The organism is Enterococcus crotali (assembly GCF_000633635.1).
Lineage (GTDB): Bacteria > Bacillota > Bacilli > Lactobacillales > Enterococcaceae > Enterococcus_L > Enterococcus_L crotali.
On sequence record NZ_AYPQ01000001.1, the window covers coordinates 461,372 to 519,042 of the forward strand.

Below are 57,671 nucleotides of genomic sequence, written 5' to 3' on the forward strand. Positions count from 1 at the left end.
ACTGTAAGAATGATCAGCTTCAAATACAAATTGCTCATTTCTTTTTTCGGTTATTGAACACTTTTGGTGGTTTCTTTTTTTGGTAATGCAAATTGACCAATCAATAGGATGATTACACCAGTGATCAATGATATAATTGTTGTCAGCATAAAATCGTAAGTTCCGCCGTTTAAGGCACCACCGATATATCCGACTACTTGTCCTAGTAAAAAGGACCACAACAATACAAGAATGTAACGCATGGATTGCACCTCTTTTCATGCTATAGTTTAGCACATTTTTTCTAAATGTAAAGAATTTGAAAGTAAGGTTTTCAATTTATGCTCATCATAATAAATGGTAGAGACAGAGATTGCTTGGCTATGTCATCATGAAACGCTAAATAGAGAGCCTTGCGAATGATTTTTCACTAAAAATCGCTACAAAGAAACTATGTAGTGTTTTCAAGGTGAAACAGTTCTGTCCAACCTCAGATAAAAGGAGATGTCTTATGCCCTTTCCACAATTAGCAACAATTACTTCGTATTCACTACTTTCCAGTACCATTCGTATTCAAGAGTTCGTTCAACAGGCAAAAAAATTAGGGTATACGACTTTAGGAATCACTGATATCAATGTGCTTCATGGAGCAATAGAATTCTACGAAGCGTGCAAAAAAGAAGGCATCAAGCAATTATCGGCTTAACGCTAGAATATACCCCTCAAAAATCCGAACAAACGGCTCAATTATTGTTATATGCAAAAGATTTAAAAGGCTATCAAAATTTGATGCGGATTTCCACGGCAAAAATGAATAGTGAAAGAATTTTTTATCTAGACGAAATCAAAGAAAATTTGAACCATTTATTTGCGGTGATGCCTTCTGACAAGGGCGAAGTTACGTTTGCTTTAAAAAGAAGTGAAGCAGAAGCGAGTGAGAGTTTAACCCAATTAGAGCAACTTTTTGATCCGGCAGCCTTTTTTGTTGGTGCATCATTTACCTGCAATCCAGAAACAGATCCAGAATTATTCCAATTTTATGAATCTCAAAATCAACCACTCGTCGCATTACAAGAAACGCGCTATTTGAATCGTGAGGATGGTTTTGCCGTAAAAGTGTTAGCTCATATTAATGAGGGACAGCAAATGAGTTTAAACGCTGAGGAAACTGAAATTGATGGGCCTTTTTATTTAAGAAATCAAGAGGATGCCGCAAAGCAATTATGCATAAAAGTAAATGAGCAAGCGGTCAGCAATGCCGAAAAACTGGCGTTTGATTGTTCAGTCGATATTCCACTACATCAGCGTTTATTGCCTCATTATCCGATACCGGAAGGGAAACAAGCTGGAGAATTTTTAAAAGAACTCTGCTTGCAAAAGCTCCCTCAACGGATTCCAGATGTTACAGTAGAATATGAAGAACGATTAGCCAAAGAGCTCAATATTATCCACACAATGGGTTTTGATGATTATTTCTTGATTGTTTGGGATGTAATGGCATTTGCGCATGAAAAAAAATCGTGACTGGTGCTGGTCGTGGTTCTGCTGCAGGTTCTTTAGTGTCATACGTTTTATCGATCACGGATGTCGATCCAATCAAATATGATTTGCTATTTGAACGTTTCTTAAACCCTGAACGCCACTCGATGCCTGATATTGATTTAGATATTCCTGATAATCGCCGAGAAGAAGTATTGCAGTACGTTCGTGAGAAGTACGGTCATTATCATATGGCTCAAATTGCTACCTTTGGTACGATGGCAGCGAAAATGGTCTTAAGAGATGTTGCCAGAGTGTTCGGGTTATCACAGAGTGAATCGAATCGTTGGTCCAATGCTGTGCCCAGTGCGTTAAAAATGACCTTGAAAACCGCCTATGCAGATTCGAAAAACCTAGTTGAGCTAGTGAATTCCTCTGATACCAACCGCTTATTATATGATACTGCTGTTCGTTTAGAAGGACTTCCGCGTCATGTATCGACTCACGCTGCAGGTGTGGTGATCAGTGATCTAGATCTCCTAGATATTGTACCGTTGCAACCAGGCTCGAATGATATATTCCTTACCCAATTTACGATGAATGATGTTGAAAAAATTGGGTTGTTGAAGATGGATTTTCTAGGTTTAAGAAATTTATCGATTATTGATGATACAATCAAATCTATCAAGCGTGTGTACAAAGAAGAGGTCGTTTTAAATCAAATTCCTTTAGATGACGATCAGACATTGGCTTTGTTCAGGCGTGGGGAAACAAGCGGTGTTTTTCAGTTTGAATCAGCAGGAATCAGAAACGTTTTAAGAAAACTAGGCCCAACGAGTATTGAAGATATTGCGGCAGTTAATGCTTTGTACCGTCCAGGTCCAATGCAAAATATTGATTTGTTCATCCGTAGAAAAAAAGGATTAGAACCAATTGATTACCCAGATGCGGTGTTAGAGCCGATTTTAAGGAACACGTATGGTGTTATTGTTTATCAAGAGCAAATCATACAGGTTGCTTCTACCATGGCAGGTTTCACGTTGGGACAGGCGGATATTTTGAGGCGTGCAGTCAGTAAAAAGAAAAAGGACGTGTTAGACGAAGAGCGAAAACACTTTGTCGAAGGGGCAATGAATCAAGGACATAGTGAAGAAGTAGCACGATGATTTATGATTATATCGAACGATTCGCAAACTACGGCTTTAACCGCTCCCATGCGTTTGCGTATTCTTTTATTGGGTTTCAAATGGCCTACTTAAAAGTTCATTATCCAGGTGCGTTTTACGCCGCAATTCTTCATTCTGTACGGCATAATCCAACTAAAATCAAAGAGTATATCGGAGAAGCACGTAAAAATAAAATGGCAATTATTCAACCGTCCATCAATACTAGTCAGTATAGTTTTTACTTAAATAATGATAATCAAATCATGTTTGGTTTTAGCTCCTTAAAAGGAATTCGCCGAGATTTTATTCAAAATATTTTGGATGAACGTAAAGAACGTGGTCCGTTTAAATCCTTTGATCAATTTTTACTTCGAATCGACCGCAAATGGTTAAAAGCCGAGAACATTCAACCTTTGATTGCTATTGGCGCCTTTGATGAACTGCAGGCGAATCGCCGGCAGTTAGCGGTTAGTCTTGATAGTGAGATTCAAAATATCATATATAGTGGCGGCAGTATGAACCTTTTGGAAGATACGTTAAAATTAAAAGAGGTTGAAATTGCCGATTACACATTAGAAGAGAAATTGGAGCAGGAAGAGCAATATCTAGGTGTGTACTTATCTGGACATCCGACAGAGGAATTCAAGAAAACCCGTTTAGCCAAACAAGTGATGTTAGTTAGCGATGTATTGGAAAATCAAACGGCTCGATTATTGATTTATGTGAAAGATATTCGCGTCATCCGTACGAAAAAAGGGGAACAAATGGCTTTTGTAGAAGGGGACGATTTAACAGGTTCACTATCTTTGACGCTGTTTCCTGCTGTTTTCAGAACCTTACGTCAAACCGTTGAAAAAAATCAAGTTTATTTCGTAGAAGGTAAAATAGAAAAAAGTAATTATAATCAAGAGCTTCAGTTATTGGTAAATCAAATCGAGAAGGCCAGTGAGATCGAAAAAAGTATTAGTGCAACGACTTGTTATTTGAAAATCATTGAAGCAAAAGATCAAAAAGACATTTTACAAAGTGTGCACGAAGTCATTCAAACATACAAGGGCAATACGCCAGTTATCATTTACTTTGAAAAAAATGGCAAAAAACTGGTCTTGGGAGAAGAAAATTGGATCGCGGATACGGTAGCTGCAAAAGAACAATTAGAGCTTATTTTAGGTAGTCAAAATGTTGTTTTCAAATGATTTACGGTAAAAAATACTAATTGTTTTCATCTTTTTTCAATTATTTCTTCTTAAATCAAGACATTTTGCACTATTAATGGTAAAATGAGTGACGTAATATTTTTGAGTAATGAATAACTGTGACAAAACTTGTTACAGCTTAAAAGTATAATATATGAGGTGAAAGAACGAATGAAACGTATCGGTATTTTAACCAGTGGGGGAGACGCCCCAGGAATGAACGCTGCAATTCGTGCAGTGGTGCGTAAAGGGATTTTTGACGGAATCGAAGTTTATGGTATTAACTATGGTTTTGCAGGCTTGGTGGCAGGAGATATCCGCCGCTTAGACATTGCAGATGTTGGCGACAAAATTCAACGTGGAGGAACATTTTTATATTCTGCCCGTTATCCAGAATTTGCAACAGAAGAAGGACAATTAAAAGGGATCGAACAATTGAAAAAATTCGGCATCGAAGGTTTAGTCGTTATCGGTGGAGATGGTTCTTATCATGGTGCAATGGCACTGACAAAACGCGGCTTTCCAGCTGTAGGGATTCCAGGAACGATCGATAATGACATTCCAGGGACTGATTTTACAATTGGTTTTGATACAGCGATCAATACAGTATTAGAATCGATTGACCGTATTCGTGATACTGCAACTTCACATGTTCGTACATTCGTTATTGAAGTAATGGGACGTGGTGCAGGCGATATCGCGCTTTGGTCAGGTGTTGCAGGCGGAGCGGATGAAATCATCATTCCAGAACATGATTTTGACATGGTCAATGTGGCTAAACGTATTAGAGAAGGCCGAGATCGTGGGAAGAAACACTGTTTGATCATTTTAGCTGAAGGTGTTATGGGCGGAAATGAATTCGCTGATAAATTGTCTGAACATGGCGATTTCCATACACGTGTGTCTATTTTAGGACACGTTGTTCGTGGCGGTTCACCAAGTGCTCGTGATCGTGTATTAGCAAGTAAATTTGGGTCATATGCTGTGGAATTGTTAAAAGCAGGAAAAGGCGGACTATGTATTGGTATGCTTGATAACCAAGTCGTTTCAGCTGATATCGTGGATACTTTGGAAAACCACAAACATAAACCTGATTTATCACTTTATGATTTAAATCAAGAGATTTCTTTCTAAAGATAAGCTTAAAAATTGAGCAGTCTTAAGTATCACTTGAGGAAAATAGATAATCTTCATAACGTATAAACAAAAATGGAATAGGAGCGTTTGGTAATGAAAAAAACGAAAATCGTATGTACGATCGGACCAGCTAGCGAAACTGTTGACATGCTAGTAAACTTAATGAATGCAGGGATGAATGTTTGCCGTTTGAACTTCTCACATGGTGATTTTGAAGAACATGGCAACCGCATCAAAAATATTCGTGAAGCTGCAAAAATTACAGGAAAACGTGTAGCAATTTTATTAGATACAAAAGGTCCTGAAATCCGTACGAACGAAATGGAAAATGGCGCTATCACTTTAAAAACAGGTGATTCAGTACGTCTTTCTATGACAGAAGTTTTAGGAACAAACGAAAAATTCTCAATCACTTACCCAGAATTAATTAACGATGTAAACGTTGGTTCTCATATCCTTTTAGACGATGGTTTGATCGATTTAGAAGTAACTGATATCGATCGTACTGCTAACGAAATCGTTACTTTAGTTAAAAACGAAGGCGTACTAAAAAATAAAAAAGGCGTTAACGTCCCTGGTGTTTCTGTAAACCTTCCTGGTATTACTGATAAAGATGCAGCAGATATCCGTTTTGGTATCGAACAAGGTGTTGACTTTATCGCTGCAAGTTTCGTTCGTCGTGCAACTGACGTTTTAGAAATTACTAGAATTCTAGAAGAAGAAAACGCAACGCATATTCAAATCATTCCTAAAATCGAAAACCAAGAAGGAATCGACAACATTGACGAGATCTTAAAAGTTTCTGATGGTTTAATGGTTGCTCGTGGTGACATGGGTGTTGAAATTCCAACTGAAGACGTTCCAGTCGTTCAAAAAGAATTGATCAAAAAATGTAACGCTTTAGGTAAACCAGTTATTACAGCAACTCAAATGTTAGATTCTATGCAACGTAACCCACGTCCAACACGTGCGGAAGCAAATGATGTTGCCAATGCAATCTATGACGGAACAGACGCAGTAATGCTTTCTGGTGAAACAGCTGCTGGGGACTACCCATTAGAAGCGGTTCAAACGATGGCACGTATTGCAGTTCGTACAGAAGAAGCATTGATCAACCAAGATTCATTTGCATTAAAATTATATAGCAAAACAGATATGGCTGAAGCAATTGGTCAATCAGTTGGACACACTGCACGTAACTTGGGTATCCAAACAATCGTTGCAGCAACTGAATCAGGACACACTGCTCGTATGATTTCTAAATACCGTCCGAAATCTCATATCGTTGCAATCACTTTCTCAGAACAAAAAGCGCGTAGTTTATCATTATCTTGGGGTGTTTATGCAACGGTTGCTGACAAACCATCAAGCACTGATGAAATGTTCAACTTGGCAACACACACTTCTCAAGAAGAAGGCTTTGCAAGTGAAGGTGATTTGATCATCATTACAGCTGGTGTACCAGTAGGCGAAAAAGGGACAACAAACTTAATGAAGATCCAAATGATCGGATCAAAATTAGTTCAAGGTCAAGGAATCGGCGAATCATCAGTTATTGCTAAAGCAGTTGTAGCAAATACGGCTGAAGAAGCAGTAGCAAATGCAGTAGAAGGTTCTATTCTAGTTGTTAAGACAACTGACAAAGATTATATGCCTGCAATTGACAAAGCGATTGCTTTAGTCGTTGAAGAAGGCGGATTGACTTCACATGCAGCAGTAGTTGCAATTGCGAAAGATATTCCAGTAATCGTTGGCGCGGCAGATGCGACAAACTTAATTACAAATGATGAATTAATCACTGTTGATCCTCGTCGCGGTATCGTTTACCGTGGAGCAACAACAGCAATCTAAAATCTCCATTATATAGTGAATAGAGTGAAAATGAATCGTGCAATGTGATTCATTTTCGCTTTTTTTTATTGATTTTGAACAAAATTTCATGAATAGAGAACGATTTTTCGGAAAGTCTATTAAAACGATTTCATACATGGTAAAATGTAATTGTTACCATATAATAATAAATTCAGGAGTGATAAAATGAAAGCAGCTGTTGTAACAAAAGAAAATAATGGAAAAGTAGAAATCAAAGATGTAGATATTCGACCGCTTGAAGCTGGCGAAGCTTTAGTAGATGTAGAATATTGCGGTGTTTGTCATACTGATTTACACGTAGCTCATGGCGATTTTGGTGAAGTTCCAGGTCGAGTGATCGGTCATGAAGGAATCGGCATCGTTAAAGAAATTGCTCCTGGTGTTGAAAGTTTAAAAGTCGGCGATCGTGTAAGTATTGCTTGGTTCTTCGAGGGCTGTGGCACTTGTGAATATTGTATTACAGGTCGTGAAACATTCTGCCGTCAAGTAAAAAATGCTGGATTTTCAGTAGATGGTGCTATGGCGGAACAATGTATCGTTAAAGCTGACTATGCAGTTAAAGTACCAGAAGGATTAGATCCAGCTCAAGCTAGTAGTATTTCATGTGCAGGTGTGACTTGCTATAAAGCAATTAAAGTTTCCGATGTAAAACCGGGACAATGGGTTGCTATCTATGGTATTGGAGGCTTAGGTAATTTAGCGATCCAGTATGCTAAAAATGTTTTCAATGCAAAAGTAATTGCGATCGATATCAATGATGATAAGTTAGAATTTGCAAAAGAATTAGGAGCTGATTTAGTTTGTAACCCACTAACAGATGGGGATGCAGGAGCATGGATTCAAGAAAAAGTCGGCGGTGCACATGCAGCAGTAGTTACAGCTGTCTCAAAAGTAGCGTTTAATCAAGCAGTCGATTCTGTAAGAGCTGCTGGAAAAGTTGTTGCTGTGGGATTACCACCAGAAACAATGGACTTAGCAATCGTCAAAACAGTATTAGATGGTATTCAAATCGTAGGTTCATTAGTAGGGACTCGTAAAGACCTGGAAGAAGCCTTCCAATTCGGTGCAGAAGGGAAAGTAGTACCAGTTGTAGAAACACGTTGTCTACACGAAGTAAATGATATTTTTGAAGAAATGGAACAAGGAAAAATCAAGGGCAGAATGGTTGTTGATTTGAAGAAATAAAATAATTACAAATTAAAAAATAACACAAAAAGCAAAGCCCCTTAAAGAATGAGTTGAAGTTCTACTTTTTAAGGGTCTTTTTTTATACAATAAAATCTTCGTCTAGGGACTTTAATAGCATCTTAAAATAGATTCTGTTACTATTAATAATAGAATTTCTATAAAACAAAATAGCTGCGACCTATTGTCAGGTTTAAATTTACGCAAAGATCACGTTTCTTTTTCTTATGCTGTAAAAATAATGAGATTTCTGTCCATTTCCATTTGTTAAAAATTAAAAAAAATTTTAAACAGAGGATTTTCAGAAAATTTCTGTTAATAATCAGACAAATTATGCTATAATTACATAATTAAGATGGGAGGTTTAGTGCAAATGGAATCCATTTCAAAAGATTTTGCCGTTCAGCTGTTAAACGATGATGCACAAAGGATCTTGAAGTTGATCCGTAATCAAAAAAATAGCCTATGTATTTCCCAATGTAAGGCCTTTGAGGAAGTCGTAGATACACAAATGTATGGTTTCTCTCGTCAAGTGACATATGCCATCCGATTAGGTATTTTAAGTTCAAAACAAGGACATCAATTGCTAAGTGATTTAGAAAAAGAGCTTAACCAATTATATAGTGACGTTTATGAGGAAAGACAAGAAAAAAAAGAGATTGGCAAGGAGGTTTAAACTTTGCCGAACAAGATAAAAAAGAGGCATCTGTTAGATTATAGTATTTTAATCCCGTACTTAGTCCTTAGTGCAGTGGGATTGATTATGGTTTATAGTTCAACATCCTCTTTGTTAGTTTCACAAGGAAAGCCACCTACAGGGATGGTTGTCACCCAATTACAATTTTGGCTACTAAGCTTGATCGCAATGTTTTTTATTTATAAGATGAAAACCACTGTGTTTCAAATCAAAGGATTTATTATGTTTGCAATCGTAGTCATTTCTGTATTGCTTCTAGCTGTTCGTTTTACAAAGTTAGGCGCTGAAATCAATGGTGCCAAAGGCTGGATTCAAATTGGTACATTTTCAATGCAGCCTGCTGAATATCTAAAGATCATGGTGATTTGGTATCTAGCCTATATTTTAGGGCGGAGACAGAAATACATCGATAAAGAATTTAAAAAAGCTGTGTTTAGACCAATGCTTTTGGTTGGTTTTTTAATTTTCCTTGTAGCAATTCAGCCCGATTTAGGGAACGCTGCAATTTTAACTTTATTGGTCATTATCATGGTTCTTGCTAGCGGCATAAATTATATGTATACCTATCTGGTCGGTGGTGCTGGGATTCTAGGAAGTATTGCAGTTATTCAAACGTTGCTTTTAACTGGTGGAAGTTTTATTCCAGACAGATATCAGTATGTTTATCAACGCTTCGCTATCTTTTTAAATCCATTTAAAGATGAACGAAATGCTGGGCATCAGTTAGCGAATTCTTATTATGCTATCAATAATGGTGGCTGGTTTGGAAAAGGTCTGGGAAATAGTATTCAGAAAAAAGGTTTTTTACCTGAAGCTCATTCAGATTTTATTTTCGCTATTACAATTGAAGAATTAGGGTTATTTGTTGCACTGATTATACTGGCAATCTTGATGTTTATGATTGCTCGGATCATATTAGTGGGTGTACGTTCTAAGAAACCATTTAATTCGTTGATGTGTATCGGTATTGGTTCAATGCTGTTATTACAAGTATTTATCAATCTTGGCGGGATTACTGGAGTCATCCCTCTAACAGGTGTAACATTTCCTTTCTTAAGTCAAGGAGGAAACAGTGTATTGATCATTTCAATTGCTGTGGCATTTGTATTGAATATCAGTGCAGATGAGAAAAAGCAAAAAATGGACCAAGAATACCAATTACTTGGTAATTAATAAATAAATGAAGGTTAATAAAAGGCGAAACAGAAAAACTTTCTTCTAACTGATAGAAAGTTTTTGGAGTGAGTAAGTATGTTTTTGCCACATTAAACGGGTAGGAGTGAAAGAATGAAAAAAGTTTTAGTAGCAAATCGTGGAGAAATTGCAATTCGAATTTTTAGAGCCTGTACAGAGATGCACATCGGGACAGTAGCAATCTATGCAGCAGAAGATGAATATTCTGTTCATCGTTTTAAAGCAGATGAAGCCTATTTAGTTGGTAAAGGTAAAAAACCGATCGAAGCCTACCTTGATATGGAGGATATTATTCGGATCGCAAAAAAATCTGGTGCGGACGCGATTCATCCAGGTTACGGATTTCTTTCTGAAAATTTAGAGTTTGCTCGTCGTTGTGAAGAAGAAGGGCTGATTTTTGTGGGTCCAACACTACACCACTTAGATATTTTTGGCGATAAGATCAAAGCCAAAGATGCAGCAGTAGCAGCAGGAATTGCCTCAATACCAGGCACTGACGGACCTGTAGCTACAGTTGAAGAGGTTTTAGCGTTTGGCCAAACACATGGCTTTCCAATCATGATCAAAGCAGCACTTGGCGGCGGCGGCCGTGGAATGCGAGTTGCTCATGATGAAAAAGAAGCTAGAGAAGGCTATGAACGAGCGAAAAGTGAAGCAAAAGCGGCTTTTGGTTCTGATGAAGTCTATGTAGAAAAGTATATTTCTAACCCTAAACATATTGAGGTTCAAATCCTTGGTGATAAACATGGCAATGTCATTCATTTATTTGAACGTGATTGCTCCGTTCAGCGTCGTCATCAAAAAGTCGTAGAGGTAGCGCCTTGTGTTTCGATGAATGAAGCTAAGCGAAAAGAGATTTGTGATGCGGCAGTCCAATTAATGAAACATGTTGGGTATGTCAATGCTGGAACAGTTGAATTTTTGGTTGAGGGGGATCAATTTTATTTCATCGAAGTTAATCCTCGTGTTCAAGTTGAACATACGATTACTGAGATGATCACAGATATTGATATTGTAGTTTCTCAGCTTCAAATTGCTCAGGGACTTGATTTGCATAAAGATATGAAGATTCCACAACAAGAGCAAATCACTTTAAATGGTGCTGCGATCCAATGTCGTATTACTACAGAAGACCCGTTGAATCATTTTATGCCAGATACTGGGAAAATCGATACCTATCGTTCACCAGGTGGTTTTGGAGTTCGGCTTGATGTTGGAAATGCTTATTCAGGCGCTGTAGTTACGCCATATTTTGATTCATTACTAGTGAAGGTTTGTACTCATGGCTTCACTTTTGAAAAAGCAATTCAAAAAATGGAACGTTGCCTAAGAGAATTTAGAATTCGTGGTGTCAAAACTAATATCCCGTTCTTACACAAAGTGATTGCTCATCCAGAATTTAAATCAGGTGAAGCAAAAACAACTTTTATCGATAACACACCGCAATTATTTGAATTTCCAAAATTAAGAGACCGTGGCAATAAAACGATGAAATATATCGGTGAAGTAACTGTGAATGGTTTTCCAGGAATTGAAAAATCTACGAAAAAATACTTTGATGCACCGCGGATTCCAACGGATCTGGAATTACGAAGTGATTATGTGACTGCTAAAAATGTTTTAGATGATGCGGGCGCACAAGGTGTTGTTGACTGGATCAAAAAACAAGAGAATGTTTTATTGACTGATACAACTTTCCGTGATGCGCATCAAAGTTTACTGGCAACTCGTGTAAGAACACAAGATTTCAAAGAAATTGCACGCTTGACAGGTGAAGGACTGCCGGAGCTATTTTCTAGTGAGATGTGGGGCGGTGCAACATTTGATGTTGCTTATCGTTTCTTAAATGAAGATCCATGGCAAAGACTGCGTAAAATCCGTAAATTAATGCCAAATACATTATTACAAATGTTGTTTAGAGGATCGAATGCTGTCGGCTATCAAAATTATTCTGATAATGTTATTGAAGAATTCATTCAAGAATCAGCACGACAAGGAATTGATGTTTTCCGTATCTTTGATAGCTTAAATTGGTTACCACAAATGGAAAAAAGTATTCAAACAGTCAGAGACACAGGCAAAATTGCAGAAGCTGCTATTTGTTATACAGGGGATATCAATGATCCTTCTAGAGCAAAATACAATGTTGAGTATTACAAAAATATGGCCAAAGAACTTGAACAAATGGGTGCGCATATTATTGCAATCAAAGACATGGCTGGTTTATTAAAACCGCAAGCAGCATATCGCTTAATTAGTGAGTTAAAAGCTACAACTGATTTACCGATTCACTTGCACACTCATGACACGAGCGGTAACGGTATTATCACGTATTCAGCTGCAACTAAAGCTGGAGTTGATATTGTCGATGTGGCAACTAGTGCAATGAGTGGTGCAACAAGTCAGCCTAGTATGAGCAGTTTGTATTATGCTTTAGTTAATGGTGATCGTACACCTGACGTCAATATCGATAATACGCAAAAAATCAACCATTACTGGGAAGATGTTCGCATGTATTACCAACCATTTGAAAATGGCTTGAATGCACCTCAGACAGAAGTCTACATGCATGAAATGCCAGGTGGACAGTATTCTAATTTACAACAACAAGCGAAAGCTGTTGGTTTAGGTCATCAGTGGGATGATATCAAAAAAATGTATCATACCGTCAACTTGATGTTTGGGGATATCGTAAAAGTGACGCCTTCTTCAAAGGTTGTAGGAGATATGGCACTGTTCATGGTTCAAAATAATTTAACAGAAGAAGATATCTACGCTAATGGAGAAGATTTGAGTTTCCCTGAGTCCGTGGTGACATTCTTCCAAGGCGATTTAGGTCAACCAGTAGGGGGATTTCCTAAAGATCTACAAAGAATTATTTTGAAAGGACGTCCAGCTTTTACTGAAAGACCAGGAAGTTTGGCAGCGCCTGTAAATTTTGATAAAGTAAAAACAGAATTGGCTGAAAAGATCGGCTATGAACCAAAATTAGAAGAGATCTTGAGTTATTTGATGTATCCTCAAGTATTCTTGGATTATCGTACCTCTTATCAAAATTTTGGTGATGTGACCTTATTGGATACGCCAACGTTCTTCCAAGGAATTCGTCAAGGAGAATCTGTAGAGGTTCAAATTGAAAAAGGTAAGACATTGATCATTCGTTTAGATGAAATTGGTGATCCTGATATTGAAGGCAATAGAGTGTTGTTCTTCAATTTAAACGGCCAACGCCGTGAAGTAGTGATCAAAGATACTTCTATCAAATCGTCTGTTCAAGCAAAACGAAAAGCAGAACCAACCAATAAAGAGCAAATTGGCGCAACAATGTCAGGCTCTGTTCTCCAAGTTTTAGTGAATAAAGGAGATAAAGTTAAAAAAGGAGATGCTTTGTTAGTAACAGAAGCGATGAAGATGGAAACAACGATCGAAGCGCGTTTTGACGGTATTGTTGAACATATTTACGTTTTTGAAGAGGAACCGATCAGCTCTGGTGATCTATTAATAGAAGTAAAAGAAAATTAAACGAAAAGTGGGGAAAGAGATGAAACGATTTTTAGCTTTCTTAGGCGTTTTCTTTGTAGTCCTGATTGGCGGCTATTTACAGCCAGTCTTTTTTCCCACTGACAGAATGCCGCAAGAAGCAGATAGTGGGAAACAACTTGTTTCCCATACTGCTTTACCCTATGAAGAAATTAAAACTTCAGGTTATGCAACCTACATAGGTGAAAAAACAGATGATTTCATAACTGAATTTGGAGAGCCTAGTGAAAAATTGAAAACCGCTATGGATTATGAACTATGGATCTACGGCGAAAAGGATACAGACTATCTAGAAGTTAATATACAAGATAATAAGATTTCCGCAATCAAAGCGTTCAACGATTCAAAAAAAACAGCACCATTTTCAACGGGCATGGAGTTATCCGATGTTTCTGAATTAATGACTATTTACTCAAACTTTGCATTTACATATAAAGAAAATAACTATAATATTGAATTAATGGAAGAAGATATGAATTATCGTCCGCTTGTTGCATTCGATAATAAGACGTTTGCAATTTTATTTTTCAATCATGGCACTGGGAAACTAGCTGCTGTTACTTACTTAGATAAGAAAACATTATTGACATTGATGCCCTATCAATTGCTTGAAGGTGAAGCCATTCCATTGCCTATAACCGAACAAACAGTAGGGTTTGATGCTGTTAAAAGTAACCAAGTGATTCGAGTAATCAATTTATTGAAGCTAAAAGAAGGTCTGCCTATTTATCGGGCGAATACTGAAAGCCAAAAAAATGCTCAAAAACTATTTGAAACACTAGCTAACAATCAAAAAGCAATTCTTTCACCAGAAAGAGCAGAGGCATGGCAATTTAGTAAAGAGGAAATGACTTCAGAGGCGCTCTTTACATTGACAAATGATGAGTATCAAAAGTTGCTTAAAAATGGACAAGTGGATAAAAAAAAGGCGACAGGCATGTATATAGAACCAGTTTATGATCCAAGTTTTACCGTGCTATCATGGTTTTCTGATTCATTGTATTATTCCCGCTTTGCACATCAAGACAAGGAAAACATCGGCGTTGCATTCTCTAAAGCAAGTATGTTAGTCTTATTACAAGAAACTGAAAAAGAAATATCTCAAACAGAGGAAAGTGAATAAGTATGATAGTGACAGAGAAACTTTTTGAAATAGAAGATCAGACAGAAAAACTTGTACAAGCAATTTTGGCAAGTGACAGTATTGTCTCTTATAAAATAAATCGCCAATCAATGTATAACTCAAAAGATGTTCAGGAAAAGCAAAAAACTTTTTTAGATGCGAAAGATTCCTTTGAGCGAATCGAGGCCTATGGAAACCATGCGCCAGATTTTCGCACAAAACAACGAGCAGTGCGTCAAGCTAAGCGAGCATTAGATGTAAGTGAAGAAGTAGCTGAGTTTCGTTTTTCTGAAACAGAGGTTCAAACGATCTTAGATTTAGTAGGGATGGCAGTAGCTAAGACGATTTCAGATGATATTAAAGTAGATGCTGGAAATCCTTTCTTTGAAAAAGGGAAACATTCAGGTTGCGGAGGTAGTTGCCATGCAAGTTAATGAGGAAAAAGAATTTATGATCCAAAAGCGCCGTTGCTTGGTTGTTTGGGTATATAGCTTAAAGCAATTAAAAACGTTAAAACGCTACGGAGCGATTCATTATGTTTCTCGTCGAATGAAGTATGTAGTGATCTACATGAACGAAGAAGACATTGAAAGCTCGGAAGCTAAGATCAATGGTCTGCATTTTGTTCGTAAAGTAGAACGTTCATACCGTCCAGACGTAGAAATGAACTTCGCTGAAAAAATTGGGACAAAAGCGGCGTATCAATATGAGAAAGAAGAAGGATTTGAAGTCGAAGAGTTAAGTACCCAGATCCGTTTAGCTGAAAATGTGTAAAATCTAAGATGAAAAATGTGAACGAATGTCAAACATTTTTCATCTTTTTTCTGTATACTTGGTATACTATGAATGATATAGAAACAAGATGTAAAGGAGCGTTAAAAGATGCGAGTTATTTCTGGAGAGTACGGGGGACGACGTTTAAAAGCATTAGATGGTGATAATACTCGACCCACAACTGATAAGGTAAAAGAATCAATTTTCAATATGATCGGTCCCTATTTTGATGGAGGAACGGCTTTAGACTTGTACGCTGGTAGTGGCAGTCTTGCGATCGAAGCGGTGTCCAGAGGAATGGATCGAGCTATTTGTATTGAAAAAAATTTCGCTGCAATTAAAATCATTAAAGAAAATATTGCTGTAACAAAAGAATCAGAAAAATTTGTTATCAAAAAAATGGATGCCAATAAAGCATTAGAATTTCTGAAAGAAGCTGGCACTAAGTTAACGCTAGTCTTACTAGACCCACCTTATGCTAAACAGGAAATCGAAAAGCAAATCTCGCAAATGCTTGCTTATGATTTACTAACTGAAGATGCTCTGATCGTTTGCGAGACAGATAAATCTGTTGTGCTTCCTGAAACAATTGGTACTTTAGTGAAGACTCGTGAGACAACTTACGGGATTACCCAAATAACAATTTATAAGCAGGAGGTAGTCAATGACTAAGATCGCACTGTTTCCAGGAAGCTTTGATCCTTTAACAAATGGACACCTAGACCTGATCGAACGTAGTACAAAAATATTTGATAAAGTAATTATTGGTGTTTTTGTGAATACAAATAAGACGGCTCTTTTTACGTTAGAAGAAAAACTTTTTTTGATAAAAGAAGCAGTCGTTGATTTAGAAAATGTTGAAGTAATCGCTCAAGAAACCCAACTCACCGTTGAAAGTGCTGCACAATTAGGGGCGAATTTTTTAATTAGAGGAATCAGAAATGTGAAGGATTACGAATATGAAAAAGATATTGCGATGATGAATCATCATTTAGCTCCTGAACTAGAAACTGTTTTTCTATTAGCAGATGAAGCGTATGCTCATGTTAGTTCAAGTTTGTTAAAGGAAGTCCTGAAATTTGGCGGAGATGTTTCTGCATATTTGCCAAAATCTATTAATCAAGCATTAAATCAAAAGAATCGTGAGATGAAGCCGAATGAAGAATAAGCATGAAGAAAAGGTATCGATCAAATCAATGTTGCCGTTTATTTTGGTCGTTTTACTGATTATTGTCATGATATTTCCGATCCCTTATTATATTGAAGGACCAGGGACAACGGAGAATTTAAAAGAATTTGTTACAGTGAATAATGAAAAAGATTCAGAATCAGGAGCCTTTTACTTAACAACTGTGGGCGTTCGCAAAGCAACATTAGGCTCTGCTTTAAAAGCTAAGTTTTCTGATTTTCAAGAACTAGTGAGTAAAGAAGAGTTGATGGGATCTAGTACAAATAGTGAATATCAGCGTATTCAACAATATTATATGGACTCTTCAAAAAATGCTGCGATCGAGCAAGCATTAAAACTGGCTGATGTTCCTTATCAAATGAAATTCAAAGGGGTTTATGTTTTAGCAATTGAAGATAATTCTAATTTTAAAGGGAAGATCTCAGTTGGAGATACTGTAACAGGAATAGACGGTAAAACATTTAAAAGCAGTGAAGAATTTGTAGACTATGTAAAAAACAAAAAGTTGGACAAGAAGTTACGGTAAGCTATTTACAGGATGGAAAATCAAAAGAGGCGAACGGCAAGTTAATTGAACTACCAACGGATAAAAAAGCAGGTATTGGAATCGGCTTGACTGATCATACTGAAATCGATTCTTCAATTCCAGTTGAAATCGATGCAGGAGATATCGGTGGTCCGTCAGCAGGACTGATGTTTACATTAGAAACCTACGAGCAATTGACTCAAAAAGGAATCCGCAAAGGACATAAAATCGCTGGAACAGGAACAATCAATACAAAAGGCGTCGTTGGTCGGATTGGTGGTATCGATAAAAAAGTCGTGACTGCTAGTAAAAACGAGACCGAAATTTTCTTTGCACCTGATGATGAAATCACTAAAGAAATGAAAAAAGCCGAACCTGGCATTCAAACAAATTATGAAGAAGCAAAAGCTGCTGCTGAAAAAATCGGTACAAACATGAAAATCGTGCCTATAAAAAATGTACAAGATGCCTTAAATTACCTTGAAACATTGAAAGAGAAATAAGAAATTTTTATGTGGAATGGACCTACAGCTGTTCCCATCGTTTATTCGGATTTAGAGCCCTAGACAAAACTGATTTCTAGTTTTGTCTAGGGCTCCTTTTTACTTTGTGCATATCCAATTATAAAAAATGAAGAATAAGCGTTTGGATGACCGAGGCAGTTGAAAAGTCGAAAAGATGTTTAAAAGGTCCTATATGGAAAAATCCACCTAAAGCAAAGAGCGCTAAAGCAACTATCGCAAGAATGTTAAAAAAGTAAAATGTTAATCTATAAGCTAAAACAGGGTTGTTGACGATTCTGTCAAATGTTCGTTTGCGGTAAATTTTGTCGTAACAAAAATCTCTTTTAGTCCAGGAATGTCAGACAATTGTCGTTTTAAAATGTCAGCGTCCCGTTGGCCTAGCATTTCTGAAAAAATATGGTTTTCTGATTCGAAGTCAAAAGTATAGCTGAAAAGAGCCACCCGTTTAGGCGGGAAAGAGTCATCCCAGTCAAAGTAACTTGTTTTATTTTCTTTCAGGGTGATTGCCTTGATCGTCGTATAAGGATAGCTGAAAAAAGTCTTTTGATCTAAAAATTCAATGATCGTAGTAAAAATCATTCGTTGATCAGTGAAAATAAGCAGACGATTTCCCCTAAGATCATTAAAATCTTTCACATAAGCTTTGGCTTCCTCTGATTCGGGGTGATACATACCTAGTAATCCAAGTCCCACAGCAGAGACATTTTGCCCGTCATTTGTCATAGGGAGATAAGCTTGAATGGTTTCATCTTCTTCTAAATAAGGTTTGATTTTCTCTATAAAATCTTGTAAAAAAATATACATTTTTGTTTGATTGAATAATTTTTTCTTTTGCTGTGCATTTAGTTCTTTTTTTGAGTCGGCGCGTATTTCATTATTTAATTGGTTAATCACAATTTTAAATGGGTTGATCATCTTAAATTCCTCCTTGAATTAACAATTGTTCTAGTCTGTAAACATATTTGTTTATATGGTTGGATCAATGATTTCTTTCATTTTTTTACGCCCACGGGAAAGATGATTATAAACTTGTGAGACATTAATTTTTAGCATCTTGGCTATTTCATCCGGCGTATCTTGATAATAATAATATTTTAAGAAAATCAACTGATCTTCTGCTGTTAAATGTTTTAATAACTCTAGAAAATGTTCTTTCTCAAAGTAATCCTCTTCAAAAGTACTCTCAGGCAACTGATCCATAGGGATAATGTTCCGTTCACGGATGATCGAACGTTTTTTATCCAGACAAATATTTCTAGTAATCGTTAAACTCCACGTTTTCAAACTACTCTTATCAGCATCGTAAGTAGAAATCTTCTGCCAAATACGATAAAACACCTCATTTTCAACCTCTTTGCGATAATTGATTTCTTCCGAATGGCTTAAGATTGCCTGGATACACTTAATGATATCTGTGCCTAGCAGATCAATAAATTTCTCCAACCCCAAAAAATCTTTTTTTATCAATAATGCAACAATTTCCTTTTCCATCTGTTATCACCTTCTTACCCTATTATACGATGAACTTTCACTATTTCTATCATGAAAAAAAAGAAATAATGCGTATCTTTACTTTGAAGGAGGGAAATGATGGATTATCGTAGAGTGTTACAAAAATATAAGCAATATATTATCGGCGGAGTTATTTTGAGTATCATTGTCTGCAGTGTGGTTCTCTTTTTTTTAGTTAAATCTATACCAGAACCACGTGCTGAAGAAGACTTAGCATTAGCTTCAAGCAACTCATCTTCAACGCTAGAGACCAAATCTATTTCTCAGCAAATATACGTCGATATAAAGGGTGCTGTGAAAAAACCAGGAATGTATGAAGGAACTGTTAACATGCGTGTCTGGGATGCTGTGATGCTGGCTGGTGGGGTGAGTGAGGAGGCAGATACAAAGCAAGTTAATTTTTCTGAAAGAATTACTGATCAGATGGTGATTTATGTTCCAAAGATTGGAGAAGAAATCCAAGTAGCTAACAAAAGCGGTGATTCATTGACTGAACAAAGTAACAATATAAGTAAAGTCAATTTGAATCAAGCAAATGAGACTGAACTACAAACACTATCAGGTATTGGGCAAAAGAAGGCTCAAGAGATTATTCGATATCGTGAAGAAAATGGCGGGTTTAAATCGATTGAGGATTTAAAAAATATTTCAGGGTTTGGTGAGAAGACCTTTGAAAAGTTAAAGGATTCAATCACAACTTAATAGAATACTTAGATTTCAAAAGCTGAAAGACAATTATTTTGCAAATATCTGCTGCCGGTTCTTGACGAGACTTTTTCTATACTTTACTATTTGTGTTATCCTACTTTAATTTAAATTCAGCAAAAATAATAAAAAAATAAAACATTACTAAAAGGAGTAAATCATGACACTAGAAAGAATCCCTTGGGATCAATATTTTATGGCACAAAGTGTGCTGCTATCTTTGAGAAGCACATGTACAAGACTAGAAGTTGGTGCAACGGTTGTTAGAGACAAACGAATCATTGCGGGAGGATATAATGGATCTGTTAGTGGCGATGTTCACTGTATTGATGACGGCTGCTATATTGTTGACGGTCATTGTGTCCGGACGATCCATGCCGAGATGAATGCCATTTTACAATGTGCAAAATTCGGTATACCGACAGATGGAGCAGAGATTTATGTGACTCATTTTCCCTGTTTACAATGCACTAAAATGATTCTACAGGCGGGGATCAAAAAAATTCATTATTTAAAAGATTATCGTAATGATGAGTACGCGCTGGCTTTAATTAAGCAAGTGGGTGCAACAGTGGATCAAGTAACCTTATCTAAGAAATACTTTGCTGAATTACAATTAGGAGAAGATGAGATTGCTTCAGTGGAAGAAGCACCTCAAACGGATCAATAATTACTGGATTTTTCCAGTATTAGTAACGATAGGAACTGTTTTTTTTGTTATAGAACCAAGTGTTTTAATTGGAATTATTTGGTTTTATCTTGTTTATCGGGTTCTTTGTACACGTAGTACAGCGATCATTAGTGCTAGCTTTATGTGCATCCTGATTATTGCCGTTTCGTGTCTGTGGACATTGAATAAAGAAAGGCAATTAAATTTTCCAGAGAAAACTGATGTAACAGGAGAGTTATTTACATTGCCTGATCAATTTAAAGTCGATGGTGATCGTCTCCAGTTAAAGGGAAAATTTTTAACAGAGAAAAAAGAACAACGAGAAGTAATTGCATTTTATCGATTTACAACAGAACAGGACGCTCAAAAGTGGAGAAAAATCAATCAGCCGCTACGAATCAGGCTTTCAGGTGAGTTTACAACCCCTCTTGGACAAACGAATCTAAACGGTTTTGATTATCGCAAATCTTTAAAAGAAAAGGGGATCTACCAAACCTTAACAATCAGCAACATTCATAAACTTACAACTGAAAGCCCTAAATTTTATCAAATTTTTGCTCAGTTGAGCAGCATAAGAAAACAAGCTATCGATTATTGTGACTCGACATTTTTAAAAGAAACCGCACTGTATCTTAAAACATTGATTTTTGGGTTTAAGTCCAGTGAGTTTTCTCAAAAAGAAGACGTCCTAGCCAATTTGGGCATTCTTCATTTATTTAGTTTATCAGGAATGCATGTGACTTTTTTTGTTGGGAGTTTTCGCTATTTATTGTTAAGATGTGGGATTACAGTCGAGCGACTGTTTTGGTTGCAAGTACTGTTTTCCATTGTGTATGCTGGATTGACTGGCTTTTCGATCAGTGTTGTGCGGGCATTACTGCAAAGCCTGATATCTAGAAGTAGCCGTAGATTTAACTGGCATTTATCAGGACTGGATTGTTGGAGCATAACTTTGTTAATTGGCTTGCTTTTTCGACCATACTTATTGTTTTCTGTGGGTGGTCAATTAAGTTATGGGCTCTCTTTTTTTATCTTATATGTCCTACCTATTACGGAACGAATCAATAATCGCTATCTTAAAATGTACTGTTTTTCTCTTTTGTTGAACATTACAATGATCCCGCTAATGGGACGAACATTTTTTGAATGGCAGGTAACAAGCAGTTTGTTTACATTTTTATTGCTACCAGTATTTGAGCGATTTATTTTACCAGTATTAAGTCTTAGCTTATTGAGTTCCTTTGTTGTAAATATAAAATTTTTAAGTGATAGCTTAGAAATTTATTTTTTGATCCAGCAATCTGTCTTTGACTGGTTGAGCCGTTATAGTACATTGACGGTCGTTACCGGCATTTTTTCTCCGTTGCTTTTTTTAGTTGCTTGTATATTGCTTTTTTTACTTCTTCACACGCTATCTGAGCGCTCAAAGAAAGCTTATGTTATAGCAATCGGTCTTTTTTTACTTATGTATAATAAGCATTTTTCTCCCAATGGTACGATTGCTTTTATTGATGTCGGACAAGGGGACAGTATGTTTATTCAAACACCGTTTCATCAGGAGAATATTTTGATCGATACAGGTGGAAAAGTTGAGTTTGGAAAAGAAAAATGGGCTATTCGATCAAAGCAAGCCACAAATGCGGATTATTCTGTCATTCCTTATTTAAAGAGTAAGGGAGTAAAATATTTAGATAAAGTATTGATCAGTCACGGCGATATTGATCATTGCGGCGATTTGCTAGCAATTGATAAAAAAATACCTATTCGTTCTCTTTATTTCCCTGTGGGGACAGAAAATAAGGCCGCTTTTCGACATATGCTTAATCAGCTTAAAAGCAAAGGGACAAAATGTTATCCAATAGTAGGACAGGCGGAGGTCAGCCATTCGATTTTCATGAAATACTTGCCCCAGACAGTCCGGGAACCGGAGAAAATAAAGATTCAATGGTCGTTTATGCCAAAACGGCGAACAAAAGCTTCTTATTTACCGGCGATTTAGAAAGGGAAGGAGAAAAACGCTTAATTGAGCAATATCCAGGATTAAAAGTAGATGTATTAAAAGCAGGACATCATGGCAGTAAGACATCGTCAGATTCTTTATTTATTCAAAAAATTGACCCTGAAAATGCGGTTATTTCTTGTGGAAGAAATAATCGATTCAAGCATCCTCATGAAGAAACGCTGACCGTCTTGAAGCAAGCCAATATAGATATTTTTCAAACAAACAAAAACGGTATGATCTACTATGAATGGACGCCATTTTCAAACATGTCATCTGCTAAGATTGTTATGGAAGAAGACTAGCATTTCTTGAAATGACGTGATAGGATGGAAAAGAGAAATGAGGGAACGTATGAACTTACAAGAAGCATTAAAACAAGTGCGGCAGCAGCATTTTGCGTCAGTTTATTTAGTTCAAGGAACAGAGGGCTATTTAAGCGAATTATTTAAAACAGAGTTGATGAGCCAATTGATCAAAACAGAAGATGATCAATTCAATTATTCTTCTTTTGATATGGAGGAAGTCCCATTATCTACGGCTATGGAAGAGGCTGAAACAATTCCTTTTTTCGGTGATTATCGATTAGTTTTTATTGAGAATCCATATTTTTTAACTGCAGAAAGAAAAAGCAATGGACTAGATCACGATATTGATAGTTTGCTTAAGTATCTAGAGCAACCTTCGCCAACGACGATCTTAGTTTTTATTGCAAATGTTGAAAAATTAGATGAACGAAAAAAAATAACTAAAGCTATCAAAAAGCAGGCTGAAACTATTGATGTTAATCCAATGGGCGAGCGTGAAGTAAGGCAATATGTAGAACAAACAATTCAAAGTGAAGGATACGAGATCCGCCCGGAAGCATTTGATTTATTGTTGCAACTGACAGATTTGAATTTATCAAAAGTAATGGGGGAATTACAAAAATTATTTTTATATGCTTCTGACACGAAGATAATTACATTAACGAGTGTTAAAGAACTAGTACCAAAATCCTTGGAGCATAATGTATTTGATCTAACAAATGATGTTTTATCTGGTCACAGCGAAAAAGCCATTCAATTGTATGAAGATCTATTACTTCAAGGTGAAGAAACAATCAAATTAAATGCGATTTTGCTGAATCAAATCCGATTATTTTTGCAGACAAAAATTTTAGCAAAATTAGGGTATCAACAAGCAAATATTGCTGATACATTGAAAATCCATCCTTATCGCGTAAAATTAGCTTTGCAACAAGTACGGCGTTTTGAATTAGAACGCTTGGAAGCCATTTATGACGAATTAGTTGAGAATGACTTCTTAATGAAAACAGGCAAGATGGATAAAGAGTTACTTTTTGAATTATTTATCCTTAAGCTATCTGGACAAGTTACAAGATAAAATTATCTGGAGGGGTCTTTTTGAATGAATCTAAAAAGATAATTGAAGCTTTTTTTCACGATGTTCGTTCTGGAAAGAAGCTTCAAGCAGCTCATGACTTTATGCATCAACGTGTAATTGCTCATCAAGTTCAGTCGGAAAATGAATATACTGTAACCAGATCACCGCAAGATTACATCGAGCATGTAGAAGAGATGTTGGAATCTTATGGGGAATTTGAATTAGAGATTCAAGAAATACTGGCAGAGAAAAATAAAGTATTTGTCCGCTGGAAACAAACTGGTCAAACGAGTGAAGGCAAAATAATCATCCAGCTTGCAAGTGCTATTTATTTAATTAAAGAAGGAAAGATTTCTGAATACTGGATTCAGATCGATCGAAAAGGTCTTGAGCTCCAGAATGAAACTTTGCTATGAAGCGTACTTATTTTTTTACTAAAAAGAAAGGTTGAGGTAGATTTCTGCCTCGATCCTTTTTTTACAAAAAAAAGAAGCTAACTCCATGTTAGCTTCTAAAAAATCATTATTTTGCTACTTTTTTGCTTAGACGAGATTTGTCACGGCCAGCTTTGTTTTTATGGATTAATCCTTTTGTTTCAGCCATATCAACAGCTTTAATAGCTTCTGTATATAACGCATCAACATTGTCAGCACCAGCTGCTACAGCATCTTCAAATTTCTTGATAGCTGTACGCATTGCATTTTTTTGAGATGAATTTTGAGCATTCTTATTAGCGTTAGTACGTACACGTTTAATTGCAGATTCAATATTTGGCATTTCTTTCACCTCCGATAAATTAAGGTCTTACACAGGAAAATCCATATGTAATTCAACACTAATCATTATACCTAATCCAAACAGGCATTGCAATAAAAGATGACAAGTTTTTTTCCTTAACAGTAAAATTCTTGATATTGTTGAGTAAAAATTCAATTAGAATTTGAGTTTGCTTGGAAAAATAGATACTTTTTATAAAAAATATGCTATCATAACAGGGGAAAAATGAAATGGTGGTGTCAATGTGAATATTGCTCTAGTTGTAACAGTTACGCTTGTGATGGGGGTTATTTTCGTCAATGGTTGGACAGATGCGCCAAATGCAATTGCAACCGCTGTCTCTACTCGTGTTTTAAAACCAAATGTAGCGATTTGGATGGCAGTGGTCATGAATTTTTTTGGTGCGTTGGTAATGACGTATTTTAATGCACAAGTAGCTGAAACGATCAGTAACATCGTAAGTTTTGATGCACACGGAAATGCATCGCAGGTAGCTTTAGCTGCCTCGCTATTTTCAATCGTTGTATGGTCAGTAGCGGCGTGGTACTTTGGTATTCCAACAAGTGAGAGTCATGCTTTAATAGCTGGTTTGACAGGTTCTGCCATGGCCTTAGGCGGAATCGGTGCAGTGAACGGTTCTGAGTGGGCCAAAGTACTGCTTGGTTTAGTTGTTTCCACCGTAATGGGATTTGGTGGCGGCTTTCTTGTTACAAAGCTAATTGTAATCCTTTTCAAAGGTGTAGCTAGGAGAACTGCGAATAAAGTTTTTACTTATGGACAAGCATTTGGTGCAGCTGCCAATGCCTTTTTACATGGAGCTCAGGATGGTCAAAAATTTATGGGCGTATTCATGTTGGGACTTTATTATAATAATCTAGCAGAAAAATCTGGTTCAGGGTTTATCATTCCGATTTGGGTCATGGTACTTTGTTCTGTTACGATGGGATTCGGTACATCTGTGGGTGGTATGAGAATCATTAAATCAGTCGGGATGGATATGGTGAAATTAGAACGTTATCAAGGATTTGCGGCTGATTTAAGTACAGCGGTTTGTTTGTTTGCGGCTTCTATGTTTGGTATTCCTGTTTCTACGACTCATACGAAAACGACTGCAATCATGGGTGTAGGCGCTTCAAAACGTGTATCAAGTGTTGATTGGCGAATCGTAAAAGAAATGCTGATTGCTTGGATTTTGACGTTTCCAGGTTGCGGAGTCATTGCCTTTGTTATGGCAAAATTATTTATAGCACTATTTTAAGGAGAGAGTAAAATGGCTAGAAAGAAGCAATTTGATTATTTTGGGGAATTAGAGCATTTAGCAAAAAACGCACATCAGGCGGCTGAGTTGTTAGAAATGATCGCAATAGACTATTCACTAGAAAAACTTGAAAGTGAAGCTGAAAAAATCCATATACTAGAGCGTGAAGGCGATCAGATCGTTCAGAAAATTTTAAGTGAATTATACGTTTCGTTTATAACCCCTATCGATCGGGAAGATATTGTTGAAATAACTCAACGTTTAGATGATGTATTAGATACAATCAACAGCATTGCTTATTTGCTTAGCAGTCTGGTTGTGAAGGATTTAAATGAAAATGCTAGGGTGTTTATTACGTATGGAGTCGAATCAACAGCGGGGGTTTTAACTGCAACGAAAGAATTTGCGAAGTTTAAGAATTCTAAAACCTTACGTTTAATGATCGATGAGGTCAGCGAAATTGAAGGAAAAGCTGATAAACTATACAGTGATTCTCTTAAAGGGCTATTTACAAACGAACAAAATCCAATTGAGGTGATCCGTTGGAAAAATGTTTATGATCAACTAGAAGCGCTACTAAATGCCAGTGAATCGGTAGTAGATCTCATTGGTGGGTTAGTCATAAAAAATAGTTAATGATAAAAGTAAGAAAATAAACGGTTGAGATGATTCTAGAATTGTCTCAACCTATATTTGTATTTTGGAGGAGTCAGGATGCATAGTCATAAAATCGAAGCAATCAAGAGCTTTACTGAAGCAAAAATGGGGCAAGATCAAACTGGGCACGGAATGGATCACATAAATAGGGTCGTACGTTTAGCAAATAAAATTGCCAAAACTGAAGACTGCGATCTTTTTTTAGTTACAGCTGCAGCCTATCTTCATGATAATGTGGATGATAAACTGTTTTTGGATCCTGAACAAGCCTATCAGGAGTTGAAAAACTTTCTGCATGATCTTCACTTAACTGAGGATGAAATCAATCAGATCATCCACATTATCCAGAACCTGTCTTTTAGCCAAGAATTGAATGGAACGGCAGAAAAGCTGTCAATAGAAGGGCAAATAGTCCAAGATGCAGATCGTTTAGATGCTATGGGAGCAATTGGGATTGCCCGAACGATTTATTATGGTGGGAGCAAAGGAAACCCCATTTATGATCCTAAAATAAAGCCAAGAAACCTGAAATCAAAAGCAGAGTACCGAAAAGAGAGCACAGTCATCAACCATTTCTATGAAAAAATACTGCTACTCAAAGATAGTCTTAATACGGAATATGCCAAAGAAATCGGAGAAAAACGGCAACAATTTTTGAACACTTTTTTAAAAGAATTTTTAGAAGAATGGGATTAAATAAAGAAAATTTTAACTAAAATAATGGGCGTTTAAACAACTATAAGAAATGAATCATATGAACTAGCTGGTGTAGAGATTGCTCTATTTTCTGAGACCGAAGTGAGGTTGGGTCAGAAGTGTTTAACCCCGAGAAATAAGAAGAGATTCACGAAAATTGCTCTTCAAATTTTTGTGAATCTCAGCTTATTTCCGAAGGGGTTGCTTCTGATCTCACCGTTTATTCGGTTTTAGATTCCGAATAAACCGTTAGAGTAAAAGCAAACACTACACAACCTTTGGATCTCCTTAACTTTTACGAATGAAACAGGCAAGAACTGTGTTTCCTAGCAACTACTTAGTTCTTGTAGTTAAACACTCTTGTCCAACCTCTTCGAGCTTCTTTTTTCAATCAAATGCTTTCTGCTGTTTGGGATGAATAGTTGCTTGGTGAGAATTTTTCGGTTGGAATTGATTTTAGCATTCTCAAACCGTTTAGAATAACGAGAATTGTACTTCCTTCATGACCTATAACGCCAAGCGGTAAATTGATGATCTGAAAGAAATTAGATAAAATCAATAGAATGATGATGCCAGCAGAAAAAGCAATATTTTGAGTCACGATTCGCTTCAGTTTTTTTGAAAGTAGGTGACTCATTTGTAATTTCTCCAAATCATTTTGTATTAAAACGATATCAGCTACATCCATCGCAATATCAGTTCCTTCTCCCATTGCTACTCCAATTGCTGCATTGGCTAGGGCTGGAGCGTCATTAACTCCGTCACCGACCATAACGTTTACACCAAAAGTTTCTTTTTGTTCCTTGATCAGCTTTGTTTTGTCCTCAGGTAAACAATTTGCGAAAAGTTCATCCACTTCTAGTTCGGCGGCCACTGCTGCCGCTGTCTTTTCATGATCACCGGTAATCATAGTTGTATGGATGCCAGCTTGTTTAAAATAATTAAGCACTTTTTTTGCTTCCGGTTTAGGTACATCCAATAATCCAAAATAGGCGATAACTTCTTGATTTTTCGAGAGATAGATCACTGTTTTTCCGTCTGTTTGTAGTTGATTGATCTCAGCTTGAATGTTATTTGAAAGGATCGCCTGGTTATTGAATGCACCTTTTCCAACAGACCAAGTAACTGAATCAATCGTTGTTTCCATGCCAAAGCCAATAATATTTTTTACTTCTATGTGGGTATATATTTCGGTGCTTTCATCATCAAAACGACTAATGATCGCTTGAGCCAAAGGATGTGTGGATTGTCTTTCCATCGCTAAGAGAATATTTAAGCCTTCTTGTTTATTTTTTAGAAAAACAGCATCTGTAACAACAGGAACCCCACGAGTCAAGGTGCCCGTTTTATCAAAGGCAATTGCTTTTAATGAAGCCAAATTTTCTAAATAAACACCACCTTTAAATAAGACCCCATTTCTTGCCCCATTAGAAATAGCAGCTAAGGTTGCAGGCGTTGCTGAGGCTACTAAAGCGCAAGGCGAAGCAACAACGAGTAGGACCATTCCTCTATAAAAGCTCTCATTCCATGACCAGTCTAAAAAAAAGTATGGGATCAAAATCATCATAGGAATAGCAATCAAAACGACTTTTACATAGATATTTTCTAATTTTTCAATAAAAGTTGCTGTTTGTGAAGGTGTATTTTGTGCTTCGTCAACGAGACGAATGATTTTAGCAAATAAAGTATCCTCACTATTTTTGTTAACGGTCATTGTTATAGCTTCACCTAAATTGATTGTTCCGCCGAATAACTGTTCTTCCATTCCTTTTTCAACAGGAATGGACTCTCCTGTAATAGCGGCTTCGTCAAAGGTAGATGCCCCTTTAGTTAAAATGCCATCGATTGGGATGCGTGCCCCTTTTGGTACAAGCAGGTTATCGCCAATTTGTAATTCAGTGACAGCTACTTCAGTTGTTTTGCCTAACTCATCAAGCAAAAAAGCTGTCTCTGGCTGCAAGTTCATTAAACTTGAGATTTCTTTTTTACTTTTATTCGTTGTGTATTCTTCCAGCGCACCACTAAGACAGAAGATAAAGGTCAGCATGGCTCCTTCAAACCAATTTCCGATGATACAAGCACCGATTGCGGCCAAAGCCATAAGTAAATCAACATTTAGATGCTTATTTTCAAAGGTATCAAGTAGTCCTTCTTTTGTTTGTTTGAATCCACCAAAAAGAATGGCTAAAATGAAGCTGATCGGATAAAAAAATACACCGGTTTTTTCCAAAATAAATCCTACAATCATAAATACCAAACATAAAACTGTGGCTAGTAGCGCTTTTTTTTCTTCTGAAAGTTTCATTGATATCACTCCTTATAAAGAGCATAGCACATTTGGAATCTAATTGATAATTAATTATTCTAAATGAGAACGATAGTAGTTATCAATTAGATTAAACCTTTTGAATATTGAGTTATTTGTTTTTTTAAAATAGACTTATTCTAAATAAGAACGATAATCATTATCAATATAAAGACGAAATAGAAGCATGCCTACTTCAAAAAAATGTGCCACGTGATTTATATAAGTACAAAAAAATAACCTAGAGAAAACTTAAAAAGTTCTCTTTAGGTCAGTAAAAAATTTAAGTGTTATTTGTTATCCTCTTAAAAATAATTATGAAAAAAGCCAATAACTAATAAGTAAAACACCGAGTACAATTCGATACCAGCCAAACGCTGTGAAATCGTTTCGTTTTAAGTAGTTCAATAAGAATTTTATCACGATGATTGAAACGAAAAACGCTACAATAGAACCTGTGAGTAGAATAATTATTTCATCAAAACCAAATGAATTTCCTTTCATAACGAATTTTACAATTTTTAAAAAACTTGCACCGAACATTACAGGAATTCCAAGGAAAAAAGAAAATTCCGTTGCAACGAACCGTGATGCTCCGATGATGATTGCCCCCAGAATAGTTGCGCCTGAGCGTGATGTTCCTGGAATAAGGGACAATACTTGAAAGAAACCAACAATCGCTGCTGCTTTATAGGTGAAATCCCTCAAATCTGTACATTTTGGTTTGCGATCGCGATTTCTTTTTTCAATCACAACAAAAGCTATCCCATAAACGATCAGCATCAAGGATACTGTAAAGAAATTATGGAATTTTGCTTCTAACCAGTCATCTAAAGGAATGCCAATGATTGCAGCTGGCGCACAAGCAACGACTACTTTTGACCATAAAATCCAGGTATCCTTTTTTTCAGTTTGATCTTTTTGTGGGGAGAATGGGTTTAGCTTATGAAAATAAAGAACGACAACCGCCATAATCGCACCAAGCTGGATGACAACATTGAACATTTCCATAAAATCTTTGCTGAGGTTCATTTTAATAAATTCATCGACTAAGATTAAATGTCCAGTACTACTAATTGGGAGCCATTCAGTCACTCCCTCGATGATTCCTAGAATAATTGCTTTCCATAAATTTGATAAAAGCATAGATTCAATCCTTTCCAGCATAAAATAATAAATCACTAATAGTATACCTTTTAGTCTGAGAAAAACCAACTAACTTTTGATTTGCATTAGAAAATTTTAGAATCTAGTATCTCAAGTGTTGTAATTATTCGAAGAATTTTCTATACTATTACTATTCGTGAAAATTGGAGGAGAAAACAATGTTTGGATTTTTGAAAAAGAAGGAACCGGTGCAGTTAAATGAAATGTTATATGCGGTAACAACGGGAAATTTGATTCCGATTAGTGAAGTTAATGATCCTGTTTTTTCACAAAAAATGATGGGTGATGGATTTGCAGTTATACCAGAGTCAGGCGATATTTATTCACCGATTGTCGGAGAAGTGTTAAGTGTTTTTCAGACAAAACATGCTGTAGGAATGAAAATGGCAAATGGACTGGAAATTTTACTTCATATGGGGATCGACACAGTTGAATTGAATGGAGAACCATTTGATATAAAAGTAAGCGAAGGCACCAAAGTAACACAAGAAACATTGATTGCCAAAGTAGACTTAGATGCAATCAAAGCTGCAGGGAAAGCGATTGATATGGTTGTTGTGATCACTAACATGGACAGTGTAAAAAACGTTAAGCTTAATAAAGTGGGACCAGTTACTGCTGGAGAAGAAGTTGGAATTGCTGAAGCTTGATTTGCTGATTTTTTATATTCAAAAGTAAGGGAAAAGTACTTTCCTTACTTTTTTTATTTCTCATCTATGAAAATTAATTTCAATTTAATTTATCAATATTTACTTTATTTGAAATAATGTTTCGATTAGTTTATAATGGAAACGAATTAAGAGAGACCAAGGAATACTGTACTATAGTCAAGAGATAAGTATTATTCGACCTAATGGGATTTTTACTTCCTTGCACATTCCGAAAGGCAATACAGTATTATACAGGCAAAAGCTAAAACAAAATGAATCAAAGCTGATAAGATTTTTAAACTGATAGAGAAGGGAACTTTCTAAAATGAACTTAGATAAACTAACAACTGAACGCAGAAATCAAGAGACGATGAACTTGGATGAACTAACAATCAAAGAAGCATTGATCAAAATGAATCAGGAAGATCAGAAAGTGGCATTAGCAGTAAAGAAAGTATTGCCTGAAATAGAATTGGTTGTCAAGGCAATCATTGATGCCTTTAATCAAGGAGGACGTTTGATTTATATGGGAGCTGGAACGAGCGGTCGCTTAGGTGTGCTGGATGCGGCAGAATGTGTACCAACATTTGGTGTATCACCTGAAATGGTTCAAGGGTTGATTGCTGGTGGTCAAAAAGCGTTGACGATTGCAGTTGAGGGAGCAGAAGATTCTAAAGCGCTAGGACGACAAGACTTAATAAAATTAAATCTAACAGATAAAGATGTAGTTGTTGGGATTGCTGCAAGCGGACGGACGCCGTATGTGATTGGCGGATTGGTTTATGCTGATTCAATCAAGGCCGTAACAGCATCTATTTCTTGTAATAAGGAAGCAGAAATCAGCCGCTATGCCAAAATGCCGATCGAAGTCGATGTAGGGCCGGAATTTCTAACAGGGTCCACGCGCTTGAAGTCTGGAACTGCGCAAAAGTTGATCTTAAATATGCTGTCGACCCTTTCAATGATCGGTATCGGTAAAGTATACAACAATTTGATGGTGGACGTGAAAGCAACGAATGAAAAATTAGTAGAGCGTTCCAAACGAATTATCATGGAAGCTACGAATTGTGAGTATGAAACAGCGACAGATTTCTTTATCCAAGCAGATGGAAATGTGAAATTGGCAATAGTAATGCTACTGACAAACGTTACAAAAGAAGAAGCGACGGAAAAATTAATTCAAGGAAATCATTTCATAAAAAATACCCTTTAAAAAAACGAGAGGAGGATCATCATGACGGAAGATAACATCAAGCGTTTAGCCAGGGAAATATACGAAGAAGTTGGCGGTCAAGGCAATGTATTGAAGATACGACACTGCATGACTCGGGTGCGCATGGATATTCGTGATTATGATAAAGTGAAGTTGGAAGCTTTAAAAAAGATTGATGGTGTATTGGGTGTAGTAGAAGATGATACGCTGCAAGTGGTTATCGGTCCTGGAACAGTGAATAAAGTGGCACAAGAAATGGTCGATAGTGTAGGTGTAAAGCTAGGTGAACAGTTTCCGGTTCATGAGAAGACTCAGACTGAGCTGACAGGCAAACAATTAGTGGAAGAAAAAGCGGCGCAAGTTAAAGCGGCACAGGAAGAAAAAAATAAAAGTAACGCTAGATATAAAGTCGTTTTAAAATCAATATCTAATATTTTTGTACCAATGATCCCAGCATTTATCGGAGCTGGAGTGATTGGAGGGATTGCTACTGTAATGGCAAATTTATTAGTTGCAGGGACGATTGGAGATTTCTGGCAGCAGTATATCGATATACTGAACATCATTAAAAATGGTATTTTTGCCTACCTCGCGTTATATACAGGCATCAATAGTGCAAGTGAATTTGGTGCAACGCCTGCTCTTGGCGGCGTGATTGGTGCAGTGACGATGCTGACTGGAATGAATAGTGAAACGCCACTGCCAAATGTTTTGACTGGTGGTACATTATCGGCAGGACAAGGAGGGATTATTGGGGTGATCTTTGCCGTTTGGCTTCTTTCATTGATTGAAAAAAAACTGCATAAAGTGATTCCTGATTCGATCGATAGTATTCTTACGCCAACCGTTTCGTTACTTGTAATCGGCTTGATCACAATTTTTTTAATCATGCCTGTTGCAGGTTTTATTTCAAATGGTCTCATAGATATTATCAATGTTGTGTTAGCAAAAGGTGGTCTGCTTGCTGGATTTATTTTAGGTGCAACCTTTCTACCAATGGTCATGTTTGGTCTACATCAAATACTAATACCAATCCATATTGAGATGATCGCTCAAACTAGCATGACATTATTGTTGCCGATTTTTGCAATGGCTGGAGCAGGTCAAGTGGGTGCTGCGCTCGCATTATGGATTCGCTGTAAAAAAGATACTCAACTAGTTGAGATGATCAAAGGCGCGTTGCCAGTTGGTATACTAGGAATTGGTGAACCCTTGATTTATGGCGTAACATTACCATTGGGACGTCCATTTATTACAGCTTGTGTCGGTGGTGGAATCGGTGGAGCAGTAATCGGTTTTTTTGGAAACGTAGGCTCAATGGCAATTGGTCCAAGTGGTATTGCTTTGATTCCATTAATCACTAATAATCAGTGGTTGGCTTATATTTTAGGCTTATTAGCTGGATATGCCGGCGGTTTTATCATTACCTTTTTCTTTGGTGTTCCAAAAGACTTACAAGAGCAATAACAGCCTTTTTATAAGGAAACAATTAGCATTTAGTCTATGGCATTTTCTGATTTACATAGACAACCAGTTATTTAGGCTGTCAACAGAGGATATTCATATTTAACGAATGCATTTCTTTTCTGTTTCTTTTTCGTTATAATGAAGGAACAACTCACTGAATCAGCGAAATTTAATTATAACGAGAATCAAATGGTTTTAGCAGAGAAAAGGATTGGTGAAGAATGCAGCAAAATATTATTTTAACGATTCAAGACCACCTAAAACATTTACCAGGATCCGAACAAAAAGTGGCAGATTATATTTTAAATAATACAAGTGAAGTCATTAACTTAAGTGCACAAGAATTGGCTAAAAAATCAGGTTCCAGTCCCGCTGCGATCATTCGCTTTTGTCGCTCGATTGAAGTTAGCGGTTTTACTGATTTAAAGCTGTTGCTTTCAGCAAATCTGGGCACTGTTGATACCCAAATGTATACAGAAGTCGAAAAGGGTGAAACGACAAGTGCGATTAAAGAGAAACTTCAGTATCGATTAGTTCATGTACTGGAACGCACGAATGAACATCTAGAAGATGAAGCGGTGGATTTAGCAGTTGAGCAATTAGAAAAGACTGGGATTATTTTTGTTTACGGTTTGGGCGCTTCTTCGCTCGTGGCTCAAGATATTTATCAGAAATTTACTAGACTTGGGCTAAACGTATTTTTTACTATGGATCATCATTTGTTCGCTTCAGCTATTGGAACAAATAGTTTAGAAGGGACTTTTATCGGGATTTCAAGTTCAGGTACGAATCAAGAAACAAATGCATTAGCAGACCTAGCAATCGAAAAAGGGATGCCAGTAATCGGGCTAACAGCTAATCCAACTTCACCTCTAGCACGCAAAAGCTCGGTCTTGCTGCTGACGCCTGCAGGAGAAGAAGCACCATTACGAAGTGCTGCGACTGTTTCTTTAACAGCTCAGCTTTATGTGGTAGATGTTTTGTTTTTTGCCTATGCAGCTAAAAATTACGATAAAATACTAGAAAAAATTCAACATTCTAAAGGCGCTGTTGAAATTGTAAAAAAAGAGTTGAATGAAACGATAAAAAAGAAAGGATGAGTCCATTATTTGGCCGCATCCTTTCTTTTGTTTTCATGACACTCTTAAATTAATGATCGAATGAAATAGCACGTCCGTTATCGATGTAATGAGTATCGTTAACAGTATCGATCGTAAAGTGCCCATTTTCATAAATCAGCTTGGTCACACTGCCGTTTTCTAATCCAATCTGCATTGGCAAACTTGTGTCGATCAAGGACAATAAAAATGAAATTGTCAGGCCGTGAGAGACGATCATCACATTGCCACCGCCGTTTTGCTCTCGTCGATGAGCCATATCTTCAAATCCACTCCAAACTCGCTCACGGATTTTTTCGTAAGGTTCAGCCCAATTGGCAGTATCTGCAGCGATAATGGCATCAGCTAAATCTTTGTAACTAATTCTGTTTGTCATCATATCTTCATAGTTATTAAAGGCTAAAATTCTAGGAACGACACCCCAAAGTTCACCATCGTAACCACCATCTAAAGAACCAAAACACCATTCTCGGATGCGACTGTCAGTGCCGTAGGGAATAGCGGCACCGTCTTGATGCTCTTGTAGAATAATGCGAGCGGTCTGCATTGCACGTCCGCTATCACTAGAATAGGCTTCTTCAAAATCAACCTCTTTTAAACCAAGACCTAAATAATGAATGACTTCTTCCCCTTCTTTAGTCAAAGGGGTATCTGACCAACCTTGAGTTCTACCAATCGTGTTGAACATTGTTTTACCATGACGGATAATATAAAGTGTTGTAGGTTTATTCATAAACGTTCCTCCTAAATTTAAACGCTAAATGGTATAAAAAATATGTTCGTGTCTTATTTTGACACGGTTCTGTTCGATTCTTTTACGAAAGAAGATAGGTGATACTAGTTGAAAAAAGGATTGGTTTTCTTTTCATGCTCGATCGTTGTAGCATCGCCATGACCAGGATAAGCTGGGAATTCTTCTGGTAAAGTAAACAAATATGTGCGAATGCTGTGCAGCAGTTGTTCCAAATCCCCTGTGTGTAAATCAGTTCTGCCGATGCTGCCTTTGAATAAAGCATCTCCTGTGACAACAAAATCATCAAAAATAAAGCTGACACTTCCGATTGAGTGACCTGGTGTTGGTACGACAGAAAATCTGATCCCGTCTAAGTCATATTCTTTTAATTCAAATTCTACTTCTGCAGGTTGAACGATGATATCAGCAATATCATCATGGCGTCCTAAGCCGGATAGGTTAAGAATAGGATTTGTTAACCATTCTTGCTCTAATGGACTAACGTAGACGGGTATTTTATATTGATGACGCAAGGTTTCGACTGCTCCGATATGGTCATAATGAGTATGCGTCAATAAAATCGCAATAGGTTTTTTTCCCGTTTTCTCAATTAAGTGTGCTATTTTTTCTGATTCAGCACCTGGATCGATGATTAATAAGCTTGACTCGTTATAAACTAGGTAACAATTTTCTTGGATTACGCCAGTTTGGATTCGTTCGATTTTCAGCATAGTTAGTTGCCTCCTAATAAGTATGATTCTTCTTTAAGTATAACCTAACATCATCTAGAAACCAAAGGCAGAGATGCTCTTTTAAAGCGTTTTTTTTAAAACATCAATGTAAGTCACAAGTAAAAAGAATTGTAGTTTACTTTTATTTTGCAATCAACCATAATAAAGGGAGTATCTCTAATACGGGAATCAAAAGAGGAGCTTATCAGAACATGAAAAAAATTAATCAATTTTTAGAACAAATTCCAGCATTATTATCGAGTAAAGTCTCAATATTCATTTATCTCTTTCTTTTTTTCTATCTAGTTGTTTTTGCTGTTTTAACATTGTGGATTCCGCTATTAAAAAATGTCCAACCCTCAGCCAATGTTCAGTTGATATTGGGTAATTATACCAACGTGCTAAGTGCTCTAGGCGCGTCTTTAGCGGCTGGAAGTGGTACACTGATTCACCATAGTTTATCTACTTTACATAAAAAACATGATACAATGCATGATGAACTAAAACAAACAATCGCTGAACTTCATGAGAAAATCGATCGTTTGGAACGTGAAAAGTAAAGGTAGGTCAAGCAGAAATATATGACGATTTTAACAGATAAAAACGTAAATTGGCGAAAATATCAAAAGCAGTTGATTGATCGCTTAGCAAAATATAAGTCAAATAATTCAATTCATCTCGTTGCGCCGCCAGGTTCAGGGAAAACCTACTTAGGCATTGAAATCGTGCGTCAATTGGATCGTAAGACATTGATTTTGGTGCCTTCTCTTGTGTTAAAACAACAGTGGCTCGAGACTATCCAAACTGTTTTTTTGAAAGAAAAGACCGATCTGACAAAACTCTCTGACTCAATTGACAAGCCAAAAGAAATGACTGTTGAAACCTATCAAACGGTATACAGTCGCTTACGCGATCAATCCGAATTTTTCCAAAAAGAAAAAATAGCTGTTTTAGTCTTAGATGAAGCCCATCACCTGAAAAAGAGTTGGGGAGAACTTTTGCTTCAGTTAAAAGCAAAGACACCCGGACTGGTAACTGTTTCTTTAACTGCAACACCGCCATACGATGCGAATTTGCAGGAATGGCAGCAATATCAGCTTTTAAATGGCCCAATCGATGAAGAAATAAGTATTCCTCAGTTAGTGAAAGAGCAAGTACTAGCTCCCCATCAAGATTACCTTTATCTTATTTCAGCACCTAAGGGGATCGTGGAGCGTTACGAGCGATTTATAGAGCAGCAGGCGCAAGTGGTAGAAACAATTGTTGCAAGTGATGAAATTGCTGACTATTTACTGGAGCAGTCATTTATTCAACAACCGCAAGTTGAGGAAGAATTTATATATCAATCATTTGAAGTTTATTTGAGTGCATTGATATTTTTGCACATGCATGGGTATCAAATGACTGCTGAACATTGGCTACTATTAGGCGTCACTAAGTCTCAAGGTGAAAAGATTTCGTTTCCAGTGTTTGAAAAACAGCATATGATTGATTTATTGGAATATCTGTATGAGCAAACACCTGAGTTGTTGTTATTTGATTACTTAGAGAAACAAGGATGGGTCGCTCAAAGAAGACTGCAATTATTTCCAGCCTTCTCTGAGAATATTTTAAATCGGGCGCCAGTCGAAAAAAAAGAAGCAATTGTTCGTATTTTACTTTGTGAATATGAAAAATTAGGTAAGCAACTTTCAGGATTAGTTTTGACAGATTTTATAAAAAAGGAAGTACTTTTAGGGAAAAATGGTGATTTGGATTATGGATTGGTCCCCATTTTTGACAGCTTAGTGCCTTATTTTAAAGAAGAACTAGCTTTAGCTGCTATTTGTGGTGAGTTCTTAATTGTTCCTAAAGCGTTGGCTCAGTTTTTTTCTCAAGTTGCTAGCAAATCTAGTGAACACCCATACTTTAATGCATATATGCTTATTTATCCAAATGAGCAAAAGCGTGCGCAAGCATTAGCAATTTTGACGCAATTAGTGAATGAACAAACGATCCAACTACTGGTAGGAACAAGCAGTCTGCTTGGAGAAGGTTGGGATTGTCCGGCTATCAATACGATTATTTTAGCAAACCAATCCGTTTCTTTCGTTCAAACACAACAATTAAGAGGACGAGGGTTGCGCATTGATGGAAAAGGGAAGTCAACCAATATTTGGCATTTAGCTGTGGTACTTCCTGATCTTGAATACGAAAAACAAATTGACGTCAATCGAATCATGAAGCGAATGGGCTATGTCTGTGGATTAACATTTGCAACTCAGCCAGTAGTTGAAAGCGGAGTAGATCGATTTAACTTATTGAGTGTTCGATCGGGGAAAGAGATTGCTATTTATAATCAAGAAATGCTTTATTGGAGTGGAGAACGTAAACAGCTTCCTGCACTTTGGGCGTTAGCGTTAGAAAAAGGGAGTCATTTAACGATGCCTTTTATTATTCGGAAAGATCAAAAGCAGCTTGATGCTAGTGACAAATCGTTGATCCTAAAGCAAAAAATCAAGCTCGCTCCAGCTAGAAAAACGCTATATTCCTGGATCGGTGTATCCGTTTTAACCCTAACTGGTATGTTTGTTACAGCTGTTACTCCGGTTGTAGGAACTTTTGTTTTAGGGATAGATGGCGCGGCGGTGTTATGTTTGCTCAATGAGGAAAAAATTAAAGCAGTAGCCTCAGAGTATTGGCGAAAAAAAATATGGCAAAAAGAAATCAAGCAAATTCGATATTTTGCGCTTAGCATAATTCAAACCTTCATAAAAATGAATGTAATTGATCCTGATGCCATCAATCGTGTGACTATTGAAGCCTCTGATCAGGAATGTCTTTGCTATCTTGCTCAAGCTAGTTATCAAGAGGAGAATTTATTCCACGCTGCTATGGGAGAGGTTCTTTCTGAAATTCAGAGTCCTCGTTACTTTGTTGATATGGGAAGCGGTAAGATCGTAGGAGTACCTGAATTTTTTGCACGGAACAAACAAACCGCTGAATTATATCAACAGAGCGTCAATCATTATTTTTCTGTTCAAAGTGAATTGGTATATTCTAGAACATTAAAGGGCAGAAAGAGGCTTGTCCAGGAAAAAATCTCCATGACAAAAGCTGCTGGGTATTCTGCTCAAAAAGAAATTATAAGAAAAAATATTTGGACTTAAGCTGACCATACTTTAAAGCTTCCACGTGTTTATTGTATAAAGTAAGTTGGATTAGAAGGATTTATTTTGAATTTTGGGTGAGTTTGCTTCTGATCACGCCGTTTATTTGGATTTAGAGCCCAGGACAAAACTAATGTTTAGTTTTGTCCTGGGCTCTATTTTTTTTGAATGATTGAAAACATTGGTCGTTCGAGTGGTTATTTGTTTAATGTTCGTGTTTTCATCTTCAATATACTTTTTTAAATGTTTTTTAGTAAAAATATAGATTAAATACGAATTATTGTATATAATGTTTTTGAATCGTTATGAGAGGAGTCTTTATTTTGTTTAAATTAGTTATAAAAGGAACCGCATTTTCTAGTACCGACTCAAAACATGTAAAAGTTTTTGAGAACTCACTGTTTTGTATCTCTGAAACAGGAATAATCGCCGAAATTATTTCACCGGAACAAAAAGAATACGAAGCAACTATCAACGAATATATATCAAAAAATAAATTTAAGGAATTAGCACAAGGTCAATATATCTTACCCGGATTCATCGATCTTCATATTCATGCGCCGCAATGGGCGCAAGCAGGGACGGCCCTGGATCTGCCTTTGTATGAATGGCTCAATACCTATACTTTTCCGCTTGAAGCTAAATTTTCTGATGTACAATTTGCAGAACAAGTATATTCGAATCTAGTGTCACAATTAATAAAAAACGGCACAACGACTGCGTTGTATTTTGCGACCGTTCATCGTGAAGCTAGCTTAAAATTAGCAGAAATCTGTAGTGAGAAAGGTCAAAGAGGCTTAGTTGGAAAAGTTGTAATGGATGATCCAGAACAAAATCCTGATTATTATCGTGATCGTTCTGCTGCGACAGCTCTTTTGGAGACAGAATTATTTATTCAAGAAGTACTTGAGTTGAACAAACAAACTCCACAAGGTGTTTATCCAGTCGTGACACCTCGATTTATTCCAAGTTGTACAGATGATTCGCTGGAAGGTTTAGGCGTATTAGCCGCTAAATATGATATTCACATCCAATCTCATTGTAGTGAAAGCGATTGGGCACATACGTTTGTTCAAGAGCGGTTTGGTAAAAATGATGCTCTAGCTTTAAATGATTTTGGGTTGATCACAGAAAAATCTGTTATGGCTCATTGCGGATTTCTTTCAGAGGATGATATGAAGTTATTTGCTAAAAAAGGGACGGCTGTTGCCCATTGTCCAATTTCTAATGCGTACTTTGGAAATGCGGTGACACCAATTGCCAGACTACTCAATGAACATCAAGTAGAAGTAGGTCTAGGCAGTGACATTTCTGGAGGCTTTTCTCCAAGCTTATTTGATAATATTAGACAGGCAGTCATGTCCTCTAGAATGCTGAATGATGGTGTCGACAAGGACTGTTGTAGTGAAAAACGAGGTGTTTCAGGGTCAAGTATTACATTAAATGAAGCTTTTTATCTAGCAACTGCAGGTGGTGGTGAATCATTGAGTCTGCCTATTGGTAAACTAGCTGTCGATTATATTTGGGATGTTCAAATTATTAACACCAAAGCATTACCACTTTTTTCAGATGAAGAACCGTTGATGACTCTTTTTCAAAAAATTCTTTACCTATCGCGTCCTGAAAGTATTGATGAAGTCTGGGTTCAAGGCAAAAAAGTGCATGATAAAAATTGGAAAGAGCTAGAGGTGCAAAAATAAAATGATCGAAAATCAAGTGAAAGCATCAAAATTAACAGTAGGACCAAATGATGACTTATCAATCGGACAATCAGCATTATTAGGAATTCAACATGTATTGGCAATGGATGTATATGTGGTCCCATTCATTATTGCATCGATCATCGGATTGACGACAAAAGAATCTTCTGCATTGATCCAATCGACTTTTATTGCGGCAGGAATTGCTACGATCATTCAATCGTATTTTTGTATGAAACTTCCCGTAGCACAAGGACCTTCTTTTATCCCGATTGGTGCTGTTGCAGGTATTTATTTTGCCAATAACCAAAGTGGTAATGGCTGGGGAACGGTTTTAGGAGCGAGTTTAATTGGGGCTTTATTAGTCATCATTTTGGGCTTAACAGGTATATTTAATCGTTTGATCAAAACCTTTGTCCCGCCGATTGTGGGCGGTACGATTATTTTTATCGTCGGTTTGTCTTTGATGCCAGTTGCTTTGAGTGATAACGTTTTTACAGCATCTGGAGATTTAGGACAAAATATTTTACTAGCCGTGATTGCTGCATCTTCGCTTGTTTTGTTTGCAATGATTGGTTCTCGTTTTCCTGGGAAAGGACGGATCTTCCGAATTTCTTCAGTTATTTTAGCACTGGTTATTGGCTGTTTAGCGGCACAATTTATGGGTATATTAGATTTATCACAAGTATCAAAGGCGCAATTGATCAGCGTTCCAAGCGTTCCGTTTGTTGATTTTCATTTTTCATTTGATTTATCTTCTATTTTGACAATGATCATTATTTACATCGTTTTAATGGCAGAAACAACTGGTACGTGGTTTGCGGTCAGTAATGTTTGTGAGGAGCCTTTGACAGATGAGAACATCAATCGAGGAGTAGTTGGTGAAGGAATCGGCTGTTTCATTTCATCCATGCTTGGGACAACGCCTGTTACTGGATATTCGACAAATGCCGGAATCATCTCGATCACAGGTGTTGCCAGTAAAAAGGTCTTTGTGGCGGCAGGTGCTTGGTTTGTGGTATTTGGGTTATCAGGCAAATTATCTACATTGATTTCTTCAATTCCTTCTCCAGTAATCGGTGGTGTATTTGTGATTGTTTGTGGAATTATTTCAATCAGCGGAATCAAAGTGATTAAGGAAGTTGATATTAGCGAAAAAGAAATGTATGTAATTGCAATCCCAATGATTTTAACCTTGGCTTTGACTTTAATCCCCAAAGAATTTATTCAATCATTACCTCAATTTTTACAATATCTATTTGGCTCATCTGTAGCGACAGCATCGATTGCAGCAATACTATTGAATCGTCTGTTACCAAGCGAAAAGGTAGTGGAGCAATCAAGTGTGCAAGAGAAAGTAACAGCCATGTAAAAAGCAAATCTCTCTAAATCCGAACATTGAATAGTAATTCTAGTGTTTTTCGGCATTTACCTTTGACTTTTATAAATAGATAGTGTAAATTAGCATAGGTGTTTGAAAATACGAACTATCCAAAGAGTATTGTTCGTGTTTTTGCGTGTTTTAATAGAATTTGCTAGGAGGCAATAGAGTATGAAAGTTTTTGATTACGAAGATGTCCAATTGATTCCCAATAAATGTATTGTAAATAGTCGTTCTGAATGCGATACAGTTGTGAAATTAGGTAAGCATACCTTTAAAATGCCGGTCGTTCCAGCGAATATGCAAACGATCATTGATGAAGAAATCGCAGAATTTTTAGCAAAAAATGATTATTTTTATATCATGCATCGCTTTGACGAGAATGCTCGAATTCCATTTATTGAAAAGATGAACGCTAAAGGTTTGATCACTTCGATCAGTGTAGGGGTCAAAGAGGCTGAATATGGTTTTGTAGAAGAGTTAGCTAAACGTAATTTGGTTCCCGATTATGTAACGATCGATATTGCTCATGGTCATTCTAATGCAGTGATCAATATGATTCAACACTTAAAAAAACATTTGCCAGACACTTTTGTTATTGCTGGAAATGTAGGGACACCAGAAGCCGTTCGTGAATTGGAAAATGCTGGAGCGGATGCAACGAAAGTGGGTATCGGACCCGGTAAAGTTTGTATCACAAAAATCAAAACAGGTTTTGGTACTGGCGGCTGGCAATTAGCAGCCTTACGTTGGTGTGCCAAAGCAGCAAGAAAACCAATCATTGCTGATGGCGGGATTCGTACCCCAGGAGATGTAGCAAAATCAGTTCGTTTTGGTGCGACGATGGTCATGATCGGTTCATTATTTGCAGGTCACGAAGAATCCCCAGGCGAAACAAAAGTGGAAAATGGAGTTGTTTACAAGGAATACTTCGGCAGCGCTTCTGAATTCCAAAAAGGGGAAAAGAAAAACGTCGAAGGAAAGAAAATTTGGATTCAACATAAAGGCAGCTTGGCTGATACGTTAGTTGAAATGCAGCAGGATTTACAGTCATCGATTTCTTATGCTGGCGGTCGTGATCTGGAAGCAATCCGCAAAGTAGACTATGTAATTGTGAAGAATTCAATTTTTAATGGCGATACAATTTAAACTAAGATGCACACTAAGAAAGAAGCGTATTTTGCGCTTCTTTTTTATTTTAATTATTTTTACTTTACCTGTCGTAGTAATCGTGGTATAGTAATTACAACGACAGACGTAGTACGTTAGATGAAGTAATTGGAGGTGATTCAATGATCGGCAGCGATGCAATCAGAGGGTATAATGATACATTCATTTTATCTGTATTGCAGGAAGGTGATTCATATGGTTATGCGATTTCGAAAAGAATCACAGAAATTTCTGAAAATAACTATTCGATTAAGGAAACGACATTGTATTCAGCTTTTAACCGTTTAGAAAAAAATGGATTTATCCAATCATTTCCCGGCCAAATTACGCATGGTAAAAAGAGAACATATTATAGAATCACATCATCTGGGCAAGCCTATTTAGAAGAAAAAATAGCGGAGTGGGTACTGACAAAAAAAGTTGTGGAGCGTTTTATCAAGGAGGAGAAATCATGAAAACTATTAAGGATTATATTGACAGTCTATTTTTAGGAATAACTGAAACTAGTCAAACAAAACAATTAAGAGAAGATTTATTAGCCAGTGCAGAAGATCGTTACGAAGATCTAAAAAGTCAAGGGAAATCTGAAAATGAAGCAATTGGTGGCGTGATTTCAGAGTTTGGCTCGATCGATGAATTACTGGAAGAAATGAATATAAGACAAGATTTTATAGATGAAAAAGGGTTTGAATTAGATGAAATTACAATAAATGAAGCAACGGTATTTTTGAAAATTTACCATAGAGCTGCAACACTTATAGGCTTAGGTGTAATGGTTATCATGTTAGGAATTGCTACTCTTTTAGCTAGTATGGAATTTTACGGAGAAGGTATTGCTGAAGGATTTGGTGTACTATTTATCTTCCTAGGGGCGGCGATTGGTGTCCCATTATTTATTATTTCAGGAACAAGTATAACGAACATAAATAAAAAATTAGATGATCGCCTTATTCCTATTCAGCTAAAGAGTGAAATAAAGAAAAAAAGAGAAACGTTTCAGCGCTCATATATTTTTTGTATGGTATCTGGCGTAGTGTTGTGTATTTTAGCAGTAATACCCGTTGTTTTTTTTACCACAATATATGATGCAGAATATTTTGGTGCTGCTTGTTTAATGCTAATAGCCTCTTTTGGCGTTTTCTTCTTTATTTTTGGCGGCGTGATTATGGGAAGTTTTACAAGAATACTTGAACAGACTTACTTTATTTCAGATGATGCTAAGCTGGGGCCAAATGCTAAAGCAGAACGAAACAGTAAGAGGCCAATATGGTTACAAACACTTGAAAAAATTTACTGGCCGATAGTGACTGCGATCTTTTTGTTACAAGGATTTCTCTTAGGAAATTGGGGAACAGGCTGGACTATTTTTCCAGTAGCGGGAATCGCTTTTTGGATAATAGAAAGTATTTTTACTAATAATGAATAAAAAGATGCTCCGCATATTTCGGGAAATCCCTGGAATATGCGGAGTTTTTATACAAAAATTAAAATGATTGCCTTGAAAAAATGACGTGCATCGCTTTTTTTAAGGGGAAATAAACAAGTGTTACAATCAAGATTGTCGTTACAACATTAATCAGTGTTGCTGGCAATTTAGATAGGCCGCTTGCAAAAGCAACTGAAAAATCTGCTCCAGCAAGAAGCCCCATTCCAGTATTTTTTAGTTGAGTCATAATAATCTTAGCAATTCCTGTTACTGACGCAATCACAATAACTTTCCCAAAGGTGTCGATGTTGTGACGGAAAAATACAATCATCAAAGCAGCAGCACCTCCAACAATGAAACTTTCTAAAATAAAGTAAGGTGCTTCTGCTGCAAAGCCATTTAAAACATCAAAGATAGCAAATCCTAGCCCACCAGCTAGCGCTCCTTTTTTGTAGCCAATCAAAAGTACAGCTAACAATAATACTGAGTTGCCTAAGTGAGCAAATGCACCAGTCGGCATAGGGATTTTGATCATGGTTCCAAGTACGGTCAATGCCGCAAATAAACCAACTAATACAATAGAAGTTGTTGAACTTTGTTTCTTCATGCTAGCACTCCTTACTTTTCTGTCATGCGTTTTTCAGCATGATTATAAGCACCATGCCAGACATGACCCAGAAAAGGATTGATTTTTTGCCCATTTTTGATTGCTTCAGCTACGAATTTTTTAGCTAATGACACAGCATCAACGACTGAATAGCCTTTTGCAAGACCAGCAGTTACAGCTGCGGCGAAAGTACAACCTGCGCCATGATTGTAATCAGTCGAAAATAGCTCGTTTTCAAAAACCGTAAAATCACTACCATCATAAAATAGATCGATTGCTTTATCCGTTTTTAACCGATGCCCACCTTTGATCACAACATTTTTGGGCCCTAAATCAATGATCTTTTTAGCTGCTTCTTTCATTTGATCGACGGAAGTTAAGTCCCCCATCCCAGATAAAATGCCAGCTTCGACTAAATTTGGTGTGGTCACAGTTGCCTTAGGTAGTAATAAACGGGTCATTGCAGCAACATTTTCCGGTTGTAATAATTCACTAGTTCCTTTACAAGCCATTACGGGATCGATCACGATATTTTCCATTGCAAATTTATCAATATAAGTCCGAGTGATCTCAATCGCTTCAATTGTACCAAGCATTCCTGTTTTCATCGCATCCAGAGCACCGCCAGCAAATATTGTTTTTAATTGTTTTTCTACTAGAGCTGGTTCAATCGGAGTAACTAAATGACTCCAACCTTCATCAGGATCCATTGTTACGATACTTGTTAAAGCTGAAAATCCAAATGTTCCATATTCTTCAAACGTCTTTAAATCCGCTTGAATCCCTGCACCGCCGCTAGAATCTGAACCAGCAACTGTCAATACTTTTTTGATCATTGTCAAACCCCTATTCAAAAATATTTTGATATGTGTATTGTAAAACAAACATAAGTTGACAAAAACAGCCAATTGGGTTATTTTCAGGTCATCCAATTGCTGCGAATCACGAAGAACGAAGTGAATCGATGATGAGCAGTACAAGACGAGCAAAGCGAGAGTTGATCCTTAGAAATGAATCACGAAGAACGAAGTGAATCAATGCTGAGCAGTACAAGACGAGCAAAGCGAGAGTTGATTCTTAGAAATGAATCACGAAGAACGATGTGAATCGTCACTATCCAGTATAAGCCAAGTAAAATCACGTACCTTGCTCATTCACCGAATTTGAACTAGTAAGGAAATAGACGCTCACTTTATACATAAAAAAAACAAGCAGGAGGCACAACATGTGGTCACTGAATAAAGAAAAAGGCGTTCCAGTTTATGTAAGCATCATTGAATTAATATTGTCATATATAAAAAATGGAGATCTTCTCCCAGGAGAACGTTTACCATCAGAAAGAAAATTAGCGGTCTATTTTGGGGTCAATCGTTCAACGGTTGTTCATGCACTAGATGAACTTGTTTCATTGGGCTGGATCGTCAGAAAACAAGGAAGTGGAACAATCGTTAATGAGGGGAAATGGGGGATCAGTACAACGCCTCGAACTGATTGGCGACGTTATTTAGAGCAAAATGCATTTTCTAAAGTCGATCCTTTTACAGAACAAATCGAGCAACTGATCAAACAATCTAATGATGATATTTTAGACTTGTATACAGGCGAACTGCCGTTGGATCTTATCCCAAGCTTTTCATTTCCTCCACTGACCTGGAAACATTTTTTAGAAGAAGAACAGCAAGAGGATTTGGGGTATCTTCCGTTACGACAATCAATCAGCCGTGAAACGGAAAAAGACTATGGTTTTTCACTTCCGCCTGAAAGTCTTTTGATCACATCGGGTGCGCAGCAAGCGCTATTTTTGATTTTGCAAGTATTACTCCAATCAGGTGACAGTGTTGCGATTGAAGATCCGTCTTTTCTTTATGCACTTCCGATTTTTCAAGCCGCTGGCATTCGTTTATATGGCGTGAAGTTGGATCAAGAAGGTATTGCTCTTGAGTCTCTTGAAAAAGTCATTAGGCAACATCGAATCAAAATGGTCATGGTAAATCCGTCGTTTCAAAATCCTACAGGCAAGACAATGACGATGAAACGTAGAAAAGCGTTGATTGCACTATGTCAAGACTACCAAATACCGATTTTAGAGGATGACGTGTTTGCTAAATTAAATTTTGATTCTACTGATCAAATCCCGCCGCTCAAAAAATTAGACCCGGAAAATGTACTGTACATTGGTTCCCTTTCAAAAATACTAGGTTCAACTACTAAAATAGGGTGGTTGAGTGCTCCAACTTCCGTAAATCAACAGTTAGCTGAAGCTCGGAAAATGATGGATTTTACCTTAAGTATTTTCCCACAATTACTAGCAAATTTAGCTTTAACAGATGAGGACTTTCAAAAAAATGTTGTTTATCTAAAGAAAACCTTAGAAGAAAGAGGAAAAGCTGTATTCGAGGTGATTGATCAAATGAATGAATGGGAAGTGGCCATGCCTAAAGGCGGTTTTTATATATGGGCAAAATGGAAACAAGGAAATCTCCGACAAAAAGACTGGTCGATTTTTTTGCAAGAAGGATTATTGATTGCGCCTAGTTTCTTTTTTAGTGAAAAACAAGATAGCATCCGGATAAATTTCTCTCGAGTAGACGAGGCAAAATTGCCAATCTTTAAAGAAAAATTGCTGAAAATCACGCAAAAAATTTGGGTTGATTCAAATACATTGTGATAAAATAGGATTAAAATGGAGGAATTTACTATGAATAACACAATAAAACTATTAACAAGTCGCCGCAGTTATCGTGATTTTGACGAGAATCATGTTATACCAAAAGAAGAGTTACAAATGATCTTGGACGCAGCCAGACAAGCACCAAGTTGGATGAATGGACAGTTTTACAGTATTGTTGTCATCCAAGATAGAGACATTCGTGAGCAATTGGTTAAATGGAATCCAGGAAATCCGCATATGCTAAAAAGTTCCGTCTTTTTACTTTTTATTGGTGATCTTCATCGGACGAAAATGGTTAGTGAGGCTCATGAAAGTACCTATTTTATTGACGAAAGCATTGAACCGATTATTTTGGCTACGACAGATGCTGCTTTAGCACTTGAAAATGCGGTTATCGCGGCTGAAAGTCTGGAATTAGGTTCAGTTGTTGTAGGCAGTATTCGTAAACATGGAAAAGAGATCACAGAGTTGTTAGGTTTACCTGACCATACATTTCCATTATTTGGTTTAAGTATTGGTAAACCAATTGTAGAGATGAACGTCAAACCTCGTTTACCAGAAGCTGCCGTTATCCATTACAATAACTATCAGCCGTACACGTATTCCTTGATTGAAAAGTATAACGTAACTATGGAAAAATTTGGCGAAGCAAGGGAAACAAAACGATGGAGTCAAAAATTTTCTGATTACTTTGCAGCAGAACCGCAAATGATTACAGATCAACTATTGCAATTACAAGGTTTATTGAAGTAAGTAAAGTGTCGATTCTTTTTAGGCATCGCTTTCCTCAAAAGCTCTAGAATGATATACTTATTAGTGGGTAAGAAAACAAATGAAAAAAGAGGTGCTAACATGTCTTGGGAACAAGTCTATGAACAGTGGATAAATGAAGAAAACATACCAGAGAATTTAAAAAAAGAACTAAAGGATCTAAAAGACGACCCAGAAAAATGCGAGGATGCTTTTTATGCACCCTTAGAGTTCGGAACAGCAGGAATGCGTGGGATTCTTGGTGCAGGAATCAATCGAATGAATATTTTTACGATTCGTCAAGCAACTGAAGGTTTAGCACGTTTTATGGATGCTGAAGGAGCTGAAACAAAACGTCGTGGTGTTGCGATTGCTTATGATTCTCGTCATATGTCACCAGAATTTGCAATGGAAGCTGCAAAAACACTAGCGCAACATGGTATTCCAGCATTTGTTTTTGAAAGTTTACGGCCAACGCCAGAGTTGTCATTTGCAGTTCGGTACTTAAATGCATTTTCAGGGATCATGATCACTGCATCCCACAATCCGGCAGCATATAACGGTTATAAAGTGTATGGTGCCGATGGCGGACAGATGCCTCCAGCGGATGCGGATGCATTAACGAAATATGTTCGTGAAGTTGAAAATCCGTTGAAAGTGGATGTGTTAACAGATGAACAAGCAAAACAGAACGATTTGATCACAATTATTGGTGAAGAAGTTGATACGGCTTACTTGAAAGAAGTTAAGACTGTTACAATTAACCAAGAGTTGATCAATGAAATGGGCAAAGAATTAAAACTTGTTTATACACCATTACATGGTACAGGGAAAATGCTAGGCGAAAAAGCCTTAAAACAAGCCGGTTTTGAAAAATTTGTTCTTGTGCCGGAACAGGCAATTGCCGACCCTGATTTTACAACAGTCAAGTCGCCAAATCCTGAAGAGCATTCAGCTTTTGAATATGCGATTCGTTTGGGTGAAAAAGAAGGGGCTGATTTGTTGATTGCAACAGATCCTGATGCTGATCGTTTAGGAGCAGCAGTCCGTTTACCTAATGGAGAGTATCAAGTCTTGACAGGAAATCAACTTGGTTCGATCATGATTCAATACATTCTAGAAGCGCACAAACAAGCTGGAACACTACCAGAAAATGCAGTTGTTTTGAAATCGATCGTGTCTAGTGAATTAGCTACGGCGATTACAGCAAAATACAAAACAAAAATGGTCAATGTTTTAACAGGATTTAAATTTATAGCAGAAAAAATCGAGCAATATGAAATGGATCACTCACAAACATTCATGTTTGGTTTTGAAGAAAGTTATGGTTATCTTGTAAAATCATTTGTTCGTGACAAAGATGCGATCCAGGCGTTAGTTTTATTGGCGGAAGTTGCGGCTTTCTACAAGAAACAAGGGAAAACACTTTATGACGGATTACAAGATATTTTTGAAGAATACGGTTATTTCGAAGAGAAAACAATCTCGGTTACATTGAGCGGTATTGAAGGAAGCGAAAAGATCAAAGCCTTGATGAAAAAATTCCGTGAAGAAGCACCGGCTTCATTTGCCGATATCAAAGTAATCCAAACAGAAGACTTCAAAGAATTAACTAAAACATCAGCTGATGGAAAAGTTGAAACATTAACGACTCCACCGGCAGATGTGTTAAAGTACTTTTTAGAAGATGGAAGCTGGATTGCTATACGTCCTTCAGGAACGGAACCGAAAATCAAGTTTTATTTGGCAACGAAGGCTAGTTCACAGGCTGAAGCCGATCGGAAAATCAGTGATTTTGAACAGGCAGTTAATGCATTAACTAAATAAAAATGACTGGGACTGAAAAGCTGGATCAAGGCCTTATTCAGTCCTTTCATTTTTTAAAATTTATAAGGAGTGAGAGTATGAATATTGGATTTATCGGAGCAGGACACATGGGCAGTGCAATGATCGAAGGTCTTTTAAAGGCTGAAACGGTAGTGCCAGAAAATTTATTTGTTAAAGGTGGCTCAAGCGGTACAGCGGAAAACTTACAGCAAAAGCTAGGTTTTCAATTGATCAAAGAATATGATGCATTTAAAGAATGTAAAATCATTTTTATCGCTACAGGTGCAAACATTGTTTTAGAGATCTTAAAACAGGCAGCACCGTTTATGTCTGATGAAACGATCCTGATTTCAGTTGCTACAGGACATACAGTAGAAGATGCTCAAGCTGTACTAGGAACTAAAATTCATGTTGTTCATGCTATTCCTAACACGCCTGTCAGTGTTAATGCAGGAATGATCGGAGCAGTCTTCGCAAAAGAGATGCCAGTTGAAGCCAAAGCTGAAGCAAGGCATGTCTTGGAATCATTGGGAAAAGTTGAAGAAGTTAGCGAACGGATTCTTGGAACTTTTGGCACAGTGGCTGGGTGTAGTCCTGCGTTTGTAGATATATTTATGGAAGCTTTAGCTGATGGCGCTGTACTCGAAGGGATGCCGCGAACTCTTTCATATGAAGTTGTCGCACAGATGATGTTAGGCTCTGCTAAATTAGCGATTGAAACAAAGAAACATCCTGGAGAATTAAAAGACGGTGTGACCTCACCTGGCGGCAGTACGATCAAAGGCGTGACGGCTTTAGAGAAAAACGGTTTTAGATATGCAGTGATTGATGCCGTTAAACAAGCAAACAGTTAAAATTGAACACAAAAGAGTAAATTGATAAGTGAAATCTTCAATGTAAAAATAAGTAGAAACTGTGGTAGATTCAACTGTCTATTCAAATGATTTGTTGAGGTCGGGATAAAAGTGTTTAGCTCCGAGTGATAAGAGGAGCAGCTTTTTTCTCGACGTTTATTTGGATTTAGAGTGCACATCAAACTCACCCTCTTTTTTTAATGATGAAAGAAAAAATTTAGCCTCTTCTGAAAAAAATTTGCTATAATAGGCAAGAGGAAAATACGAAAGGAAGCTCAGCGATGAAAGAAATAGATGAGATTCAAAAAGTAAGTCAGTTATACAAAGTGTTGAGTGATCCGACCAGATTACGAATTTTGCTTTTGCTAAAGCAAGGAGAGTTAAATGTGACAGCAATTGGTGAGCAGCTTTCTATGGAGCAATCAGCGGTTTCTCACCAATTAAAATTGCTACGAGACAGTCACGTTGTAAGGTCAAGACGAGAGGGAAAGACGATTTATTACACCTTGGATGATCATCATGTTATCGATATTCTCAACCAAACATTCGAACATATCAAACACCAATAACTCACCTTTTCTTTGATTTCCTTAGGAAATTCTAAGAAAAGGCTAGTTTTTTTTATGTCAGTTGGGTATACTAGAAACATGTTTTATTAGAATAAGATGAAATGTTTCTAATTTTATAGTTGGAGGAATAAGGATGAAGGAAAAATTAAACATTGGTTTACTTGGACTAGGTACTGTGGGGTCTGGTGTACCGACGATTTTACAAGAGCATCAAGAAAAAATTTCTCAAGTGACGGGAATGGAAATCGCTATTTCAAAAGCGCTTGTACGTGACGAAGAAGAAAAAAAATGTCTAGCTGAGAAGTTTGATATTCAGCTGACGACAGATATCGATGAGATCATCAATGATGATGAAATCAAAATTATTGTAGAATTGATAGGAAAAGTAGAACCAGCTAAAACCTTCATCACCAAAGCACTAGAAAATGGTAAACATATCGTGACTGCAAATAAAGACCTTTTAGCACAACATGGTAGTGAACTAGTCGCCTTAGCGCAAAAGAATCACTGTGATTTATATTATGAAGCAAGTGTTGCTGGCGGCATTCCTATTTTGCGGACAATTGCTAATAGCTTAGCAGCAGATAACATTCAAAAAGTGTTGGGCATCGTAAACGGAACGACTAATTATATGTTGACACAAATGGTATCTGAGAAAAAAACGTATGAGTTGGCTCTAAAAGAAGCTCAAGAATTAGGCTTTGCTGAATCTGATCCGACCAATGATGTAGATGGAATCGACGCTGCTTACAAGATGGTCATTTTAAGTCAATTTGCATTTGGAATGAATATTAGCTTGGATCAAGTAGATACTCGCGGCATTCGCGGATTATCTTTAGATGACGTTGAAATGGCTGCTCAATTAGGCTATGAAGTAAAATTGATCGGTTCGTCCGAAAATCAAGATGGTAGTATCGCGGTTGAAGTTGGTCCAATGTTAGTCGCAAAATCTCATCCAATCGCTTCTGTTCGCAATGAATTTAATGCAGTCTTTATAGACAGCTCTGGCGTTGGTGAATCCATGTACTACGGTCCAGGAGCTGGAGCTAAACCGACGGCAACAAGTGTGGTTAGTGATATTATTACAATCGCTAAAAATATTCGATTGGGCACAACGGGTCACATGTTCAATTCCTATCAGCACGATACAAAATTAGCAGCAGATAACACAATTCCGGAAAATATTATTTTTCTATCGAAGTCCCCGATCGTCGTGGACAAATTTTAAAATTGACCCAAATTATGACCGAAGCAAATGTCAGCTTTGATCAATTGGTCCAGCAAAAATCTGATGGTACCAGAGCTAGGATCGTTGCGATCACACACACCATTACAAAAGAACAAATGAAGCAAGTGACAAAAGAAATCAAGTTAGCAGCTGATTTTGAACTATTAAATACATTCAAAGTATTGGAGGATTAAAGAAATGTACGAAGGCTTATTAAAACAATATAAAGAATACTTGCCCATCACAGAACAGACACCAATGATTTCATTAGCAGAAGGAAATACACCGTTGATTCCTTTGCATAGTTTGTCAAAAGAACTAGGCATTACTTTATACGGAAAATATGAAGGTTTAAATCCAACAGGATCATTTAAAGACCGCGGGATGGTCATGGCTGTTGCTAAAGCAGTTGAAGAAGGAGCAAAAGCCATCGTTTGTGCATCTACAGGCAATACCAGTGCAGCTGCTGCGGCTTATGCAACTAGAGCTGGTGTTAAAGCATATGTGGTTATTCCAGATGGGAAAATTGCAATGGGCAAACTGGCTCAAGCAATCATTTATGGAGCGGATATCATCTCAATTCCAGGAAACTTTGATGAAGCGCTGAAAGCTGTTCGTGATATTGCTGAAACAGAAGCAGTCGCTTTAGTAAATTCAGTGAATCCATATCGATTAGAAGGTCAAAAAACGGCAGCCTTTGAAGTCTGTGAACAACTTGGAAAAGCGCCTGATGTTTTAGCAATTCCAGTCGGAAATGCAGGGAATATTTCTGCCTATTGGAAAGGATTCAAAGAATGGCATGAGAAAAAAGGCACTCTTTTACCAAGAATGCATGGTTTTGAAGCAGAAGGTGCAGCAGCAATCGTAAAAGGTGAAGTCATTGAACAGCCTGAAACTATTGCAACAGCCATTCGTATCGGTAATCCAGCCAGCTGGAAATTAGCAGAAGCTGCGCGTGATGAATCAAAAGGACATATCGATTCTGTAACAGATGAAGAAATCTTAAATGCTTACCGCAAAGTAGCTGCACAAGATGGCGTATTTGTAGAACCAGGCTCAGCAGCTTCTTTGGCTGGTGTTATTCAACATGTGAAAAGTGGGAAAATCAAACCAGGTGAAACGGTCGTAGCCGTATTTACTGGTAATGGATTGAAAGATCCTGATACAGCAATCAATGCAACAGATGTAAAGATTTCTAAAATGAGTGATTTAGAAGAGATGCGTATGCATTTACGTAATGGAGTGTCAGCACTATGAAAATAAGAATTCCCGCTACCAGTGCAAATTTAGGTCCGGGTTTTGACTCATGCGGCATTGCGCTTTCGCAATATCTCAATATTGAAGTGCTAGAAAACGCGCAAGAGTGGCAGATCAGACACTCATTAGGAGCAGATATTCCCAGTGATGCAACGAATCTATTGATTCAAACAGCGCTGAAGATCGCACCTGATCTTGCGCCTAAAGTGTTAAGGATGACGTCTGATATTCCTTTAGCCAGAGGCTTAGGCAGTAGTTCTAGCGTAATTGTTGGAGGAATCGAACTTGCGAATCGTTTAGGCAATTTAAATCTATCTCAAAAAGAGAAGGTTCAGATCGCCACAGAAATTGAAGGACATCCTGATAATGTCGCTCCAGCGATTTGCGGTGATTTTGTTGTTGCAAGCTATGTCGATGACGAGGTTTATTCTGTTAAGCATCATTTTCCAATGTGTGATGTGATTGCTTACATTCCTGATGACCAGCTATTAACGTCTGAGAGTCGTAGTGTACTACCAACTTCAATGCCTTATAAAGAAGCAGTAAAAGCAAGCTCGATTGCAAACGTAATGATTGCAGCAATTTTAAATGGAAATTTACCTTTAGCAGGATTAATGATGGAAAAAGATCGTTGGCATGAAGCCTATCGCAAAAAGCTAGTACCACATTTGGACCAAATCCGAACTCTTAGTCATAAAGTTGGAGCCTATGGTGCATTTTTAAGCGGTGCTGGACCTACAGTATTAGTTTTGTCTCCTGAAGAAAAAACGGAGCAAATGGTTCGAGAATTAGAAAAATTACCAATTTCTGCAGCAATCAACGTTTTATCGATTGATCAAGAAGGAATTCAAGTGTTTTAAAAAACTAAGTGCCTTGTAGAGAAAAAATCTCACGGCACTTAGTTTTTTGATGATTAAACTTCAGGTGACTCTGTTGCATAATAGCTATGATCTTCCAAATTCAATGCATTTAAAATCATAGAAGCTGTCTCTTCAATGGATAAAGAAGCAACGTTGATGACGACACAACCTAATTTTTCATATAGATCATTAGCAAAGGCTAACTCTTTTCTGATTTTTTCAATATCTGAATAAGAAGTATCAGCAGGCAGACCATAAGTCCTCATGCGCTCTTTTCTAATACCATTCAAGATATCTGGGTCATTGGTCAAGCCAACGATTTTTTTAGGATTTGTTTCCCATAGTTGCTTAGGTAAATGAGCTTCGGGGATCAAAGGTAAGTTAGCGACTTTTAAATTTTTATTTGCTAAAAACAGGCTAAGTGGTGTTTTTGATGTTCTAGATACGCCAAGTAAAAGCACGTCAGCTTCCAAGAAACCTCTCGGATCTTTCCCGTCGTCATATTTTACTGCAAATTCCATGGCTTCGATTCGCTTAAAATAATTTTCATTTAAATGATGTAAAGCACCAGGTTCTCTAGTTGGTGCAACACCAGTTAAACGCTCGATTTCAGCCACTGGTGGGGTTAAAATATCAAAGTGATACATATTATGCTCATCAAAAAATTCATTGGCAATTTTTACTAAGCGATCATTAACGATCGTATGTAAAACCATGGCATTTTCACGCTTCGCATCTTCAAGCGCTTTTCTCAATTTATCTTCTTCTTTCGCAAAAGTTCGTCTAAATAAGGAAAAGTCCACAGTAGGGTACTGAGCCATAGAAGCTGCTGCTAATTTTGAAGCTGTTTCACCCGCTGAGTCAGAAATAACAAAAATTGTCACACATTTTTTTGGTTCATTTGTCGTCATAGTATGATTCCTCTCTTGCTTTTTTTATAAATTTATTATACCATACCTTCATAAATCTTATTCGTAATGATTCTGATTTAAAAAATGGAGGCAATCATAATGGTACAATCAAATTCCAAAGTAGAACAATCACTAGCAGTGATGAAAAAACACGGGTTAAAATATACAAAAAAAAGAGAAGCGATGATTACTTATCTAATTAGAAGGAATCGCTATATTTCAGCGAGAGAAGTATATGAATTTATGAATCAAGAGTATCAGGGCGTTAGTTATGATACGATTTATCGAAATTTACATGATTTTGAAACATTGGATTTACTAGAAACAACGGATTTAAATGGAGAAAAAAAGTTTCGTTTTCATTGTTGTCAAAAAGTAGGACACCATCATCATTTTATTTGTACGGTTTGCGGAAAGACCAAGGAAATTCACATGTGCCCAATGGATTTTTTCAAAGAACAATTAAGTGGATGTGAAATCGAAGGACATCGATTTGAGATTTTTGGTCGCTGTGAGGAGTGCCGATGATCATTTTTTTCAGAAAAAAGTATGAATATTACAAATGTGTGTAAAACTTTACTCATTTTGGTACTTTTTTATGTATTTTTTCAATACAAAGGTTGACGTTAAAATAACCATTCGATATAATGTATTAAGAACGGTATTTTATTTATGTTGAATAATTC

51 protein-coding genes and 4 pseudogenes are annotated in these 57,671 nt (G+C 37.0%); 44 read left to right on the forward strand and 11 right to left on the reverse strand.

All coding sequences use genetic code 11. The annotated features are described in order from the left end of the window. Positions 1-50: 50 nt before the first annotated feature. Positions 51-242, reverse strand: coding sequence for a YjzD family protein (locus V192_RS0102235; protein ID WP_025868754.1), 192 nt, complete (start codon positions 240-242; stop codon positions 51-53). Between the two features lie 248 nt (positions 243-490). On the opposite strand from V192_RS0102235, the pseudogene V192_RS22525 reads away from it, so the two are divergent. The 15 genes and pseudogenes from V192_RS22525 to V192_RS19055 all read left to right on the forward strand — a co-directional run. After that, positions 491-906: pseudogene (locus V192_RS22525) on the forward strand (PHP domain-containing protein); the annotation flags it as partial. A gap of 219 nt (positions 907-1,125) precedes the next feature. Beyond that, positions 1,126-2,624, forward strand: a pseudogene (gene dnaE, locus V192_RS22535) (DNA polymerase III subunit alpha). Continuing rightward, positions 2,621-3,820 (forward strand): helix-hairpin-helix domain-containing protein, encoded by a 1,200-nt coding sequence (locus V192_RS21860; RefSeq protein WP_239644547.1) that lies wholly within the window; start codon positions 2,621-2,623, stop codon positions 3,818-3,820. Before dnaE ends, V192_RS21860 begins: the two are co-directional and overlap by 4 nt. Before the next feature lie 171 nt (positions 3,821-3,991). Then, the gene (pfkA, locus tag V192_RS0102245) at positions 3,992-4,954 is read left to right on the forward strand and encodes a 6-phosphofructokinase (RefSeq protein WP_025868755.1); all 963 of its coding nucleotides are present in this window, start codon (positions 3,992-3,994) and stop codon (positions 4,952-4,954) included. Positions 4,955-5,050: 96 nt separating this feature from the next. Beyond that, a complete protein-coding gene (gene pyk / locus V192_RS0102250; RefSeq protein ID WP_025868756.1) occupies positions 5,051-6,808 on the forward strand; it encodes a pyruvate kinase in 1,758 nt (585 codons plus the stop codon). Positions 6,809-6,994: 186 nt separating this feature from the next. Further along, on the forward strand, positions 6,995-8,014 hold the full coding sequence (adhP, locus tag V192_RS0102255) for an alcohol dehydrogenase AdhP (RefSeq protein WP_025868757.1): 1,020 nt from the start codon (positions 6,995-6,997) through the stop codon (positions 8,012-8,014). Positions 8,015-8,387: 373 nt separating this feature from the next. Beyond that, entirely contained in the window at positions 8,388-8,690 is a 303-nt protein-coding gene (locus V192_RS0102260; protein ID WP_025868758.1) for an Fpa/YlaN family protein, read from the forward strand. Positions 8,691-8,693: 3 nt separating this feature from the next. Beyond that, positions 8,694-9,884, forward strand: coding sequence for an FtsW/RodA/SpoVE family cell cycle protein (locus V192_RS0102265; RefSeq protein WP_035010697.1), 1,191 nt, complete (start codon positions 8,694-8,696; stop codon positions 9,882-9,884). A 114-nt stretch (positions 9,885-9,998) separates the two neighbouring features. Then, entirely contained in the window at positions 9,999-13,427 is a 3,429-nt protein-coding gene (locus V192_RS0102270) for a pyruvate carboxylase (RefSeq protein ID WP_025868760.1), read from the forward strand. Between the two features lie 19 nt (positions 13,428-13,446). Beyond that, the gene (locus V192_RS0102275; RefSeq protein WP_025868761.1) at positions 13,447-14,568 is read left to right on the forward strand and encodes a CAP-associated domain-containing protein; all 1,122 of its coding nucleotides are present in this window, start codon (positions 13,447-13,449) and stop codon (positions 14,566-14,568) included. A 2-nt stretch (positions 14,569-14,570) separates the two neighbouring features. Next, positions 14,571-15,002 (forward strand): YlbF/YmcA family competence regulator, encoded by a 432-nt coding sequence (locus V192_RS0102280; protein WP_025868762.1) that lies wholly within the window; start codon positions 14,571-14,573, stop codon positions 15,000-15,002. Then, entirely contained in the window at positions 14,992-15,342 is a 351-nt protein-coding gene (locus tag V192_RS0102285) for a YlbG family protein (RefSeq protein WP_025868763.1), read from the forward strand. Before V192_RS0102280 ends, V192_RS0102285 begins: the two co-directional genes overlap by 11 nt. A 108-nt stretch (positions 15,343-15,450) precedes the next feature. After that, a complete protein-coding gene (rsmD, locus tag V192_RS0102290) occupies positions 15,451-16,014 on the forward strand; it encodes a 16S rRNA (guanine(966)-N(2))-methyltransferase RsmD (RefSeq protein WP_025868764.1) in 564 nt (187 codons plus the stop codon). Next, positions 16,007-16,510: a pantetheine-phosphate adenylyltransferase gene (coaD, locus tag V192_RS0102295; RefSeq protein WP_025868765.1), complete on the forward strand. Its 504-nt coding sequence runs from the start codon at positions 16,007-16,009 to the stop codon at positions 16,508-16,510. Before rsmD ends, coaD begins: the two co-directional genes overlap by 8 nt. Further along, positions 16,500-17,560, forward strand: a pseudogene (locus V192_RS19055) (SepM family pheromone-processing serine protease). The gene coaD and the pseudogene V192_RS19055 overlap by 11 nt, the downstream one beginning before the upstream one ends. Positions 17,561-17,833: 273 nt before the next feature. Here the strand turns inward: V192_RS19055 and V192_RS19060 are convergent. Then, positions 17,834-18,496, reverse strand: coding sequence for a PH domain-containing protein (locus tag V192_RS19060; protein ID WP_239644548.1), 663 nt, complete (start codon positions 18,494-18,496; stop codon positions 17,834-17,836). Between the two features lie 51 nt (positions 18,497-18,547). After that, a complete protein-coding gene (locus V192_RS0102310; RefSeq protein ID WP_025868766.1) occupies positions 18,548-19,072 on the reverse strand; it encodes an RNA polymerase sigma factor in 525 nt (174 codons plus the stop codon). A gap of 99 nt (positions 19,073-19,171) precedes the next feature. On the opposite strand from V192_RS0102310, the gene V192_RS0102315 reads away from it, so the two are divergent. The 6 genes from V192_RS0102315 (at position 19,172) to V192_RS0102335 (ending at position 24,269) form a co-directional block, all read left to right on the forward strand. Beyond that, a complete protein-coding gene (locus V192_RS0102315; RefSeq protein WP_025868767.1) occupies positions 19,172-19,795 on the forward strand; it encodes a helix-hairpin-helix domain-containing protein in 624 nt (207 codons plus the stop codon). A 163-nt stretch (positions 19,796-19,958) separates the two neighbouring features. Beyond that, a complete protein-coding gene (locus tag V192_RS0102320; protein ID WP_025868768.1) occupies positions 19,959-20,468 on the forward strand; it encodes a ComE operon protein 2 in 510 nt (169 codons plus the stop codon). Further along, positions 20,431-22,467 (forward strand): ComEC/Rec2 family competence protein, encoded by a 2,037-nt coding sequence (locus V192_RS21095; RefSeq protein WP_239644549.1) that lies wholly within the window; start codon positions 20,431-20,433, stop codon positions 22,465-22,467. The genes V192_RS0102320 and V192_RS21095 overlap by 38 nt, the downstream gene beginning before the upstream one ends. Continuing rightward, positions 22,413-22,772 (forward strand): ComEC/Rec2 family competence protein, encoded by a 360-nt coding sequence (locus V192_RS21865; protein WP_239644550.1) that lies wholly within the window; start codon positions 22,413-22,415, stop codon positions 22,770-22,772. Before V192_RS21095 ends, V192_RS21865 begins: the two co-directional genes overlap by 55 nt. Positions 22,773-22,821: 49 nt before the next feature. Further along, positions 22,822-23,853: a DNA polymerase III subunit delta gene (gene holA, locus V192_RS0102330; RefSeq protein WP_025868769.1), complete on the forward strand. Its 1,032-nt coding sequence runs from the start codon at positions 22,822-22,824 to the stop codon at positions 23,851-23,853. A gap of 20 nt (positions 23,854-23,873) precedes the next feature. Beyond that, positions 23,874-24,269, forward strand: a complete 396-nt coding sequence (locus tag V192_RS0102335; RefSeq protein ID WP_025868770.1) for an ester cyclase — start codon at positions 23,874-23,876, stop codon at positions 24,267-24,269. A gap of 106 nt (positions 24,270-24,375) precedes the next feature. On the opposite strand, the gene rpsT is transcribed toward V192_RS0102335, so the two are convergent. After that, the gene (gene rpsT / locus V192_RS0102340; RefSeq protein ID WP_025868771.1) at positions 24,376-24,630 is read right to left on the reverse strand and encodes a 30S ribosomal protein S20; all 255 of its coding nucleotides are present in this window, start codon (positions 24,628-24,630) and stop codon (positions 24,376-24,378) included. Between the two features lie 280 nt (positions 24,631-24,910). Between rpsT and V192_RS0102345 the strand changes: the two genes are divergently transcribed. From V192_RS0102345 to V192_RS0102355, 3 genes are all read left to right on the forward strand, one after another. Continuing rightward, the gene (locus V192_RS0102345; RefSeq protein WP_128080794.1) at positions 24,911-25,888 is read left to right on the forward strand and encodes an inorganic phosphate transporter; all 978 of its coding nucleotides are present in this window, start codon (positions 24,911-24,913) and stop codon (positions 25,886-25,888) included. Between the two features lie 12 nt (positions 25,889-25,900). After that, complete coding sequence (locus V192_RS0102350) at positions 25,901-26,524, forward strand: DUF47 domain-containing protein (protein ID WP_025868773.1); 624 nt, start codon at positions 25,901-25,903, stop codon at positions 26,522-26,524. A gap of 78 nt (positions 26,525-26,602) precedes the next feature. Beyond that, positions 26,603-27,241: an HD domain-containing protein gene (locus tag V192_RS0102355; RefSeq protein WP_025868774.1), complete on the forward strand. Its 639-nt coding sequence runs from the start codon at positions 26,603-26,605 to the stop codon at positions 27,239-27,241. Between the two features lie 391 nt (positions 27,242-27,632). On the opposite strand, the gene V192_RS0102360 is transcribed toward V192_RS0102355, so the two are convergent. Both V192_RS0102360 and V192_RS0102365 read right to left on the reverse strand, forming a co-directional pair. After that, a complete protein-coding gene (locus tag V192_RS0102360; RefSeq protein WP_025868775.1) occupies positions 27,633-29,546 on the reverse strand; it encodes a heavy metal translocating P-type ATPase in 1,914 nt (637 codons plus the stop codon). Between the two features lie 315 nt (positions 29,547-29,861). Beyond that, positions 29,862-30,692 (reverse strand): undecaprenyl-diphosphate phosphatase, encoded by an 831-nt coding sequence (locus tag V192_RS0102365; RefSeq protein ID WP_025868776.1) that lies wholly within the window; start codon positions 30,690-30,692, stop codon positions 29,862-29,864. A 179-nt stretch (positions 30,693-30,871) separates the two neighbouring features. Between V192_RS0102365 and V192_RS0102370 the strand changes: the two genes are divergently transcribed. The 4 genes from V192_RS0102370 (at position 30,872) to V192_RS0102385 (ending at position 35,143) form a co-directional block, all read left to right on the forward strand. Next, on the forward strand, positions 30,872-31,363 hold the full coding sequence (locus V192_RS0102370; protein ID WP_025868777.1) for a PTS sugar transporter subunit IIA: 492 nt from the start codon (positions 30,872-30,874) through the stop codon (positions 31,361-31,363). Between the two features lie 325 nt (positions 31,364-31,688). Next, complete coding sequence (gene murQ, locus V192_RS0102375; RefSeq protein ID WP_025868778.1) at positions 31,689-32,576, forward strand: N-acetylmuramic acid 6-phosphate etherase; 888 nt, start codon at positions 31,689-31,691, stop codon at positions 32,574-32,576. 21 nt (positions 32,577-32,597) lie between these two features. Then, on the forward strand, positions 32,598-34,043 hold the full coding sequence (locus tag V192_RS0102380) for a PTS transporter subunit EIIC (protein ID WP_025868779.1): 1,446 nt from the start codon (positions 32,598-32,600) through the stop codon (positions 34,041-34,043). A 221-nt stretch (positions 34,044-34,264) separates the two neighbouring features. Then, complete coding sequence (locus V192_RS0102385; RefSeq protein WP_025868780.1) at positions 34,265-35,143, forward strand: MurR/RpiR family transcriptional regulator; 879 nt, start codon at positions 34,265-34,267, stop codon at positions 35,141-35,143. 49 nt (positions 35,144-35,192) lie between these two features. Here the strand turns inward: V192_RS0102385 and V192_RS0102390 are convergent, their stop codons facing one another. After that, on the reverse strand, positions 35,193-35,894 hold the full coding sequence (locus tag V192_RS0102390; protein ID WP_025868781.1) for a histidine phosphatase family protein: 702 nt from the start codon (positions 35,892-35,894) through the stop codon (positions 35,193-35,195). Positions 35,895-35,998: 104 nt separating this feature from the next. After that, positions 35,999-36,625, reverse strand: coding sequence for an MBL fold metallo-hydrolase (locus tag V192_RS0102395; RefSeq protein ID WP_029948088.1), 627 nt, complete (start codon positions 36,623-36,625; stop codon positions 35,999-36,001). Between the two features lie 212 nt (positions 36,626-36,837). Here V192_RS0102395 and V192_RS0102400 point away from each other — a divergent pair, with 212 nt between their 5' ends. From V192_RS0102400 to V192_RS0102430, 7 genes are all read left to right on the forward strand, one after another. Continuing rightward, positions 36,838-37,185 (forward strand): coiled-coil domain-containing protein, encoded by a 348-nt coding sequence (locus tag V192_RS0102400; protein WP_025868783.1) that lies wholly within the window; start codon positions 36,838-36,840, stop codon positions 37,183-37,185. Between the two features lie 21 nt (positions 37,186-37,206). After that, complete coding sequence (locus tag V192_RS0102405; RefSeq protein WP_025868784.1) at positions 37,207-39,774, forward strand: DEAD/DEAH box helicase family protein; 2,568 nt, start codon at positions 37,207-37,209, stop codon at positions 39,772-39,774. 323 nt (positions 39,775-40,097) lie between these two features. Beyond that, complete coding sequence (gene guaD, locus V192_RS0102410) at positions 40,098-41,474, forward strand: guanine deaminase (RefSeq protein ID WP_025868785.1); 1,377 nt, start codon at positions 40,098-40,100, stop codon at positions 41,472-41,474. Position 41,475: 1 nt separating this feature from the next. Continuing rightward, positions 41,476-42,846, forward strand: a complete 1,371-nt coding sequence (locus V192_RS0102415) for a uracil-xanthine permease family protein (protein ID WP_025868786.1) — start codon at positions 41,476-41,478, stop codon at positions 42,844-42,846. A gap of 180 nt (positions 42,847-43,026) precedes the next feature. Beyond that, entirely contained in the window at positions 43,027-44,004 is a 978-nt protein-coding gene (gene guaC, locus V192_RS0102420) for a GMP reductase (RefSeq protein WP_025868787.1), read from the forward strand. Between the two features lie 143 nt (positions 44,005-44,147). Next, positions 44,148-44,480, forward strand: coding sequence for a PadR family transcriptional regulator (locus tag V192_RS0102425; protein ID WP_025868788.1), 333 nt, complete (start codon positions 44,148-44,150; stop codon positions 44,478-44,480). Then, a complete protein-coding gene (locus V192_RS0102430) occupies positions 44,477-45,451 on the forward strand; it encodes a permease prefix domain 1-containing protein (RefSeq protein WP_025868789.1) in 975 nt (324 codons plus the stop codon). Before V192_RS0102425 ends, V192_RS0102430 begins: the two co-directional genes overlap by 4 nt. Positions 45,452-45,509: 58 nt before the next feature. Here V192_RS0102430 and V192_RS0102435 read toward each other — a convergent pair whose 3' ends face one another. Continuing rightward, complete coding sequence (locus V192_RS0102435; RefSeq protein WP_025868790.1) at positions 45,510-46,058, reverse strand: ECF transporter S component; 549 nt, start codon at positions 46,056-46,058, stop codon at positions 45,510-45,512. An 11-nt stretch (positions 46,059-46,069) separates the two neighbouring features. Further along, positions 46,070-46,894: a bifunctional hydroxymethylpyrimidine kinase/phosphomethylpyrimidine kinase gene (gene thiD, locus V192_RS0102440; RefSeq protein WP_025868791.1), complete on the reverse strand. Its 825-nt coding sequence runs from the start codon at positions 46,892-46,894 to the stop codon at positions 46,070-46,072. Positions 46,895-47,283: 389 nt separating this feature from the next. Here thiD and V192_RS0102445 point away from each other — a divergent pair, with 389 nt between their 5' ends. The 8 genes and pseudogenes from V192_RS0102445 (at position 47,284) to thrB (ending at position 56,074) form a co-directional block, all read left to right on the forward strand. Continuing rightward, positions 47,284-48,726, forward strand: a complete 1,443-nt coding sequence (locus tag V192_RS0102445; protein WP_025868792.1) for an aminotransferase-like domain-containing protein — start codon at positions 47,284-47,286, stop codon at positions 48,724-48,726. A 30-nt stretch (positions 48,727-48,756) separates the two neighbouring features. Continuing rightward, positions 48,757-49,482, forward strand: coding sequence for a nitroreductase family protein (locus tag V192_RS0102450; RefSeq protein WP_025868793.1), 726 nt, complete (start codon positions 48,757-48,759; stop codon positions 49,480-49,482). 99 nt (positions 49,483-49,581) lie between these two features. Continuing rightward, a complete protein-coding gene (locus V192_RS0102455; RefSeq protein WP_035010706.1) occupies positions 49,582-51,306 on the forward strand; it encodes a phospho-sugar mutase in 1,725 nt (574 codons plus the stop codon). A 77-nt stretch (positions 51,307-51,383) separates the two neighbouring features. Further along, entirely contained in the window at positions 51,384-52,160 is a 777-nt protein-coding gene (gene proC, locus V192_RS0102460) for a pyrroline-5-carboxylate reductase (protein ID WP_025868795.1), read from the forward strand. Between the two features lie 281 nt (positions 52,161-52,441). Further along, positions 52,442-52,729 (forward strand): ArsR/SmtB family transcription factor, encoded by a 288-nt coding sequence (locus tag V192_RS0102465; RefSeq protein WP_025868796.1) that lies wholly within the window; start codon positions 52,442-52,444, stop codon positions 52,727-52,729. Positions 52,730-52,862: 133 nt separating this feature from the next. Continuing rightward, positions 52,863-54,151: pseudogene (locus tag V192_RS19070) on the forward strand (homoserine dehydrogenase). Between the two features lie 4 nt (positions 54,152-54,155). Next, positions 54,156-55,214, forward strand: coding sequence for a threonine synthase (gene thrC, locus V192_RS0102475; RefSeq protein WP_025868797.1), 1,059 nt, complete (start codon positions 54,156-54,158; stop codon positions 55,212-55,214). Beyond that, positions 55,211-56,074, forward strand: coding sequence for a homoserine kinase (gene thrB / locus V192_RS0102480; protein WP_025868798.1), 864 nt, complete (start codon positions 55,211-55,213; stop codon positions 56,072-56,074). Before thrC ends, thrB begins: the two co-directional genes overlap by 4 nt. 53 nt (positions 56,075-56,127) lie before the next feature. On the opposite strand, the gene V192_RS0102485 is transcribed toward thrB, so the two are convergent. Next, a complete protein-coding gene (locus tag V192_RS0102485) occupies positions 56,128-56,985 on the reverse strand; it encodes a pyruvate, water dikinase regulatory protein (RefSeq protein WP_025868799.1) in 858 nt (285 codons plus the stop codon). Between the two features lie 99 nt (positions 56,986-57,084). Here V192_RS0102485 and V192_RS0102490 point away from each other — a divergent pair, with 99 nt between their 5' ends. After that, positions 57,085-57,513 (forward strand): Fur family transcriptional regulator, encoded by a 429-nt coding sequence (locus tag V192_RS0102490; RefSeq protein WP_025868800.1) that lies wholly within the window; start codon positions 57,085-57,087, stop codon positions 57,511-57,513. Positions 57,514-57,671: the final 158 nt, after the last annotated feature.

What these genes read in the sequence shown, in the direction of transcription:
- pyk (WP_025868756.1), top strand. Translation starts at nt 5,051, where the DNA reads ATGAAAAAAACGAAAATCGTATGTACGATCGGACCAGCTAGCGAAACT.
- V192_RS0102315 (WP_025868767.1), top strand. Translation starts at nt 19,172, where the DNA reads ATGGATTATCGTAGAGTGTTACAAAAATATAAGCAATATATTATCGGC.
- V192_RS0102465 (WP_025868796.1), top strand. Translation starts at nt 52,442, where the DNA reads ATGAAAGAAATAGATGAGATTCAAAAAGTAAGTCAGTTATACAAAGTG.
- adhP (WP_025868757.1), top strand. Translation starts at nt 6,995, where the DNA reads ATGAAAGCAGCTGTTGTAACAAAAGAAAATAATGGAAAAGTAGAAATC.
- V192_RS0102345 (WP_128080794.1), top strand. Translation starts at nt 24,911, where the DNA reads ATGGGGGTTATTTTCGTCAATGGTTGGACAGATGCGCCAAATGCAATT.
- V192_RS0102320 (WP_025868768.1), top strand. Translation starts at nt 19,959, where the DNA reads ATGACACTAGAAAGAATCCCTTGGGATCAATATTTTATGGCACAAAGT.
- pfkA (WP_025868755.1), top strand. Translation starts at nt 3,992, where the DNA reads ATGAAACGTATCGGTATTTTAACCAGTGGGGGAGACGCCCCAGGAATG.
- V192_RS0102405 (WP_025868784.1), top strand. Translation starts at nt 37,207, where the DNA reads ATGACGATTTTAACAGATAAAAACGTAAATTGGCGAAAATATCAAAAG.
- V192_RS0102415 (WP_025868786.1), top strand. Translation starts at nt 41,476, where the DNA reads ATGATCGAAAATCAAGTGAAAGCATCAAAATTAACAGTAGGACCAAAT.
- V192_RS0102260 (WP_025868758.1), top strand. Translation starts at nt 8,388, where the DNA reads ATGGAATCCATTTCAAAAGATTTTGCCGTTCAGCTGTTAAACGATGAT.
- thrC (WP_025868797.1), top strand. Translation starts at nt 54,156, where the DNA reads ATGTACGAAGGCTTATTAAAACAATATAAAGAATACTTGCCCATCACA.
- V192_RS0102390 (WP_025868781.1), bottom strand. Translation starts at nt 35,894, where the DNA reads ATGAATAAACCTACAACACTTTATATTATCCGTCATGGTAAAACAATG.
- V192_RS21860 (WP_239644547.1), top strand. Translation starts at nt 2,621, where the DNA reads ATGATTTATGATTATATCGAACGATTCGCAAACTACGGCTTTAACCGC.
- V192_RS0102370 (WP_025868777.1), top strand. Translation starts at nt 30,872, where the DNA reads ATGTTTGGATTTTTGAAAAAGAAGGAACCGGTGCAGTTAAATGAAATG.
- rpsT (WP_025868771.1), bottom strand. Translation starts at nt 24,630, where the DNA reads ATGCCAAATATTGAATCTGCAATTAAACGTGTACGTACTAACGCTAAT.
- thrB (WP_025868798.1), top strand. Translation starts at nt 55,211, where the DNA reads ATGAAAATAAGAATTCCCGCTACCAGTGCAAATTTAGGTCCGGGTTTT.
- V192_RS0102455 (WP_035010706.1), top strand. Translation starts at nt 49,582, where the DNA reads ATGTCTTGGGAACAAGTCTATGAACAGTGGATAAATGAAGAAAACATA.
- V192_RS0102485 (WP_025868799.1), bottom strand. Translation starts at nt 56,985, where the DNA reads ATGACGACAAATGAACCAAAAAAATGTGTGACAATTTTTGTTATTTCT.
- V192_RS0102385 (WP_025868780.1), top strand. Translation starts at nt 34,265, where the DNA reads ATGCAGCAAAATATTATTTTAACGATTCAAGACCACCTAAAACATTTA.
- V192_RS0102400 (WP_025868783.1), top strand. Translation starts at nt 36,838, where the DNA reads ATGAAAAAAATTAATCAATTTTTAGAACAAATTCCAGCATTATTATCG.
- V192_RS0102355 (WP_025868774.1), top strand. Translation starts at nt 26,603, where the DNA reads ATGCATAGTCATAAAATCGAAGCAATCAAGAGCTTTACTGAAGCAAAA.
- murQ (WP_025868778.1), top strand. Translation starts at nt 31,689, where the DNA reads ATGAACTTAGATAAACTAACAACTGAACGCAGAAATCAAGAGACGATG.
- V192_RS0102425 (WP_025868788.1), top strand. Translation starts at nt 44,148, where the DNA reads ATGATCGGCAGCGATGCAATCAGAGGGTATAATGATACATTCATTTTA.
- V192_RS0102445 (WP_025868792.1), top strand. Translation starts at nt 47,284, where the DNA reads ATGTGGTCACTGAATAAAGAAAAAGGCGTTCCAGTTTATGTAAGCATC.
- proC (WP_025868795.1), top strand. Translation starts at nt 51,384, where the DNA reads ATGAATATTGGATTTATCGGAGCAGGACACATGGGCAGTGCAATGATC.
- V192_RS0102270 (WP_025868760.1), top strand. Translation starts at nt 9,999, where the DNA reads ATGAAAAAAGTTTTAGTAGCAAATCGTGGAGAAATTGCAATTCGAATT.
- coaD (WP_025868765.1), top strand. Translation starts at nt 16,007, where the DNA reads ATGACTAAGATCGCACTGTTTCCAGGAAGCTTTGATCCTTTAACAAAT.
- V192_RS0102380 (WP_025868779.1), top strand. Translation starts at nt 32,598, where the DNA reads ATGACGGAAGATAACATCAAGCGTTTAGCCAGGGAAATATACGAAGAA.
- rsmD (WP_025868764.1), top strand. Translation starts at nt 15,451, where the DNA reads ATGCGAGTTATTTCTGGAGAGTACGGGGGACGACGTTTAAAAGCATTA.
- V192_RS0102435 (WP_025868790.1), bottom strand. Translation starts at nt 46,058, where the DNA reads ATGAAGAAACAAAGTTCAACAACTTCTATTGTATTAGTTGGTTTATTT.
- guaC (WP_025868787.1), top strand. Translation starts at nt 43,027, where the DNA reads ATGAAAGTTTTTGATTACGAAGATGTCCAATTGATTCCCAATAAATGT.
- V192_RS21865 (WP_239644550.1), top strand. Translation starts at nt 22,413, where the DNA reads ATGGTCGTTTATGCCAAAACGGCGAACAAAAGCTTCTTATTTACCGGC.
- V192_RS0102280 (WP_025868762.1), top strand. Translation starts at nt 14,571, where the DNA reads ATGATAGTGACAGAGAAACTTTTTGAAATAGAAGATCAGACAGAAAAA.
- thiD (WP_025868791.1), bottom strand. Translation starts at nt 46,894, where the DNA reads ATGATCAAAAAAGTATTGACAGTTGCTGGTTCAGATTCTAGCGGCGGT.
- V192_RS0102450 (WP_025868793.1), top strand. Translation starts at nt 48,757, where the DNA reads ATGAATAACACAATAAAACTATTAACAAGTCGCCGCAGTTATCGTGAT.
- V192_RS0102350 (WP_025868773.1), top strand. Translation starts at nt 25,901, where the DNA reads ATGGCTAGAAAGAAGCAATTTGATTATTTTGGGGAATTAGAGCATTTA.
- holA (WP_025868769.1), top strand. Translation starts at nt 22,822, where the DNA reads ATGAACTTACAAGAAGCATTAAAACAAGTGCGGCAGCAGCATTTTGCG.
- V192_RS0102310 (WP_025868766.1), bottom strand. Translation starts at nt 19,072, where the DNA reads ATGGAAAAGGAAATTGTTGCATTATTGATAAAAAAAGATTTTTTGGGG.
- V192_RS0102395 (WP_029948088.1), bottom strand. Translation starts at nt 36,625, where the DNA reads ATGCTGAAAATCGAACGAATCCAAACTGGCGTAATCCAAGAAAATTGT.
- V192_RS0102235 (WP_025868754.1), bottom strand. Translation starts at nt 242, where the DNA reads ATGCGTTACATTCTTGTATTGTTGTGGTCCTTTTTACTAGGACAAGTA.
- V192_RS19060 (WP_239644548.1), bottom strand. Translation starts at nt 18,496, where the DNA reads ATGATCAACCCATTTAAAATTGTGATTAACCAATTAAATAATGAAATA.
- V192_RS0102430 (WP_025868789.1), top strand. Translation starts at nt 44,477, where the DNA reads ATGAAAACTATTAAGGATTATATTGACAGTCTATTTTTAGGAATAACT.
- V192_RS0102285 (WP_025868763.1), top strand. Translation starts at nt 14,992, where the DNA reads ATGCAAGTTAATGAGGAAAAAGAATTTATGATCCAAAAGCGCCGTTGC.
- V192_RS0102490 (WP_025868800.1), top strand. Translation starts at nt 57,085, where the DNA reads ATGGTACAATCAAATTCCAAAGTAGAACAATCACTAGCAGTGATGAAA.
- V192_RS0102360 (WP_025868775.1), bottom strand. Translation starts at nt 29,546, where the DNA reads ATGAAACTTTCAGAAGAAAAAAAAGCGCTACTAGCCACAGTTTTATGT.
- V192_RS0102275 (WP_025868761.1), top strand. Translation starts at nt 13,447, where the DNA reads ATGAAACGATTTTTAGCTTTCTTAGGCGTTTTCTTTGTAGTCCTGATT.
- V192_RS0102365 (WP_025868776.1), bottom strand. Translation starts at nt 30,692, where the DNA reads ATGCTTTTATCAAATTTATGGAAAGCAATTATTCTAGGAATCATCGAG.